The organism is Seonamhaeicola aphaedonensis (assembly GCF_003386195.1).
Taxonomy (GTDB): domain Bacteria; phylum Bacteroidota; class Bacteroidia; order Flavobacteriales; family Flavobacteriaceae; genus Seonamhaeicola; species Seonamhaeicola aphaedonensis.
On record NZ_QRDX01000005.1, the window covers coordinates 267,601 to 316,800 of the forward strand.

The window sequence follows — 49,200 nt, forward strand, 5'->3', positions numbered from 1 at the left end:
AGAGCCAATTACTTTTAAGCACACGATGGCTCACGTTAGGGCTCGATGCCCTTCGATGGTGATTACTTAGTTAAGGGATTGTTAGTAATTTGGTTTAACCCTGAGATGGAACACATTTACTTTAAGATGCATTGTCTGCGAAGCAGCGTAGATTAAAGTTCGCCATCGGCGAATGTGTTCCATCTCTAGGAATATGTGTCTTTTTAATGACTTATATTCAACGTTAAACGAAGGTAGTTAAAAATTCTTACAAAATCAAGTGGTTTGGTGTCATGTTTTAAAGAAAAAAGTAGTCCACATTTTCTAACGCTTTAAATGAACTTTTTAAATAGATTTTAACAAATTTGGAATAAAAGAAGTCTATTTTAAAGGGTTTTATACGGTGTTCTAATTTTGTATATTAGTGATTCTAAAAAATCAAACATTAACTTATAAAATAAATACAGCTTATGGCATTTGACATTGATATGATAAAAGGCGTTTATGCACGCATGAAAGAACGTGTAGACGCTGCCCGAGATATTGTTGGAAAACCTTTGACACTTTCAGAAAAGATTTTATATAACCACCTTTGGGATGGCATGCCAACAAAATCTTTTATTAGAGGCAAAGACTATGTTGATTTTGCGCCCGATAGAATTGCTTGTCAAGATGCTACGGCGCAAATGGCATTGTTACAATTTATGCAAGCTGGAAAAAGTAAAGTAGCAGTGCCTACTACGGTGCACTGTGACCACTTAATACAAGCCAAAGAAGGTGCTGCTGCAGATTTAAAGCATGCTAATAATACAAGTAGTGAAGTTTTTAATTTCTTAGAATCGGTATCTAATAAGTACGGTATTGGCTTTTGGAAACCCGGAGCAGGAATTATTCATCAGGTTGTTCTAGAAAACTATGCCTTTCCTGGAGGTATGATGATTGGAACCGATTCTCACACCGTAAATGCCGGCGGTTTAGGAATGGTAGCTATAGGTGTTGGAGGTGCTGATGCGGTTGATGTTATGGCGGGTATGGCTTGGGAATTAAAGTTTCCTAAACTTATTGGAGTCAAATTAACCGGGAAGTTGTCTGGATGGACAGCACCAAAAGACGTTATTTTAAAAGTAGCTGAGATTCTTACCGTAAAAGGAGGAACAGGAGCTATTGTGGAGTATTTTGGTCCTGGTGCTATTGCCATGTCTTGTACCGGAAAGGGAACGATATGTAATATGGGCGCTGAAATAGGAGCCACAACATCCACCTTTGGTTATGATGATTCTATGGAACGTTATTTACGTGCTACAGATAGGGCTGATATTGCAGACGCGGCTAATACCGTAAAAGCATATTTAACAGCTGATGAAGACGTTTATAAAAACCCAGAGCAGTATTTTGATCAGGTGATTGAAATCAACTTATCTGAATTAATGCCATTGCTGAATGGTCCTTTTACTCCTGATTTATCTACTCCTGTTGGAAGTGAAATGACTGGAAAAGCAAAAGAAAATGATTGGCCAATTAAGGTGGAATGGGGGCTGATTGGTTCTTGTACTAATTCCTCATACGAAGATTTATCTCGTGCTTCATCCATTGCTCAACAAGCCTTAGATAAAGGTTTAAAAACCAAAGCCGAATTTGGTATCAATCCGGGTTCTGAAATGGTGCGCTATACAACTCAACGTGATGGCATTCTTGAAGTATTTGAAAAGCTAGATGCTACTATATTTACTAACGCTTGTGGACCATGCATAGGGCAGTGGGCACGTTATTCAGACCCTAAAAATGCACCAAAAAATAGTATTGTACATTCCTTTAATAGAAATTTTGCAAAACGAGCGGATGGAAACCCCAATACACATGCTTTTGTAGCATCACCAGAAATTACTGCAGCCATTGCCATTGCAGGTCGTTTAGATTTCAATCCATTAAAGGATAAGTTAATAAATGAAAATGGCGAAGAAGTAATGCTAGATGAACCAACGGGCTGGGAATTACCGCCTAAAGGATTTGATGTAAAAGATAACGGTTATATAGAGCCAGAAGCAGACGGTAGTCATGTAAATGTGGCTGTAAAGCCAGACTCTGAGCGTCTGCAATTACTTGAGCCTTTTGTACCCATAGGAGACTCTATTACTGGTGCTAGATTATTAATTAAAGCGTTTGGTAAGTGCACAACCGATCATATTTCAATGGCTGGACCATGGTTGCGTTTTAGAGGACACCTAGATAATATTGCCAATAATACCTTGATAGGAGCAGTAAATGCCTTTAATAAGCAAACAAATTTTGTGAAAAATCAATTAACTAGTGAATATGGCGGCGTACCAGATGTACAGCGTGCCTACAAAGCAGCTGGCATCAAAACTGTGGTGGTTGGAGATCATAACTATGGCGAAGGGTCATCTAGAGAGCATGCAGCAATGCAACCGCGTCATTTAGGTGTTGCTGCAGTAATTGTAAAGTCCTTTGCGCGTATTCATGAAACAAACCTAAAAAAGCAAGGGATGTTAGGTTTAACTTTTGCCAATGAAACCGATTATGATTTAATTCAAGAAGATGATATCTTCAACTTCCTAGATTTAAATGAATTTGCTCCAGATAAGCCATTAACTGTCGAGGTTGTGCATGCAGATGGTAGTTCTAATATCATAAAGTTAAACCATACCTATAACGATGCTCAAATTGCATGGTACAAAGAAGGCTCAGCTTTAAATTTAATAAAAAAACAAAACGCCTGATTGAACCTTCAAGGATTTTAATACCTTGTTATTTTTCTATAAAATTGAAACCCAACGTTTTTATACGTTGGGTTTTTTTGTAAAGGAAAATTTTAATTTTCTGTTTGATCAAAATTTGTTTAGTTAAAAGAAAGAATAACCAACAATTAATGAAAAATAACGAAATTCTGAACCCCAAGCACCTAGACCATTTAAAATATTGTAGGTTGGTGTGTATCTTAATTCTAAAGCGTAACCTGCTTGGTGCTTGCAACCAACGCCTATGGCAACACTACCACCCGATGTAATTTCTAGATTCTCAGCTGATTTCCCTTCTATTGAAGATGTGACAGTAATAGAAGAATTAAAACTCTGGTTTAATGTACCAAGGACATTTGCAAAAACATTCAATTTTTTATCAGTTGAAAGGTAATATCTAATTCCTAAATTAACATCAATAGCTTGTTGATTTACTTCAACTAAAAACTCTTCACCTGTTGTGAATTTTGAAACAAATGTTTTCTCTGTTTTTAAATTAGTATAAGTAGGTTCAAGAAGTATTGCCCATTTATTGTTATTGAAGCCTAAAATAAATTCGGCTTCAATACCTAACCTAGGAGAAGTAATACCACTTCCTAGATCAAAATTCCTTCTGGAGTTTTCATTTGCTATAAATAGAGCGGAGCTTTTTAAACCTGGGCGAATGGATAGATTGAATAAATCTCTTTTAACTTTTTCATTAAAATTAATAAATTCTGAATTGCTACAGGTATTGTACTTTATAAAGAAATTTACTAAATCGGATTCTCTGTAATTCAATTTCGAAAGTTGATTCATTGATATGTTAGAACACTTTAAAGTATTCCATAATTGGTTTCTAAACATATTGTTATAACCAACCAAGCCTTCATTGGTTAAATAGCTTTTATGAATAAGTTGTACAACATCATCATTATCTTTGTTGAAAAAGTATCTTCTTAAACCTTTGTCTTCATAAGAATATAGATTCCCTTTTCCCTCTACAAGCATTTTTAAAAACAATACTTCCTCATTGAATACTGGGTTTTTATTGTAATCCATTTCTTTTAGTGAATTACTTGATTTATCAATATCAACTTCAAACCTTACGTATTTTGAAGAGTTAATAATGCCAAATTCTTTTACCGACTCGATCGACAATATTTTAAGTTGCTCATTTTCAGTAAGTTTGTATTTGAATTCTGTTGGGTTATTTAACCAATCTAAATCATTAATAAAGCAGCTTACTTTTTTGTTATTATTATCAATATAATAACCTTTTTTTAATGAGCTTTGAGAGTATGCTTGAATTCCAAAAATTAAAATTAAAAGTATAGTTGCTTGTTTCAGTGCTTTCATTCTATATAGTTTACTTTGGCTATTTAGTTTAAAATAAATAGTTTGTGGTTCTGTTAAACTTTTTCGTTTATTGGCAGGGAAATTAATAAAAATCTGACAGATTGATATTACATATCATGTAAATTGTTAAAAAAAGGTTTAACGACTTTTATGTCATTTTAGATATGTGTTCAAAACGAGATGGTTATGATCAATAAAGTTTAAGGAAGATACTATTTCGTTTGCCAAAGACGCCACCATGGAACTCCTGGAGCATCGTGATGTTCATAGTGATAACCAAAAAAATAACAACTTAAAAATGCCCATAAATGATTCTTTTTCAATGTACCAGATTTATGCTGGTTGTTATTATGAGCATCATGTCTATGTGGAATATAAGTACCAAAATAAAATAACTGAAACGTGGATAAAATACTTGGTAAAACCCAAAATAATATTAGGTTTTCCAAAGGAAAGATGAGTTTTAATAATTGCAAGCTTACGGTTATTAAAATGAGTTGTTTTAAGGTAATATAACTTTTTATAAAGTTCCAATACCACAACCAGAATTTACCAGATTCATGGTAATCTGGATCATCATGAGAGGCCACGTGATTGTGGTGCATATGATGTTTACGTAATAAATAATCATAAAAATTGAATGCAAATAAAAAAGCGGTTAATCGACCAAAAAATGAATTGACGCTTTTCTCTTTAGAAACAGTACCATGCATGGCATCATGAGCCGTTATAAATAATCCCGTGTATAAATGTGTTTGAATAAAAATGAATAGATACGTTATTATATTGCTGTAATCAATCTTCCAATTCAGTAAAAAAACTAAACAAAAGAACCAAGTTAGGATAACTACAGAACCTATAATGGTACCTATAGGGTCAATGGCTTTGGATAATATTTTCTTTTTATTATAAGACAAATTTTTTGTTTAAAAATATAAAAAAAATATTAAACAAAAATAATAAACTCGACAAAATAATGATTTTGCTCTACAAGAAGTTTTAAATAATTAATACTTTATTAAATAAAAAAAAGTTAATGGATTTCATGACACATTAAAAGTTTATCTTTTCTAAAAACAGTCTTTCTAACATTTAAGATAGTTACTTTACGTTAAAATTTCAAAAACACTACATTTACAAAAACTTCAAAGATGAACTCCAGACAAGATCAACTCAAAGCATTTGATAGACTTTTAACCATAATGAACGAGTTACGTGAGCAGTGTCCGTGGGATAAGAAGCAAACCATGGAGAGTTTACGTCATTTAACCATTGAGGAAACCTATGAGCTGGGTGATGCTATTCTTGATAATGACCTCGAGGAGGTTAAAAAGGAGTTGGGAGATGTGTTGCTTCATATTGTATTTTATTCTAAAATAGGTAGTGAAACTAATGATTTTGACATTGCCGATGTCTGTAATGGAATTTGTGAAAAGCTTATTAGCAGACATCCTCATATTTACAGCGATGTAAAAGTTAATAATGAAGATGATGTAAAGCGAAATTGGGAGAACCTAAAATTAAAAGAAGGTAAAAAAAGTGTTTTAGAAGGGGTTCCAAAAAGTTTACCAGCTTTGGTAAAAGCCAATAGAATTCAAGAAAAAGTAGCTGGAGTTGGTTTTGATTGGGAAAAACCCGAACAGGTTTGGGAAAAACTAGAAGAAGAATTAGCCGAATTTCAATATGAAGTTAAAACTGGCAACAAAGATGCTATGGAAAGTGAATTTGGTGATGTTTTGTTCTCTTTGGTAAATTATGCTCGTTTTTTAAAAATCAACCCTGAGAATGCCCTAGAGCGAACCAATAAAAAGTTTTCTAAACGTTTTCAATATTTAGAGAAAAAGGCAAAGTCTTTAAACAAAAGCTTAAAAGATATGACACTTGCCGAAATGGATGTGTTTTGGGAAGAAGCAAAAAGACTTTAATAAGTCATTGTTTGACTTACACTTATCTTAATAAAAGTAATTTGTTAATGGAGACTTGTTTTTGTAAATTTGCAGCATGAGTAGCGGAATACATGAAACAAGAAATAATAGAATCTTCAACTTTAACTTTCTAGTCTTTAGAAATCAGTCTGATAAGTTTATTCCTCCTTCACTTTAGTTTACCCTGCAGTAAGTTTTTATGAAAGTAGAGTTTGTTGGTCAAAGTTTATGATAAATCAAACCAATCTTAAGTACTTACTATATACACTTTAATTGTCCATTTTAAAAATGTGGGCAGGAAATTATAACACCTATACCCATTATTTAATGATCATAAAGACCTTTGACGCCTTTTCTAGATTGTCAATTATACAAATTAATAGAGTAACAAGATTCATAGTTGGAAACTACAGTAATACTAGAGAAACAAAAACCGCTATTAGAAAATCAATAATGTATGCTACTAAAGAACTTCCAGGTTTGGGTGGTTTTGTTTTTACAGTGGAGCATAAAAATGAATTACTAGCGGCGGCTGTGGTTAATAAGACTGGAATGAATGAATATCTATCAGAAAACATATTAGTGTATTTAGCAGTAAAGGAGGAATACAGAAAAAAAGGCATTGCAAACAAGTTAATACAACATATTGTGACGTATTGTAAAGGTGATATTTCTATATATGTGCAAAGAGACGATGTAATAATGAACATGTTTAAAAAATTCGGATTTGAATCTAGAAATGTTGAAATGCGGCTTGAGCGAAAAACAAAATAAATAAACAATGAAAATTATACAAATAAAGAGAAAAACAGTAGTTGAAAAACGCTATAGTATAAAAATGGGAGAATTAATCACACATGTAACATATATAAAAAAGCACATTTTAGGTCTTCCTGTTAAGACATTATATAAATATCGTAAAACCTACTATGGAGAAGTAAAAGATTGTAGTGATTGTATTTTATTTATCTAAAACTATATAAACCAAACATATTTTAAATGAGAATATTAGTTATTGGAGCCGGTAATATGGGCTTGACATACGCAGAGGGAATGTCAAAATCTAAGCTTTTAAAGAAACGCAATATCATGGTGTTAGATACTAGCGAAGAAAAATTAAAGGAACTCAACGCAGTATCACATTTTGATGCTTTTAACAAGCTTGAAGACTGTGTGCCTAAAGCAGACATCATATTTATAGCTGTTAAACCTTACCATGCTGAAAATGTATTTAAGGCCATTTATCCGTTAGTAAAGCCTCAACAGATAATTATTTCAATTATGGCTGGAGTAACTATTTCCAAGATAAAAACTCTAACAGGGTTGAAAAAAATTGTTAGGGCTATGCCTAATTTACCCGCTAAAATAGGTAAAGGGTTAACGTCTTATGTGGTGTCTTCAGAAGTATCAAGGGTCGAAAAGCTCACTATAGAAGGATTGTTAGATACCACAGGAAAGTCTATAGAAGTATCAAACGAAGAGCTAATAGATGCCTCAACAGGAATTTCAGGAAGTGGGCCAGCTTACGTATTTTACTTTATGCAAAGTATGATGGAAGCCGCACTACAAATGGGTTTTTCAAAAAATGATTCTGTGACTTTGGTGAGTCAAACTTTTACGGGAGCTGTAGAGTTGTTTAATCAATCTAATTTATCACCAAATTCTTGGATGGAGCGTGTAGCCTCAAAAGGAGGTACAACAAGAGCCGCTTTAGATTCTATGGAAGATAATAATGTAAGTTTATTAATTAAAGAAGCCGCTTTTTCTGCATTTAACCGTGCAGTAGAATTGGGTAAGGAATACTAAAATGAGAAAACAAAGAGTTGTTGTAAAAGTTGGCACCAATGTAATGACCAACAAGGACAATAGAATTGTAAGACCAGTTTTAAATCATTTGGTGGAGCAAATAGCTGAACTTTACGAAAGAGACATCATGACTATTTTAGTGTCTTCTGGTTCTGTAATAGCTGGGAAAGAAGTTTTAGGAAAGTCTAAAATAAAGAATAAAACCCAAAAACGTCAAGTATATTCTGCTATTGGACAACCTAGAATGATGCGGTTGTACTATAATATTTTTCATGATTATGGAATGAAGTGTGCTCAGGTATTGCCTACAAAGAGAGATTTTAGCCCAGGAGTGCACAGGCAAAATATGATTAACTGTTGTGAAGGACTTTTATCAGAGGGAGTAATTCCTATCGCTAATGAAGATGATGCAGTTTCAGTTACTATGTCTATGTTCTCTGATAATGATGAACTAGCGAGTTTAATAGCACAACTTTTAGATGTAGACAAGTTAATTATTTTAACAGATATTGATGGTCTTTATAATGGGCATCCAAATGAAGATGATAGTAGTTTGATTAAAAATGTAAATCCTAACGACGATTTATTAAAGTATATTAAAGATGGTGGTAAAGAAGAAGGTGAAGGCAGAGGAGGTATGGGTTCTAAATTAGACTACGCCCAAAAGGCTGCAGCAAAAAACATACCTACATTTATTGTAAATGGTAAAAAGAGAAACACCATAATTGATATTATTGAAGGAAAACCTGTAGGAACAAAAGTTTCTTTGTAAATTATAGGTCATATTTCTATAAGAATAAGAAGGGTTTAACACTTAGTGTTAAACCCTTTCTAATTTATTTGTAGAGGAATAACTCGATTTTTAATAAAGTTCTTTAATTTTTTTAAGTTTCGTTTTCCAAAGTTTTAAGGATTCTTTGTGCGCTTTGATGTTATTACTAACTTCTTTTACCAAAGGGTTATCATCATCAACATTAGTAAAGAACTGTAGGTTGTTTTCTAACTGATTAATTTTACTTTTAACCTCGTCAATTTTTTTACGAATAAAATTGCGCTCATTGTCTAGGTTTCTGGAATCTTCAGGATTATTTAATGTATCCAGTTTGTTTTCAAACTTAATCATTTCAACCTCATTTTTATCAAGGTTTGCACTAGACAATAATTCATCAACAGCTTTTTCAAATTGACCTTCAATGTATCGCTTGTCGTTAGGAACTTTACCAATAGACTTCCATTGAGTAATTTGATCTTTTACGGTTTGTATAACGTCTTCTTTGGTTCCTTTTGGTTTCAGAGATTTTAAGTTGTTTAAGAGCTCATTTTTCTTATTATAAGCATCTAAAGTCTCTTTACTTACAGCATTTCTACTGGCATGCAATCTATCAAAGTAATGATTACAGGCAGTTTTAAATTGTTTCCAGATTCTATCACTATCTTTTCTTGGAACATGTCCAATTTTTTTCCAGTCACTCTGAATCTTTTTCATGAGTGGTGTTACAGTATCATAATCTTCACTGTCTTTATTGTCTTCAGCAATTTTAATTAAATCTAATTTCTGCTGAAGATTAGTATATTGCTCTTTCTTTAAATCTTTGTAAAAAGCATTCTTTTTTCTATTAAAAGTTCTAACAGCTCCTTTAAATTTTGCCCAAGTACTTTCGTTAACCTTAATAGGTACTTTTCCGGCATTAAAGAACTCGTTTCTTAGACTCTCAATTTCTTTAATTTTCTTTTGCCATGCATTATGTGTATTGGCATCATTTCTGGCCGTAATTGCTTCAATATTGTCTATAATTTCAAGTTTTTTTTCTAGATTTTTTTCATAAGACTTATCTAAGTCTTTAAAATATTCTTGACGCTTATCATTAATTATTTTAGTAGCTGCCTTGAATTGTTCCCAAATAGCTTCGCGGTGTTCCTTTCCCACAGGTCCTAGCTCTTCTTTCCACATTTTATGGAGTTCCTGAAGCTCTCTAAAGGCTCTTAAAACGTTATCATCTTTGGCTAATTCTTCAGCACGCTCAATAATTTTTAATTTCTTTTCAAGATTATGCTTAAAGTCTAAGTCACGTAAGTCTCTGTTTAAATGCAAAAAATCGTAGAACATTTCCACATGATGGTGGTAGCTGTTCCATGCATTATTGTATTTGTCTCTTGGAATTGGACCTATGTTCTTCCAGCGTTCTTGAAGCTCCTTGAAGTGCTTATAAGTAGTATTTATGTTTTCCTCAATACTTATTAAACCTTTCAACTCTTCAATAATTTCAAGTTTCTGGTTTAAGTTGTCCTTTAGAGTTTTCTCAATGTTTTGGTAGTGTTCATTGAGTTTTTTTCTGTAATCTCTGTAAGCTGCTTTATATCTTTTCTGAACCGGAGAGGAGTAATAAAAATCTATTTCATGGCCACCATCATTGATGAATTCTTCCTTCTTTTCATCAATTAATGCTTGAAAATTTTCTTTGAAAGTATTGTTAATTTTATCAACATGCGACCTAATGGCCTGTACTTTTTCGTTTTTTAGAAGTTTTTCCAACTCTATGGCCAATGCCTCTAAAGACATAGAATCATAGTCCTTAACTTCAATTTTATGTCTTTCTTTGTTGCCTTCATCTTCAGCATCTTCAGCATTAGATTCTTCTATTTCATTTAAAACTTCATCATTTTCAGACTCCTTATTTGGTGCCTTTTCATCATGTTCAGTATGATTCACCTCAGTATCTTTGGTCTCTATACTCGCTGTGTCCTGAGCTTGCTGAGAGACTTCATTTTCAGATAAATCATTATTTTCTAGAGTATTGGATTCTGAGGTGTTAGTGTTTAAGTTATTTTCTTCAACTCCCTCTGCATCATGAAGTTTATTCGTGTCAGACATTCTTAAAAATGTTAAGGTTCAAAAATAGTTTAAAAACTAAAGATACTAACAACTAAAATGATTTACAAAGAATAGAGAGTGGATTTAACTATTTATTTAAGCTTTCCTTGTAAATTCCAAATAGACCAAGCCTTTTCAGCTTGTAACTCCAGCATTTTCAATCCGTTTATAATTACAGCTCCTTTTTCTTTACCTTTTTTTAAGAATTTGGTTTCTTCTGGATTATAGATGAGGTCAAATAATATATGCTTGTCTGTTATGCTATCATAAGGAATATGTGGACAATCATCAATATTAGGAAATGTACCTAAGGGCGTACAATTAATAATTATCAAAGTTTCTTTAATGTCATTCTCTGAAAGTGTGTCATACGTAAAATCAATACCTTCAGACATTTTTCTAGAAACATACTGATAATTTACACCTAGTTCTCTAAGGGTGTAAGCAATAGCTTTACTGGCACCACCAGTACCTAAAATCAATGCTTTGTTATGGTATTTTTTTAAAAAAGGTTCAATAGATTTTTTGAAACCATAGCAATCTGTGTTGTATCCAACTAATTTTCCTTTCTTTGTTATTTTAATGGTATTAACAGCTCCAATTTCTGCCGCTTTTTTATTAATCTTATCAAGAAAAGGTATTACTTCTTGTTTATATGGAATAGTAACATTTAAACCTTTGAGCCCCTTTGTATTGTTTAAAATAGAAGGCAATAAATCAATGGATTCAATATCAAAATTTTCATAGGTAGTATCTGTAATTTGTTCTTTTTCAAATTTAGATTTAAAGTAAGCTCTTGAAAATGAATATGAAATATTTCTACCTAATAGGCCTAATTTGTTCATTTAACTTTTCTTGTTTTTTGTCCGTACCATTCAAGGCTCAAAACTATTAAAATTCCAACAACTATAAAACCGATGGCGATATAGGTTTCTGAATTTAATTCTGGTAGAAATCGTTCATAATTTTCAATGATTTTTTCACCACGGGAGTCTAATTTGAAGGAACCATCTGCTTGTGTTTTAAAAATAGTTTTTTTCCAAGGCCATACAACTCCTAAAGACCCAATAATAAAGCCCACTAGTAATGAAAGCGTTATGTTTCTAAAGCGCTTTAATACATAATTTAGAATATGCGAAAACGTTACTAAGCCTACCACAGATCCAAGAGTGAAAACCCCCAAAACCTCCAGCATTTTAATTCTGTAAGCATTATCAATAAATGTAAAATCTCCTGAAAAAACATCAAACATAGTATCATAAAGCGCATTTACAGAATCTACTAGAAGTAGTACATAATTACCCATAAGTATTAGAATAAAAGAACCAGAAAATCCAGGGAGTGTCATTCCTGAGACACTAATCATACCGCATAAAAAAACAAAAAATAAATTATCATTTTCTTTGGCAGGGTCTAAAAAGCTAATACTAATGCCTATTATAATGCCTATCAATAGCGATACAAATGCTTTGGTGCACCAACCCTCAAAATCTTTACTTATGTAATAAATGGAGCCTGCTATCATTCCGAAGAAAACACTCCAAACGTATAATTCATAGTGAATAATGAGATAGTCTAGTAACTTAGATACACTAAAATAACTGACTATCATTCCTAAAAAAAGTAGACTAATAAATTTCCCGTTTATATATCTGTAGAAGCTCTTAAACCTACCGTTAATTAGAAGTTTAAAGGCTTTACCATTGAATTTTTGTAGTGAATAGATAAACTCTTCGTAAAAACCAGCAACGAATGCTACTACACCACCAGATACACCTGGTACTTTGTTCGCAGCACCCATGCCTAAACCCTTGAGAAATAGAAAAATCTTATCAGTAAGCGTTCTGGTACTTTGCATTATTGTGTTTTCGAGCCTAATTTTTCAAGTATAAAAATAGTTATGAATCCAAAAATCATCAAACCTAAGGCAAATAAAATTTGGTTGTCCCCATCTAAAGAAAACGGAGAAATACTTTCCTCTAAAAAAGGAACTTGCTCTCCTTTAGAATTAGTTCTGTATGATAATACCTTTTTCCAAGGCCAAATTTTGTTTAATGAACCTAAAATGAAACCAGTTAATATAGCTAATGTTAGATTATGATAGTTTTTAAACAGCCATTTTAGGAGTTTTGAAAACGATAACAAACCAATTACAGCGCCAAAGCCAATAATTAAAATAGATTTAATGTCTTTATTGTTCACAGCTTCTAAAACCGGTTGATATGCTCCAAGTAGCACTAATATAAAGGCTCCAGAAATACCTGGAAGAATCATGGCACAAACAGCCAAAGCACCAGCAAAAAATAAAAATAGATGACTTGAATTTGATGATGCTAATGATGGTATTATGGTAATATAGTAAGCAACAAAAGCTCCTAATGTCAAACTAATAATTATTCCTAAATTCCATTGTTTTATTTGTTTACCGATAAAGAGAACACTAGCCAAAACTAACCCAAAAAAGAAAGACCAAATTAAAATAGGATGATGTTTTAAAACCCATTCCAATCCTTTTGCTAATGATAAAACACTTATGCCAATTCCTATAAACAAAGCAAGTAAAAAGTTGCCGTTTAGTTGACTCCAAGCCGCCTGAACCCCTTCTTTTTTTAGGGTTCTCAACAACGAGAGATTTATGTTGTTAAGCGCAGTAATTAATTCCTCATAAATACCTGAAATAAAAGCTATAGTGCCTCCTGAAACACCAGGAACCACATCGGCCGCACCCATTGCTAATCCTTTAAGAGAAATGACTGCATAATCAATAAAGCGTCTTTGCATTGCTTTGAATTTTAAAACGAAAACCAAAGGTATACAATTTACCCGATAATTATGATTTTATTAAATTTAGGTAGATACCAAGGAAATGAAACTAGCTATTCTTTGGTAAATGTAAATATCAACGGTATTTTAAATCAAATAAGTTAATTTTGTTTTAGTAAGTTTTTCACAAGGATTTTATTGGCGACTTTTGGGAAGAGTTCTTCAATAATAAAGGCGTAATCCTCATTAAATTTAAGACCATTTTTTAAGTGAAATTCGCCTTTTTGGTTTTGATTCAAAAGAAAATACAATCCAGCTAGTCTATATTCTAATTCAGCATTTTCTGGGTAAAACTCACAGGCTTGTTCGAAATTGAAAATAGCAGCCTCAGGTTCACCAAGCTTTATTAATAAATCGCCTCTAGATAACCAGGTGTTTAACTCATAATTACCTAGTTCTAAGGTTTTTTTAAAGCCTCTTTCCGCTTCTTCATAAAAATTGAGTCTTTGGTTAATCTGTGAAAACAATTTCCAATAGATTACGTTTTCAGAATCAATATTAATAGCCTTATTGATATAGTACAAGGCTTTTTGATAGTTTTTCTTTTTATTATAAAACTTGGTAATGGCAATCCAACCTTTATCTAAAAGCGGATCTTCGTGTACAGTTTTATAGTAATATTGAACAGCTAGTTCATTATTGCCTAACTTTTCATAACACGAGCCAATTCGAAGGAGAGCAAAGGAAGTAGGCTCGTCAAGCTTTAAAGTAATGGTGTAATTCTCAATGGCATCTTCATATCTTTTTAATTTTTCTAATACTTTGCCTCGTTCTAAGTAGGCACCAACAAAAGTATCATCAGAAATTATTGCGAAATCAAATGCCGCTAAAGCCTTATGGTATTTTTTTAAAATTATGTATTGCTTTCCTAGTTGGTGCCATGCAACTTCACAGTAAGGGTTTTTATCAAGAAAGACATTTAAATAGGAGATAGCATCTTCATTCTGATTTAAAAATTCAAAACAATAAATGATATTATAAAGTGCAGAATAATCTTCTAAATCTTCCTCTAAACATTTCATAAAAAAGGTTTTGGCTTCTTCGTATTCGTCTAGAAAAAGGTACTCCATACCTATTAGGGAATATATATCAATTATATCATCAGTTAACTCTAAAGCTCTTTTCAGAACATCAATAGCTTTTTGATGCTCGTCTTTTTTAGATAAAATGTTAGCTTTTTGAATGTAGATTTCTTCATTAGTAGGATCTAAGCTATAAAGTTCATTTAATAAATTATCTGCCTCTATAAGTTTGTCTTCAAAAACATAAACTTCTACTCTAAAAAGGCGTAAATTAATGGATGTAGGATGTTGATCCAACCCTAGCTTTATAGCTTTTTTAGCCAAAGCAATTTTTCCTTGATTTAGATAGTGGTGAATAATGTTTTCAAACTCTTCAGAATCGAAGAACAAAACATGATTTGTTTTCAACATCGATTCAAACTTGGTAAGTGGCAAATTGTTGTTGTCGTTATGACTAAACTCCATAAGCAATTTGTAAGTGTTCTATATCAATAAAGTTAAGTTTCTATTTTAGTTATTAAAGAAATTACTACAAATGTTTTTAACAAAGTAATGAACAGACAATTTTAATAATGTAACATGAAAATTATATACTGAATATCAGTAATTTACATGTTTTCTATGTTTGATGAATTTCGTTTAGAACATCAATAATTATAGCGCAACCTTTGATAATTTCTTCTTTTGATATTGTTAAGGGTGGTGTAATTCTGATGGCTTTTTCCTCAAAAAGAAGCCAAAAAAGAATTAATCCTTTGTCTTGAGATTTTAAAATTAATTGATTAGTTATTTCGGCAGAATCCGTCATAATGGCTAACATTAATCCTTTTCCTCTAACTTCTTTTATTAGTGGGTGTACGAGCAGTTTTCTAAAGAGTTGTTCTTTTTTTAGAGTTTCCGGGATTAACTCACTTTCAGTAATTTCTTTTAATGTGGCTAAAGCTGAAGCAGCTATAACAGGATGACCACCAAACGTTGTAATATGTCCCAATTTTGGGATATCCATTAATAAGTCCATAAGATTGGTTGAAGCTGTAAAAGCACCAATGGGCATGCCGCCGCCTAAAGCTTTTCCTGTAACAAGAATATCTGGGATACAGTTATAATTTTCAAAACCAAATAGTTTACCAGTTCTACCTATACCTGGCTGAATTTCGTCTAATATTAATAATGCACCAACTTCATTGCAGCGCTCTCTAACTTTTTTCAGGTAGTTATTTTGAGGTTCAATAAAACCTGCACCTCCTTGAATGGTTTCTAAAATAACACAGGCTGTCTTATCAGTTATTTTATTAAGGTCACTTTCTATGTTAAACTCAATAAATTTTACATCGGGAAGCAAAGGTCTAAAAGCTTGCTTACGTTCTTCAAAACCCATAACACTCATAGAGCCCATAGTATTTCCGTGGTAAGCTTTATTTGCTGCTATTATTTCACTTCTTCCTGTGGCTCGTTTAGCTAGTTTTAAAGCCCCCTCAATAGCCTCTGTACCTGAATTAGTGAGATAAGTTTTTTCAAGAGGTTTGGGAAGATTCTTAGCCAATAATTTTGTGAGTTCTACAGCTGGTTTTTGGATATATTCTCCGTAAACCATTACATGCATATACTTGTCTAACTGTTCTTTAATAGTATTAATTATTTTAGGATGACTGTGCCCTAGAGGGCATGCAGAAACTCCAGCAACAAAATCTAGGTAAGCATTTTTTTTTACATCATAAATATACGAGCCCCGGGCATGAGAAATTTCCATGGCCAAAGGGTGAGGAGTGGTTTGTGCTTGGTATTTGTAGAAGTCACTTTTCAACTTTAGTTATTTTGTGGGAATCGGTTTCTTTTTAATATTCCGCTTGTTAGTGTCTTTATGAGGGTCTTTGTTTTCTTGTTTTGTAAGTTGTTTGAGTCTATCCTCATCAAAAAAATCTTCTTGTGGTATATAATCTTCAAGCCCTTTGATAATAGGTAAGTCCAAAGGTGGGTCATCTTTAAATAAATCTTCCACACTATTTATTCGTTCTTCTCCTCTCCAATCGAATCCTCTTAAAAATTTATCGCGTTCTTCATATTCTGATTCAGGATGTAGGCTACCGTCAACTTGGTTTAATCTTGTGTATTCTTCAATGGCACCTTCATCAAAAAGAATAGAAATACTTCCTGATTTTGCTTTATCTATACCTATGAGTTCTTGTTGGTCATTTCTCGCATAAAAAATGGACTCAGCATTTTTGGTAATATCTACTTGACGAAGTTTATTTTGATCATTGAATAAACCTTTTAGGTGCATGCCATAAATTTGATTATAACCTGTTTTGCTAACAGTATCTTGACTGATAATGAACGCATTTTCAAAGACTAAAAGCGAATCAATTTTTTCAGATTCTGGATTTGAAATTAAATGAATGGTATCTCCTGTCATTTGGTTTTCCAAATTCCATAGAATAGGTTTTCTAGCTAATGAGAATCTATCACTTAAACCCAATTCATTAAGATTAATAAGTTGGGTTAACCCTGTTTTTTGATTTGAGTGAATAGAGTCTGCCTTTCCACTTAAATCAGACTTGTAAATTCTAGCATTATAATAAGCTCTAATGATTCTGTTGTCTGGTTTACCAGTCACCATAATTTTATCGGCATGCATGTAAATGGAGTCATTTTCCTGAACGGTAATAGCCAAGGCACGTTTCGTGATAAAAACAGAATCTTTTTCCTCGCCTTTAAAAACTTCGGCATAATGTCCCTTAATGATACTATGGTTTATGGTGTCTGTAACTTTAATATTGTTAGAAGCAGAAGCAAAATCTTTGGTAGTATCAAAGTAAAGACTATCACCTTCAATTATTCTATTATCATAATCAATTCTAGCATTTTTAAGCGCATAACCAACTTCATTTTCGGAGTCATAAAACCCTTTTTCACAGTAGGTGGTACTTTCTGGGGTTGTTATGGTTGAAGGACCAAATAAATAGGCTAATCCAGTATCTGAGTAAAAATCGAAAAAATTAGATTTAATGGTAGTGCTATCATTAACCAGAACAACATCTTCAACAAATTTGAATTTGTTTTCTTGCATATAATGTCTTCCAATTTTACTAGTAATAGTAGTGGTTGAGTCTTTCACAACTGTGCCACCACTCCTATAGAAGGCCTCCTGTTTTAGTCTGTCAAAATACAGGGTGTCTGATGAAACCGTTGTTTTAGGGTCTTCTAAAATCACATCACCCCTAGCTAAAGCTAATTGTGTTGTACCACTATATTCAACATACCTTGAAGTCATGTTAACAGTGTCTGCCTGTTTCATTCTCACATTCCCATAAGCCTCAATGTAGTTTTTCTCGCCATAATGAATGGCCCTATCGCACCACATATTCATATCTTTGTGAGCGATATGGACCTGTTGAGAATCATCTCTTGTTAAAATCCTGGCACCTGGATAGTTGGTTTCATCTACATTTAATCTACCCGCATATTTTATTTCGATTTTCTTTTTTTCCTGTGTGTTTATAATGTTGCTAAACCCAATAGATATTAAAAGGAATATGAGAAGTTGTCTATTCAAAATGAAAATATTTGAGGCAAAAATAATCATATATGATGTTAGAAACGAAAAACGCTCCAAAATATTTTTGGAGCGTTTTTTATATCTGTTTTTAAAATTCTTAGTTCCTAAAAATAGTCTGTTTTCTATCTGGACCAACTGAAACAATGGTGATAGGAATTTCTAATTCTTTTTCTAAAAAGTTGATGTAATCATTTAACTCTTTAGGGAACTGAGAAGCATCTGTCATGGTAGTTAAATCTGCTTCCCAACCTTTCATTTCAGTATAAACTGGCTCTACATTTTCTGGTTCTATATTGTAAGGTAAATGTTCAATAACTTCACCTTTGTATTTATAAGCGGTACATACCTTTAAAGTTTTGAAACCTGATAGTACATCACCTTTCATCATATTAAGTTGGGTAACGCCATTTACCTGACACGCATATTTTAGAGCCACTAAATCTAACCAACCACAACGTCTTCTACGTCCTGTAGTAGCACCAAATTCATGACCTACACGCCCCATAGTTTCACCATCTTCGTCAAATAATTCTGTTGGAAACGGACCAGAGCCAACTCTTGTTGTATAAGCCTTAAAAATACCGAACACTTCTCCAATTTTGTTGGGAGCCACTCCTAATCCGGTACATGCTCCAGCAGCTGTAGTATTACTGGAGGTTACAAAAGGATACGTTCCAAAATCAATATCTAAAAGAGAGCCTTGTGCTCCTTCGGCTAAAATGGTTTTACCAGATTTTTGAGCCTGATATACATATTCCTCAGAGTCAATAAAAGTTAAGGATTTTAAAACATCAATAGCTTTAAAAAACTCTTCTTCTAGGTTTGCTAAATCGTATTCTATTTCAACATTGTAAAATGCTATCATAGATTCGTGTTTATCTGCTAGTGTTCTGTAGCGTTCTTTCCAATCCGATAGTTCCAAATCACCAACACGAATACCGTTTCTACCCGTTTTATCCATATATGTTGGGCCTATACCTTTTAATGTTGACCCAATTTTGGCTTTGCCTTTAGCAGCTTCACTTGCGGCATCTAACAGCCTGTGAGTTGGCAAGATTATATGTGCTTTGCGCGAAATAAGAAGTGATTTCCTATAGTCAATATCTTGTTCTTCTAATTTATCAAGCTCACCTTTAAAAATCACAGGATCAATAACCACCCCGTTACCAACCAAATTAGTGGCATCATCATGAAAAATCCCTGAAGGAATGGTATGTAACACGTGCTTTTTTCCGTTAAAAACCAAAGTATGTCCTGCATTGGGGCCACCTTGAAAACGGGCAATAATATTATAGTTTTTGGTAAGTACGTCAACAATTTTTCCTTTGCCTTCGTCTCCCCATTGTAGTCCTAGTAGTAAATCTACTGCCATTGTAAAAAATTAGTTATTTGGTTGATTTTCTATTTCCGTAAAAATAAAGTGAGTGGTTGTTGATTTCGATATCGAAAACTTCTTCAATTGTTTTTTTGATTGATTGAATTCTAGGGTCGCAAAATTCTATAACTTCGCCGGTATCGGTTAGAATTACATGGTCGTGCTGTTTATCAAAATAAGATTTTTCATAATGCGCTTGGTTCTGACCAAATTGGTGCTTTCTCACCAAACCGCATTCCAGAAGTAATTCTATGGTATTATAGAGTGTGGCACGAGATACTCTATACTTTTTGTTTTTCATATTTAGATACAGAGATTCTATATCAAAATGATCATTATTGTTATAGATTTCTTGCAGTATAGCATAGCGTTCTGGAGTTTTTCTGTGACCTTTTGTCTCTAAAAAGCTAGTAAAAACGCTTTTAACTATTTCTTGATTTTTAGTATCTACCTTTGCACTCATAATTTAGTGGCAAATTTACACCTTTTTTATAATCTGGTAACTTTATCGATACCATTAATTTTTTTAAGTTTTTCAATAAGCTTTTTTATAATGGTATTGTTTTTTATGATAAGATTGATTTTTCCTGAAAAAAGCCCATCATTGCTTTCAAAATTTAGACTTTTCATATTAACATGCATGTTAGATGAAATTACCTGAGTTATCTCGTTTACAAGACCTATATGATCAATTCCTGATACACGAATTTTTGCTAAAAATTCGGTTTGTGATGAATCAACCCATTTGGCAGGCATAATTCTATAAGCATAGTTAGATTGTAAACTTAAGGCATTAGGGCAGTTTTTTTTGTGAACTTTAATACCATCTGAAACCGTTAAAAATCCAAATACTTGGTCTCCTGGTATTGGGTTACAGCAATTAGATAGTTTATAATCTAGTTTTTCTTCATCTTTACCAAAAACAAGCGAATCATAGTTAGCTGTGACTTCTTCTCTTTCAATTTCTTCTTTACTAACGTTAGCCTTACGCTTTATTTTACTTTTTATAAAACTCATCAAGGCATTGCTTCTGGAGGTAGCAAAGTTTTTAAGCATGGTATTATCTATGGTGCCAATGCCAACCCTATAAAACAAATCTAAACTAGTTTTTAGTTTAAAATAGTTTACTAACTCATTTACAGAAGATTCATTAAGTGTAATTTTTAGTTGTTTAAGTTTTCTTCTAAGAATTTCTTTGCCTTCCTCACCTATACGTTTTTTGTCTTCACGAAGTGATGATTTAATTTTACTTCTAGCTCTGGCAGTAGTAGTATAGTCTAACCAGTTTGGGTTTGGTTTTGTAGTGTCAGAAGTTAAAATATCAACTTGGTCACCGCTTTTTAGCTCGTGGCTAAGTGGTACTAATTTACCATTAACTTTGGCACCTCTGGTTTTCATGCCAACTTCGGTATGAATACTAAACGCAAAGTCTAATGCGGTAGCTCCTTTTGGTAACGATTTTAAATCGCCTCTAGGAGTAAATACAAATATTTCTTTTGAATAAAGATTTAATTTGAACTGCTCTACAAAGTCAACCGCATTAGTTTCAGGGTTTTCAAGAGCCTCTTGAAGTCTATTAATCCAAGTATCTAAGTTATCTTCTTTTTCTTTACCTTGTTTATATTTATAATGAGCGGCATAACCTTTTTCAGCTATTTCATTCATGCGTTCACTCCTAATCTGTACTTCAACCCAACGTCCTTTAGGGCCCATTACAGTTATATGTAATGCTTCATATCCTGTAGACTTTGGAGATGAAATCCAATCACGTAATCTAATGGGGTTGGGTCTGAAGTGGTCTGTAACTATAGAATAGATTTTCCAAGCAAAGAATTTCTCATTTTCTAAGTCACTTTCATAAATAATTCTAATAGCAAATTTATCATAAACTTCATCAAAAGATACGCCTTGGCTCCTCATCTTTTTTCTTATTGAAAAAATAGATTTTGGTCGTCCTTTAATGGTATACTTAAAGTTTTCTTTATCTAAAGATTTTTTAATGACACTACTAAACTGATTGATGTATTCGTCTTGCTCTTCTTTGCTTTCTTTGATTTTTCCTAAAATGTCAAAATAAACATCAGGGTCTGTGTATTTGAGGCCTAAATCTTCAAGCTCTGTTTTAATATTGTAAAGCCCAATCCTATGAGCTAAAGGAGCATAAATATAAAGTGTTTCCGAGGCTATTTTTTCTTGCTTATCTGGACGCATGGAGTCCATTGTTTGCATGTTGTGAAGCCTATCTGCAATTTTAATAATGATAACCCGAACATCATCATTAAGTGTTAACAGCATTTTACGGAAATTTTCTGCTTGTAAAGACACATCCATGTCTTTTTCTTTACTCATTGATGAGATTTTAGTGAGCCCATCAACAATAGTGGCTACGGTTTCCCCAAAACGTTTTCTTATATCTTCAATGGTGTAATCGGGGCTATCTTCAACCACATCATGCAGAAGTGCAGCTGCAATAGAAGTGCCATCTAAACCAATTTCTTGAGCTACAATTTTTGCCACAGCCAAGGGATGGAAAATATAAGCCTCACCAGATTTTCTGCGCTGGTCTTTATGACCATCCATAGCGACTTCAAAAGCACTTCTTATAAGTTTTTTATCATCATCAGAAAGCGTGGTATAACTTACCTTTAAAAGTTCCTTGTAGGCTTTAGTGATGGCTGCATTTTCTATTTCAATCTCTTGGGCTGTCATCATAGATTAAAAGTAATATAAAGAATAGTAACAGCCAACAAGAAGACTGTTTTTTGTATTGCTTGTAATACTGGGTTTAAGAATTTAAAAAATCTATAAGTTTTTGAACCGCTTTCCCACGGTGACCAATGCTGTTTTTTAAGTTTAAATCCATTTGAGCAAAAGTCTCTTTGTATCCATTAGGCTTAAAAATGGGATCATATCCAAATCCTTTTTCACCTAGTTTTATTTTGGTAATAACACCCTTACAAATACCTGTGAATGTTTTTAATTCATTGTTAGTAATCAAAGCAATAACCGTTTTAAACTGAGCATTTCTGTTGTCTTTATTTTTTAACTCTTTTAGAAGTTTTTTTGTGTTATCTTCAGAATTGCGTTGTTCACCAGCGTATCGTGCGGAATATACCCCAGGCGCTCCGTTTAAGGTATCAACCTCTAATCCGGTATCATCTGCAAAACAATCATAGCCATAGTTTGTTTTTATATATTCTGCTTTTTGAATTGCATTACCCTCAATGGTATCTTTGGTTTCTGGAATATCTTCAAAACAGCCAATATCTTTTAAACTTAAAAGTTTGATGTCTTGTGGAATTAAAGCTTGTACTTCTTTAAGTTTATTTAAATTATTGGTTGCAAATACGAGTTTATTCATTTTAAATAAATGCCTTTTAGCCTCATTAACTTTTTTTAATTAGTTTTATGGAATACAAAGCAAAAATAAAATTTATAGTTATGAAAAAATTAATTGTTTTGTTGTTTATTGTTTTTGGATTAGTAAATCTCCAGGCTCAAAACAGAAAACAAACTAACGCCAACTATGAAAATATTTTTTTCAAAGGCTCTGAAGTTTTAGTCGATAGAATAGTTTATTCTTCTCAATTTGATAGCGCAAAATCTGAGGCTGAATATTTGATAACTATCTATGGTAAGGTAAAAGGCAGTAATCAAGAACTGTGTCATTATGTAAAATCTACAGAAGGTTTGGAGTATTACAAAGAAATTTTTGAAACGAACTACAAAAGAATTGATATATATAACACTAAATATAAAATAGGGAGTAAACCTCATTACAGGACTTCAATTAGAGTTTCATATTAATTCACTCTAATGTTTGTTTAAAATGATAAATATCACTTGATTTATTTACAAAGAATTTTAATTTTATAATATTGTTGAATCAAATTGAAAATGACTATGAATATAAACATTCAATACGTTCATATTGGCAATAGTGATGCTATGAACACCTACGTAACCGAAAAACTAAACAATCTTCACAAAAAATACGATTGGATTATTAAAGCTGAGGTTCATTTTGAAGTAGAGCTAAACGCCAAAGAAAAAGGTAAAATATGTAAAATTGAATTAAGTGCTCCTGGGCCTAGAATTTTTGCTAGTTCTAATGAAGATCAATACGAAGAGGCCGTAAAGAAAACCATAAAGGATTTAGAAATACAACTAAAAAAGCGTAAGCAAGTTTTTAGTAGTCATTAATTATTAAATATTTTTTAAAGCAACCTTATCACTATTATGTTTTTACTGATGGTGATAAGGTTCATTTTTTAAAATGGTAAAACCTCTGTAAAGTTGTTCAATAAAGAATAGCCTAACCATTTGATGTGAAAAAGTCATTTTTGATAATGATAATTTACTGTTTGCCCTTTGGTAAAGAGCTTCTGAAAACCCGTAAGGACCTCCAATAACAAAAACTAGTTGTTTAATACCAGAGTTCATATGTTTTTGAAGGTATTCTGAAAACACTAAAGAACTAAATTGCTTGCCTTTTTCATCTAACAGAATTAGTGTGTCAGACTTGCTGGTTTTGTTTAAAATAAGTTCGCCTTCTTTTTGTTTTTGTTGTTCCTCACTTAAATTTTTAGCATTTCTTAAATCAGGGATTATTTCAAAAGAAAACTTAATATAAAAGCCTAGCCTTTTGATATACTGGCTAATAAGGAGCTGTAATTCATTATTATCTGTTTTACCAATGGCAATAAGTTTTATCGTCATAAAATCAAAATTAAGTATTTGTAGTTGCGAAATTTTTATTTAAAACTAAAATAAATAGCAAATTCATAAATCTAAAATTTAAAAAAGCAAATCTATTTATTATTTTTGTCGCAAACCAACAAAAAAATATGATTACACAAGAGCAGTTTGATCAAGAGGTAAGAGCCATTATTGCTAATGCTATTAGGGAAGATGTTGGAGATGGCGATCATAGTTCCTTAGCCTGTATCCCAGAGAATGCCAGAGGAAAGGCTAAAATATTAGTAAAGGATAAAGGTATTATTGGTGGTGTTAATTTTGCAAAGAAAATTTTTGCTTACGTTGATAAAAATCTGAGATTAGATGTTCGTATTGAAGATGGTGAAGAGGTTACTTATGGAGATGTAGTCATGTATATTGAAGGACCATCACAATCAATTTTAAAAGCTGAGCGTACTGTTTTGAACTCTATGCAGCGTATGAGTGCCATTGCTACTAAAACAAGGCATTTTGTAAACCTTATTAAAGGAACAAATACTAAAATTTTAGATACCAGAAAAACCACACCAGGAATTAGGGTCCTTGAAAAGTGGGCAGTGAAAATTGGTGGTGGTGAAAATCATAGGTTTGCTTTATATGATATGATAATGCTCAAGGATAATCATATAGACTTTGCAGGGGGGATTACCAAAGCTATTGAAACAAGTAAGCTATACTTAAGAGAAACTGGTAAGAACTTAAATATTATGGTTGAGGCTCGAGATTTGAGTGAGGTTGAAGAGATTTTAAGAAACGATGGCGTTTACCGAATTTTACTTGATAATTTTGATTATGAAGATACTAGAAAGGCGGTAAAAATGATTGGAGATAAGTGCTTAACAGAATCTTCTGGTAACATAAATGAAGATACCATAAGACACTATGCCGAGTGTGGTGTAAACTTTATTTCCTGTGGGGCATTAACACATTCGGTTCACAACATGGATTTAAGTTTAAAAGCTATAAAATAGTTTCTTTTCGTTATTTTACTAAGGTCATATTTAATAACTTTGTGTTATCTTTTTAATGCAATTTATTTATGACTAAACCCATTGAAGACAAACTAGAAAAAATTCCAGTTATAAATGTCTTGGTGAGGTTTCTCAAAAAAATTAAACTTCCGGGCTTAGAAGGTTTATCTTTATATGATTTATTGGAACTGTATATTATTGGCATTGCAAAAGGAGCTTTAACAACCCGTGCCAGTGCCATTGCTTTTAGTTTTTTTATGGCGCTGTTTCCGTTTTTGCTTTTTGTACTTTTTATCATTCCTTATATTCCGGTTGAGGGATTTAAAACAGATTTTTTGGGTTTTTTAGAATCGTTTTTGCCACCCAATACTTCGGATTTTTTTATTCATAATATTTTTGAGAATATTGACCAATCTCAAAGAGGAGGCTTATTATCGTCTGTTTTTGTATTATCCATTGCCTTAATGGCAAATGGTGTTAATGCCGTGTTTTCTGGGTTTGAAAATTCATATCACGAACAATTGACTAGAAATGTGTTCAAACAATACATGTACGCACTAGGTATTGCATTAATATTAGCATTCTTACTAATCCTCACCATTGCTTTTTTAGGGTATTTTCAAATATACGTGGTACAAGGTTTGTTGGAGGTATTAGAGGTAGATTCCCAAAATGTGTTTTGGGCTAATTTTGCGCAGTATTTCTTTTTTATAATTATGGTTTATTTGGCCACCGCTACTTTATATTACTTTGGAACCCATGAAGGAAAGCATTCAAAATTCTTTTCAATAGGAGCACTTTTTACCACCCTACTTATTATGTTGTCCTCTTATTTGTTTGGTATTTATATTGAAAACTTTGGCCAGTACAATAAGCTTTATGGTTCTATTGGCGCCTTGTTAATTCTACTATTTTATCTATGGTTGAACGCCAATATCCTATTGTTAGGATATGAGTTAAATGCTTCTTTGAATAAACTACGTAAAAGTTGCTAGTTTATGCTGTATTTTATTGATGTAATACTTCCCATTCCGCTTCAAAAGTTATTCACCTACAGCATAACACCATCAGAGGCCAGTTTTTTAAAAGCCGGTATACGGGTAGCTGTTCCGTTTGGAAAATCTAAAATTTATACTGGTTTAGTATTTAACATTCATAATAATGCTCCAACGGCTTATGAAGCCAAAGAAGTTCATCAGATTTTAGATGAAACTCCTATTGTCAATAAAATTCAGCTAGAATTATGGCAGTGGATTTCCAACTATTATATGTGTACCTTAGGTGATGTTATGCGAGCTGCTTTACCATCGGCTTTTATTTTAGAAAGCGAAACGGTGGTTACTAAAAACTTTATAAAAGAAATAGATGAATCTATTTTAAAGGATGATGAGTTTTTAATTTATGAAGCATTGCATCATCAATCGTCTTTAAAGATTCATGATATTTCAAATATTCTTGATACAAAGAATGTGCTACCAGTAATTAAAAGGCTTATTGAAAAAGAGGCTATCACCGTTGATGAGGAAGTTTATGAAAAGTATAAACCAAAGTTGGTTCGATACGTAAAATTACAATCAAATTTTTCTACCGAAAAGGGGTTACAGAGTTTGTTAGAAAATTTGAGTAGGGCACCCAAACAACGAGAGGTCATCATGACCCTGTTTTCACTTTCAGCTACGACACGAAAACCGGTTAAGGTTACAGATTTAAGTATTGAAAGTAAGGCGTCCTCACAAACCATAAAGGCATTGTTAGACAAAGGTATTTTAGAGGAATACTATATTCAAACAGATAGGGTTCAATATAATGGTACAGATAGTGAAGCTTCTAAAAACTTGAATAATCATCAAGAAACTGCTTTAACGGAGATACGGGGAAGTTTTAATAAGCACAACGTAACCTTACTTCACGGTGTGACATCATCTGGCAAAACCGAAATTTATGTAAAGCTTATTGAGAATATTATTGCTGAAGGAAAACAGGTATTGTATCTATTACCTGAAATAGCATTAACAACGCAATTGGTTAATAGGTTGCAGACTTATTTTGGAGAGCAGGTGGCTATTTTTCATTCTAAATATTCTACCCAAGAACGGGTTGAAGTTTGGAATAACGTTCTTAGCAGTGCTTCAAAGGCTAAAATTGTATTGGGCGCACGATCATCTGTTTTTTTACCCTTTAATAATTTAGGGCTTATAATTGTTGATGAAGAACATGAGCAGTCTTTCAAGCAGTTTGACCCTGCACCTCGATATCATGCAAGAGATACAGCAGTGGTTTTAGCCAGTATTCATAAGGCAAAAACCTTGTTGGGATCTGCTACCCCTAGTTTAGAAAGTTATTTTAATGCAAAACAAGATAAATATGGTTTTGTTGAGTTAACACATAGATATAATAACGTTTTAATGCCAGATATTGAACTTGTGGATATTAAGGATAAGCATAAGCGTAAACGTATGACCGGGCATTTTAGTGATAGGCTTATTGAGGAAATAACCGAGGTGCTAAATAACAAGCAACAGGTGATTCTATTTCAAAATAGGAGGGGTTTTTCTCCTATAGTTGAGTGTAATACTTGTGGGCATTCACCTCAATGCCCAAATTGTGATGTAAGTTTAACCTATCATCGATACAGGAGCCAATTGCGTTGTCATTATTGTGGCTATAATATGGCTATGTTACAAGATTGTATGGCCTGCGGAAGTCCTGATTTAGATAGCAAAGGTTTTGGAACAGAGCAAATTGAAGAGGAAGTGAAATTGCTATTTCCTAATGCTAAAGTTGCCAGAATGGATTTAGATACCACACGGGGAAAATATGGGTATGAAAAAATAATAACTGCCTTAGAGCAAGAAGAAATAGATATTCTGGTAGGTACGCAAATGCTCACAAAAGGTTTAGATTTTAGAAACGTAAAGTTGGTGGGAATTATGAATGCTGATAATATGTTAAATTTCCCTGATTTTAGAGCGCATGAGCGCAGTTTCCAGTTAATGGTGCAGGTATCCGGTAGGGCAGGACGCACAGAAGAGCGTGGGAAGGTTTTAATTCAAACTTATAACCCATATCATACCATTTTACAACAAGTATCAACCAATAATTATATCAATATGTTTAATGAACAAATGAACGACCGATATAATTATAAATATCCACCGATTTATAAGCAGATAAAAATTACATTAAAACATAAAGATTACAATAAAGTAGAAACTGCTTCCATATGGTTTGCAAAGTCTTTAAGACATTTTTTTGGTGATGCTGTTTTGGGTCCTGAATCACCGCCCATAGGAAGAATAAGGAATCAGTTTCATAAAAATATTTTGGTTAAAATACCTAAGAAACAATCGCTTTCAAAAACAAAAGAAGCTATCGTTAAAATAAACAATAGCTTCTTGAGTATAAAAGATTTTCGGTCGGTTAAAGTAATTTTAAATGTCGATAACTTTTAGTTGAATGAAAATTCATTTTTCAAATTTCTAGATAAAACCATTCCAATAAAAATGGGAATCTCACTTTAGTTTCATTTGAATCTAGTTGCTTTAAGAGAAACTGAAACAAGTTCAGTTTAAAAAGCAAGTTTCTAAATGTTATTTAAAGCGTCAACCAATTGCGTCTTTTTGTTTCTACTTAAAGGAATTTCATAAGCGCCCACTTCAACATTTTTACTGTTAAATCTATCAATCTTATCAAGATTTACAATGTAAGATTTGTGTATTCTTAAAAATTTGCCTTCAGGTAGTTCGGCTTCAAAAGCTTTCATTGTAGATAATACAACTAAGCTTGTTTCTTCGGTAACCAATTTAACATAATCACCCAAAGCCTCTATCCATTTAATGTCTTTGATATAAACCTTACGTTTTTTAAGATTGCTCTTCACAAATATGTGTTCGCCTTCTTCTTCGTTGAAGTCCTGAGTTAATCTATGTTGCTCAAGGGCTTTTTCTACAGAAACGTTAAAGCGTTCTCTTGTAATTGGTTTGTGTAAATAATCGGTAGCATCATAATTAAATGCCTTAAACGCATATTCGGTTTTACCGGTCACAAAAATAATTTGAGGTTTCTTGTTTAATACGTCTAGTAGTTCAAATCCGTTTAGAACAGGCATTTCAATGTCTAAAAAGATAAGATCCACTTGGTGCGTATTTAAACCATTTTTCGTCTCTAAAGCACTACTATACTCTGCTATTAAATTAAGCGAAGGGTGATTTTCAACTAATTTAACAATAGAGAGCCTTTGTATCGCTGAGTCGTCTACTACTACACAGTTTAAAGTCATAACATTTTATTATTTCGGTTAAGATATCGACAATAGTACGAAAAATTCGGTTAAAAACCAAAAATCATCGATAAAATGCGTTATTTAACAAAAATTTAACATTTTAAAAACGCATAGTAATTGTTAGGGTTATGCTTGCAATATATGAAATATTTAACTAATTTTGCAGCCAATTTTTAACAATTAAATAGATTTTTATGAATCATTATGAAACTGTTTTCATCTTAAATCCCGTTTTATCTGAAGATCAGATAAAGGAAACAGTAAAGAAATACGAAGATTTTCTTGTTTCTAACGGAGCTAAGATGATAGCTAAAGAAGATTGGGGCCTTAAGAAGTTGGCTTACCCAATTCAAAACAAGAAAAGTGGTTTTTATCACTTATTTGAGTACACTGTTGCTGGTGAAGTAATTGGTGACCTAGAATTAGAGTTTAGACGTGATGAGCGTTTTATGCGTTATTTAACGGTTAAGTTAGATAAACATGCTGTAGCATGGGCAGAAAGACGAAGAGAAAAACTTAAACAAAAAGCTTAATTATGGCATCAATAGATCAACAAGCAAAAGGAAAAAAAGATGGAGAAATAAGATATTTAACTCCGCTTAACATTGATACAAATAAACAAAAGAAGTATTGTCGTTTCAAAAAATCTGGGATTAAGTATATAGATTATAAAGACCCAGATTTCTTATTAAAGTTTGTAAACGAACAAGGTAAAATTTTACCAAGACGTTTAACAGGAACTTCATTAAAGTACCAAAGAAAAGTGTCTGTAGCAGTTAAAAGAGCACGTCACTTAGCTTTAATGCCATACGTAGCAGATTTATTAAAGTAAAATACCGATAACAATGGAACTTATATTAAAACAAGACGTTGAAAATTTAGGATTTAAAGACGATGTTGTAACAGTTAAGAATGGTTACGGTAGAAACTTTTTAATTCCTACAGGAAAAGCTATTTTGGCTACAGTTTCTGCTAAAAAAGTATTGGCAGAAAACTTAAAACAAAGAGCTTTTAAAGAAAAGAAAATCATCGATGATGCTAATGCAGTTGCAGAAGTATTAAAAGGATTAGAAATTAAAATAGCTTCTAAAGTTGGTACTGGAGATAAATTATTCGGTTCTGTCAATAATATTGATGTGGCAGCAGCTTTAGAAAAAGAAGGACAAGAAATAGATAAAAAATTCATCAATGTAATTGGTGGAAATGTGAAACGTTTAGGTAAATATAGTGCCATTATACGTTTACACAGAGAAGTATCTGTTGATTTACCATTTGAAGTTATAGCACAAGCTAAATAATTTCAGATTTAGAATATTTAAAAACCGTTTAGAGACCTCTAAACGGTTTTTTTATTATAATTTGTTTATAAAATGAAGTATAGTAGACTTACCAAAGAACAGTTTGTAGAATTACACCAAGAGTTTATTAACTTTTTGGCAACACAATCCATAACTGCAGAGGAATGGAAAAATTTAAAAGAGAATAAACCCGAATTGGCCGAAACAGAATTAGATGTTTTTAGTGATTTAATTTGGGAAGGCGTTTTAAATACTGCAGAGTATTTAGAACATATATCTGCTAAACATATGTATCTGTTTAAATTGGGCGAAGACAATATGCAAGCCATTGTTGTTAATGTAAAGCATGATATAGATATTAATACAACAGAGGGTTATAATTGGTTGCGAGACAATTTAATGGATGAAAATGTTGAATTTTTACAAGCTCATAAGGAATACTCTGAAGATAAAAACTTAGATAAATTTAAAATGATTGAGCAAGGTGCCATCATAACCAAAGGCGAATTATTTAAGTATTTTGATAACTTGATTAATTAAGTAGGTGCCTTTATTTGTTGATATATTGATTTGAAAAATTGAAAACAGTATTTTTGTTTGAATTCTAAATATTTTGTCATTCCTGCATATATAGGAATCCACTTTTAAATAATTTAAATGGCTCAAAAACCTAGCATACCTAAAGGAACACGTGATTTTACTCCAATTGAAGTAGCTAAACGAAATTATATTTTCAATACCATTCGTGGGGCTTTTGAAACTTTTGGATTTCAACCCATTGAAACACCAAGTTTTGAAAACTCTGAAACCTTAATGGGTAAATATGGTGATGAAGGCGACCGCTTGATTTTTAAGATTTTGAATTCTGGAGATTATTTATCTAAAGCGAATACGGAGGCTTATAATACAAAGGACTCTAATAAACTTACCTCAAGTATTTCAGAAAAAGCCCTTCGTTACGACCTCACAGTTCCTTTTGCGCGTTACGTGGTACAACACCAAAATGAGATTGAATTCCCATTTAAGCGTTACCAAATACAACCTGTTTGGAGGGCAGACAGACCTCAAAAGGGACGTTTTAGAGAGTTTTATCAATGTGATGCTGATGTAGTGGGTAGTGATTCCCTTTGGCAAGAGGTAGAGTTTATTCAATTATACGATACAGTTTTTAAGGCCTTAAAACTTGAAGGCGTTACGATTAAAATTAATAATCGTAAGATCTTATCTGGAATTGCCGAAGTCATTGGTGCTTCCAATAAGCTAATTGATTTTACAGTTGCATTAGATAAACTTGATAAAATAGGAGAGGAGAAGGTAAAAGAAGAAATGCTTTCTAAAGGAATTTCTCAAGACGGAATCTCTAAATTACAGCCGTTGTTCTCATTATCTGGCTCTTTTGAATCTCAAATGGAGAGTTTAAGAACTATTTTAGCAACTTCCAAAGATGGTTTAAAAGGCATTGAAGAACTAGCGTTTATAAATCTAGCCATTTCAGAATTAGGATTAACTACTGCTACCTTGCAGTTAGATGTTACCTTAGCTCGTGGTTTAAACTATTATACAGGTGCTATTTTTGAAGTATCAGCACCCCAAGAAGTAAAAATAGGTTCCATAGGAGGCGGTGGACGCTATGACGATTTAACTGGAATTTTTGGAATGAAAGATATGAGTGGCGTTGGTATTAGTTTTGGTTTAGATCGTATTTATCTGGTTTTAGAAGAACTGAATTTATTTCCTGAAACAGTAAATAAAAGTGTTGAGGTGCTATTTATCAATTTTGGAGATAAGGAGGCGCTTTTTAGTTTAAAAGCCATTAAGGTGTTACGTGAAGCTGGTATTAATGCCGAATTATATCCAGAAGCTGCTAAAATGAAAAAGCAAATGACACATGCCAATAGGCGTAATATTCCATTTGTTGTTTTAGTAGGCGAGGAGGAAATAACGTCTAGCACCTATACTTTAAAAGATATGACTTTAGGAGAGCAATATAAAGTCTCTTTACAAGATTTAATCTCAAAATTAAAATAAAAAAGAGCCCTGAATTTCAGGGCTCATAAGTAATAGTAAAGATTTTTGGTAGATTTGGGATTCTACATTAACTAATTCAAACTAACTAAACAAACTAAAACTAACTACTATTGCTTTACTAAAACGCTCTTTAAGAATTTAGAATTGAATTTACTTTTAATTCCTTTGTTTATGGTTAATAGCTTAATAGCTATATCGATAGCTTGTCCGAATATAATAAAAAAATTAATATAATCGACAAAAAGCTTAAAAAAATCGATGAAATACAATAAAAAAGAAAACCCTAGATGTATTTTGTGGCTCTTTTTATTTAAGTTTATTAGATTCTCCGAAGATCAATATATAGCGTGTTTCTAATCATTTTGTTCAATATCTAGGTGATATTTATCTTATAATAAAAACTGTTTTGATAGGTTTATAAAGCAAAAAGGTCTCGAATTAATCGAGGCCTTTTTCGTTGTATATTATTTTTTAAAGTTTATCTTTTTATAAACTTTTTTGATAAAGATTCTTTCTCATTATAAACATTAATAAAGTAAAGTCCGCTTTCTAAATCATTAACAATAATGTCTTTAGTGATGCTTTCCCCATGTTTTACAATTTTACCTATAGTATTTATTATTCGGTATGAATAGATAGATTCATTTTTGAATTTAACTCTTAATATACCTTCAACTGGGTTGGGGTATATAATAAAATCATCAACAGGTTTGGTGCTATCAGAAAGGTCAGATTTACTGATACTAGTTTTTCCGGTTGAGTTATTTACTCTTCCTGTAATTATAACCTGATCTATATAAACATTATCATTTTTAGCATTTGCATTACATTGAATTCTAAACTGACCATTGTTTACTAAATTGTATTGGGAACTATCTAAGTTAAAAACAGCATTAAAGAATATATTATCATTAAAATCAGATCCGTTAATCCAGTTAACTACTGTGATCCATCCAGAGCCATCATTATATTGTAATAAAACACCATCACCAGATTCCATACCATTAGCATACAAATAAAAGTTAAATTCTACTTGGTCAAATTGGGATAAATTAAATAAAGGAGAGCTAATAGATGATGATATCCCAGAATCTCTTAATTTAATTGATGACACACCTTCATAAGAAAAACTTCCAGAATAATAGAAAACATCTTTTCCGCCTTCAGTCCATCCATCAAATCCGGTTTCAAAATATCCTTCGTGTAAAATAGTGTCACTTGGAGGGCAAGTAGGGCATACAGAACCGCCACAATCAATTCCTGATTCGTCTCCATTTTGAATGCCGTCATTACAAGTTGGTGCAGCTAAAGTGGTAGGTGAAATAGAATTGCTTAGCTCAGAACTATTACCAGCGGCATCTCTTGCGATTACATAGAATGTATAATTGGTGCTTTCTGACAAACTAGTAACTTGGTAATTAGTGCCTGAAACATTTATTAAGAAAGTGGAATCTTGATAAATATCATATCCTGTAACCCCAACATTATCTGTTGAAGCATTCCAACTTAAATCAATACTGTTATCCGTAATATTAGAAGCTGCTAGCTCTGTTGGAATAGTAGGTGGATTGGTATCTATAAATTCATCTGTGGTAACATTTACAGAATTACTTTGTACAGAACTATTGCCGGCTGCGTCTCTTGCAATTACATAAAATGAATAGGAGGTTGAAGAGCTCAAGCTAGTAACGGCATAATTTGTGGAAGCCGTATTGCCAATAAAACTTCCATCTTGATAAACATCATACCCAGTAACACCCACATTATCTGTTGGTGCTGTCCAAGATAAATCTGTTGAGTTAAAAGTAGTATTACTCGCAACTAAATTTGCAGGTGCACTTGGAGCCTCAGTATCTGGTGGGGCTTGGGTAGTAATATTTGCTGTATTACTTTGTGCAGATGAATTACCTGCTGCGTCTTTTGCAATAACGTAAAACGAATAAGGTGTGCTTGCACTTAATCCATTAACTTGGTAAGATGTGCCAGAGACATTGATTAAAAAATTGCTATCTTGATAGATGTCGTATCCTGTAACGCCTACATTATCTGTAGAGGCATTCCATGATATATCCGTTGTAGAATCTGTTGTGTTATTCGCAGCTAAACCAGTTGGTGCCGAAGGAGGTGTTACATCTGGTCCTGTACTTTCAATTGTAATCGTGTAATCTTCTACTTCTCCGTCACTAAAAGATTCACAAGCGGTTGGTGTTCCGTTGTATTTCATGCTTACTCGCATTCTGAAAGAAGTTTCGGCAGCAGATTGCGGTACTGTGAAACTAGTGCTTATTTGACTACTTTTAGTAGGGCTCTGAGACAGTATTTGCTCACCCGAATCATTAAAGTCGCCATCATAATTATAATCTATCCAAACACCATAGCCTTCGCGTCTGGAACGGCCGGTCCATTCTGGAGTTATCGTAACCGTATATTGGGAGCCTTTTTCAACGATTGTTGAAATATTAGTAAAGTCTGAATAAAGCGTTGCTCCAGATGAATTATCAATAGTATTCAACTGAACTCTCCCGATATATTCGCTGCTATTGCTTCCAGAAGTAGAGACACAATAATTAATGCTGTCTGTTGTGAATGTTATTGGTGTACTATATGATGACTCCAATGTATCTGGGCAAACACTATTTACCTGAACTTCGTATTGCGTTGAAGGTGTTAAGTTTGATAATACCACAGAATTACTAGTTGTGTTTTGTGTTATCCATGTCGAAGTTCCACTTTCTCTATATTGGTAATTAAAAGTGGCGTTTTGTACTGTATCCCAGCTTATTGTTGCTGACGATGGAGCTATGTTTGAAGCTGCTAACCCGGTAGGTGGTTGTAAACAAGGAGCTGGCAATACCTCAAAAGATTGTTCGACGTCAGTAGCAGGGTTGTAGGTGGTGTTTCCTGATTGACTTGCCCTAACGGTTACGAAACCAGTTGTACCATTAAGCGTAATGGTATTTCCAGATACCGAAGCAGGTCCTGATACGATGGAGAAGCTAACAGGCAACCCAGAGGAAGCCGTTGCATTCACTTGGAACGGGGCATCGGTTGTAAACTTATCACTAATAGAGTCGAAGGTAATAGTTTGTGGGATATTAGTTGAATTGGTTATGATTCTAAAGTCATCGAATACAAAGCCATCGAAAGTCGTTGTGTAGCTGTCCTGATTGTTTGTAGAATCAGTATTGAAGCTAAACCTAAGAAAAACGTTAGCTTGGTTAAAGAATGAACTATTTTCTGAGGCAGATATAACGATTTCCTCCATAACCCATTTGTCTTGTGTATCGCCATCATAAAGCTGTTCACCATCAGGTTGGAAGTTATTGTTTGTAGAGCTTTTACCCGAATAGGTATTGTTTTCGTTAGGCGCACCTGGTTTGGTATAGGTGCCACAGAGCGGTGTCCAAGTAGATCCGTTGGTAGAAGCTTCAATTTGTACATAATCAAAACTACGTTCTAGATCCCACTTGGCGTTATACTGAATAACAGTTTGTATCAGTCCATTAGTACTGATGGCATTATTTAGTTGTAGTGTTTTGCTTTCATTGTTGTTATATGCACCAGAAGGAGAGTCTGTAATAGCCACTGTTCCAGAAAAGGCGTCATTAGTAGTTCCCCAAGATCCACCAGATGCTGTCCAGTTTGCAATGCCATTGGTTTCTTCATTATCTTCAAAAAGTATGGTTGGCGTATAATATTTTATTACGTTGGCCTCGTATATGATACCGTCGTCATTGCTCAACGCAACTTTAAACTCAATAGCATCATTGGGTTGTATGCTTCCGTCTAGTGTAAAAGGAACAGATACGTTACGTTGCTCAAGAGTAATCATTCCAGACTGAGCAGGAGGATTTGTCAATGAGATGATATTAGAGGATATAGGAGTGAGAGTCAGTGTAAAATCACTATCGGTTTGACCTAGATACTCAATGCCAAAGTTGAAGTTTCCGTTCAAAGACGTTACGTTAGAAGATGTTAAATCAATAATTTTAGCATATTTACCACTAAAGTAAGCCGCTAGGAAATTGGCTCTCATAGCTCTGCGAGCTATATCATCAATAAGAAGCGGGTCAGGCCAAAAGCCACTACCAGTAGATCCGGCTTCAGAGCCACCTCCATTCTCAGGAGTCCAAGCCATGGTATCTTTTCCAGCACCAGGTCCTCCTGTAGAACCCGCTACAGCAGGTCCCATCATCCAGTCGTTCATATTTCCGCTGTTCAGAGCACTAATCTGTGTACTGGGTCCATAGGCATACCGGTTAAAATGAGTCATGTCATGGTTATACTTGGCAAATTCATCTTCACGTCTATCCACCCCTGCAAGATCTAGCGTGGCAGGATCTACTCCCGCATAACCATGTAGCATAGCATTTTTAAAGGAGTGGTGGTTAAGTACTAATTTAAAGTCGTGATCTAGAAAGAAATCTCTAACAATTTGTGATTCATTTTCAGAAAAGAACGAAGGTCCTCTATAGATCTCGCTACATACATTAGTTGATGATCCACCGTTACCCCAATAGTACCCAAAGTTTCTATTAAGGTCTACACCTTCTGATGTTGTACCACAACTACCTCCATAAATATTTCTGTTTTTACGTTGTAGTCCGCCACCATTAGGAGCTATAGCTTCATTATATGCAAGACCATCAGAGTTTACAATAGGAATAAAATAGAGTTCTTGGTTGTTAACCAAGCTAGTAATAGCAGGATCAGATCCGTAGTTTTCTAGAATATACCACATGTAGTACATTAGGTTCATAAGGCTGGACAGCTCTCTGGAGTGTGTCATTCCAGTATAGAGTGTTTCAGGCTCATTAGGTTCATCGATATCGGGATTATCAGATATACGAACATAGTATGTGGTTCTTCCTTCTAACGTAGTTTGTTGGGTAGGAGAGGCATCTGTCTTTACGGATATGATGTTAGGATATAGAGATCGCATAAGGTCGAGTTCTGCCAGAGCCTCAGAGACAGTAAAACAGCCTCCCATACTACCAAGTTTGAAATTGGTAGGTGTTGGCCAATTGATTTCATCACAGCCATTATATTGTCCTATATTATCGAAAAGAATATTAGAGACACTACTTTTACCAAAACCGGCTTTTGCATTTAGACTTGTTTTTTGCGATTCAAGTTCTTTAATAGCCGTTGGGAGATTTTTCGTAGCTCTATCGGCATAAAACTTAGTAAGATCATTAATAAGCACATTATAGGTAATACCCTTATTTTTTAAATTTTTTAGTTCATATTCAGAGAGTTCTAACTGTAGCCCTTGACTATTGATCAAGGCTCCACAAGATAAATCCATACCTAAATCACTTAATGTATGTATGACATCATGGGTAGGGGAATTAATTATAATGCGTTTGTAATTAGGTTGTTGTGCATATACAATACCTAAGCAAAGTATTGAAAAAATAAGGGTCAGATTTCTTTTCATATTAACAAGTTAAGTTAGAGTTATGTAAATTTAGATTTTTATAGTGCCGAAATATTTTTGTTATATTTTTTTTCTAACAATTCATTGTTAATAAATTGCTAATTAATATGTTAGTTTATTTTGAATACAAGAAAGAGGCTACTATTACTAGTTTGCCTCTCTCATATTCAGATAAAGTTAGGGTATATTTTGGGATTGATTAATTAACCCAGATCAAACTTGACTAAAAATTAACGTACCAAGACTTTTTTAGATAATGTTGCATCTATCATATTTACTTTAATAATATATGTTCCAGAATTGATATTTCTAGTTTTAAATTCTTGAAAACTGTCTTGTTTTATATTGTTAAATTGATAGACAGATTGACCAATAATATTATAAACCTCAATAGACTTGACCTGTTTTAATTTAGGGTTGTGAAGTATAAAGCTTTGCTTTTCATTAGAAAAATAGGTATTGAGCACTTTATCTTCAATATCTTCGGTACTTAATGAGGCTTCTGCTTTATTTTCAAATGTAATTTCAAATCTATTTAAGTATTCTCCCGCTGTTAGGAAAACTTCATAATTATCCTCTTTTAAATTTTGATAGATATCTAGAGTTTTATCATAAACAAAAATGTTAGTATCGGCGTTTATATTTTCAAGAGTATCAATTCTTATTACAGACACACCATCAACATCTGTTTTAATACCAAGTGGTAGTATGCGATTATTGTTAAAATGATCTACCGCTTGAATTATTAATTTATTATCATTTAATTTCCAATACATGTCCTCTAAGTTGTCATCGTTCATTATAGCATCAAATCCAATATCAATGCCACTTGAAGCCCTGTTGTCAACACCAACCAATAATTGACGGTGATAACCTTTTGGAGAGTCAAACGCCAACCTGATTTTTTCTCTAGTATCAGTTGTACTTGATTTAGTTTCGGATAATTTTCCTTTAACATTAGTTGATTTCAAGAAACTTGAAGATCCACCTGACTCTTTTTGGAATACCCGTTGACTATTTTTAAATAGGATGTTACCGCCATCTGGTATTACCGTGCCCGATGCACCTGTATCTCTAGCAACAACAAAGAAGCCTTGTCCGACTGGAATATAACGCTTCGGGATTTTAGTTCCGGTTTCACCAGTTGCACTAATACGTGTATCATTGTTCACGGCTGGTGCACCCCCCATTAAAGTGTACACGGCATATCCACCAGCATATTCTCTTAAAACATGGGTGCTACGTGCGAAATGATCCCAGAAGTATAAGGCGCCGTTTATAACGTTTACAGAATTTCTTCCAATTTTGCCATTAATGGTTTCTGTAGTTTTAATATTGTCTTGAATAAATTCATCAGCATCTAAAGCAGATGGATACGGATTACCTACCAGATAATCATTGCCAGATGCTATTGTAAGGGTTATATCACCATTATTTGGTTTTCCATTAAAAACATAGTTCTGTTCTTGCGAAATGAGTCCGCCTGTATTTTCAACACCTTTCATAGTAAATCCTTCACCAGCATTTATGCTTCCAGAACTTCTCATATGTTGCCATTCCGAATACGTGTCTCCAATTCTATTGGCATATTTCCATATCCAGTAGTCTGCTATGGTAGCTCCCGTTGTATTAGCTACTCCAGGAGAACCGTTATATCCAGAACCGGAAAAGGTTATTGACAATGGGTTAGAAGGAACTAATCCGTCTCTTAAGATTTCAGCAACAGTATATGAGTTATTATTAGTAGTTGTATTAGACCTACCTATAGGAGAAGACCAATAGTTATATGTATATAGGTCCTTTGTGCCTTGTTGATCTCTTTCCAGTGTTCCAGTACTTGTTACATCTAAATCACTATCCTCTGTCTGAATTAATTGTGATTCTCCTTCCAAGTCAATTGCACCATCTACTTTTAGGTAGTGGGTTACAGTCAATCCATTACCAGTCCCCAAAGAATTATCTCCATTGAGTGTCAGTTCATTTGAATCTATAAATAATCCAAGAACTGATCGGTTACCATTGTTGCCAGAAGGTAAAGAAGAGTTGTCAACGGTTATATTATGAGCTATCCTTACAATATTCCAATCTACCGTTACCGAATTATCGGCAAGAGCAGCTGCACCGGGTATGGTTTGAACATCGCCATTTACCCACGAACTGTTTGATGTCCAATCGCCATCTTGAGTTGAAATGTATGGTAATGGTGCTGTTTGCCAGTCAACGGTTTTCAGATTTTTCAAGGCGCCTTGATTTCCGTTGCCAGATTCGTCTTTAGTATTGGTATAAGTATATGTAGACATTGGATAGTATCCCGCCAAGCTAGACCAAGGTATAGTGGATATTTCGTCTTTAGTTGGACTTACTGAACGGCTAATAAAATACCCTGGGCCAACATTAAGCGAATTATCTGTGATTTCTTGATTCATTATATAGCGTAACTGGTCCACGGTTAATGCGGTATTCCAAACCCTTACTTCGTCAATATTTCCATGGAAAAAAGCTTCTGGGGTTAATTTGGCAGCAGCAGCAATAAAGAATGATTGCGAAGTGTTAACTGGAGGAGATAATGTCTCCGTTTTTTCTAATACACCATCTATATATAAATTCGCTGTGGTACCATTGTAAATGACAGCCACTTGGTGCCATTCGTCTTCAGGTATTACAACATCTGAGACAATAGTTTGAGTTCCACCATTTATCCAAGACATTTCAACATGTCCTGTTGCGTTTATCTTTAGGTCATACCCTTCAGAGTAAGCGGCATTTCTTTTAGATACTATGGATTTATCTAAAGAGTTTGATCCTCTTTTAATCCAAGCCGAAACCGTAAAACTCGTTGGATTTAAATCTAAATGATCTTCTACGTCTACATAATGACCATTGGCTGGATCAAAATAAATAGATCTATCAAAAGTTTCTTCAGGTGCCCAGCCAAAAGTTATATACTCGGTATTATCAAAATCGTATTCTGCGTACAAATATCCACCAGTCTCAGTCATTACACGATAGTCAGCAGTTGGATCAAAAATACCAGTCGAAGAAATAAACATTAAGTAACGCCCATCTGGTGGAGCAGCGGTTCTTACGGCACTCACAGGGATAGACACTTCTACAGCAGGAATATCACCGCCATTGCCGTTTTCTACAACCTTCCATATTCTTGGAATAGCTGTAAAAGATACATTCGTTGTTGGTTTAGCTCCTATAATATCTTCACTCATATCAACGGTTACATTTATTGGAGCTCCGTTAATATCAGCATTATTATTACCCCACATTAAAAATTGTCTATCTGCTAATGCTGTGGTATTGGCTATATTCTCTTTATTTGTTGCGTAAGTACTTGTTAATGCCATTGTAAGAAATCCGGATGTTGGCCCATCTACATCGGACTCATCATTCTGACTTCTTGACTGTCTCTGGTCTAATAATGAGGCATCATCACGACCTATTCCAGCAATGTCAAAATTATGACCACTATTTGCAGTGGTATCCCATATTACATTACCTTGAGAATCGATATAATCAACATCATTCTGTCTATATGTGGTAGCTGTACTGGAGGAACTTTGCAATGTTACGCCATACTTAACCCCCAAGTAACTTTGAATTTTTTGTTGGTTTATTGCAGAATTTGGAGAAGTATATGATATAATTTCAGTTAACATACCATTCATTTGTGAAGTAGTACGTCCTGCCAGACCACTTCGCCCTGTACCTACTAAAAAGGGTGTATTATTAAATTCTTTAAAATTTAAATCGGCTCCATTTCCAGCTGTACCTGTGGCATTGTCCACACGTTTACCATTTTTATATATTTCGGTAGATGTTCTGGTAGCATTCGATTTAACATTGACAATCAAGACATGGTTCTGATAAGTTTCTGTATTAGTTGTGTAGGCTCTACCATATGAGTTATCATTAGGTGCTGATGAACCATTAGGGAACGAATTGAGATTGTGAGATAAAATTTCGTCTGTAAATCTGGCCGAAGTACTTCCCATACCCAGACCTGTTGGGTCTTCATGGAAATTATCATTACTATATCTTCCCCCAACAGCAAACTGTCTACCTGGGCTAAATGATCCGGTTTGTGTATCTACAATATCATCACTTCTAAACACGGCAAAATAATCGGTTGCATAAAAACCACCTTTACCATTCATATATTGAATGTTATTATTGTCAAAATCAAGAACAGGATTATAGTTCATGTTTCTACTTGCATTATCTCTATAAATAGGTGCTATGGTTGATGCGGCAGAGGCATCCTCTTTATCGAGAGTGGTGTCATAAGCTTGGTCTTCCCAACTTGTTAAGGCGACACCGTCGGTTGCAGCAATACCTTCATTGGCTTTTAACCACAATCTTAAATTAGATGTTATATTTGCTGGGGCAATGCTGGAATCGCTTAGAGCGGTACTTGGGTCTGCCTCAACTCTAAAATTATCAAAAGCAACACCATCATCTGTTCCCGATCCATTCGAACTGAATTCAATTCTAAACCTCACATTACTTTGATTAGCAAATGTAGCATCAGATAATGTTAAGGAAGCATTTATAAATTTGTTGTGTGTAAAGGATGTATTTGTTGGGTGACTATTATTACTCCAGCCATCACTTCCAAGGGCATTTACATTTCCTTCGTACCAATTTGTTCCAGAACCACTGGCACCCAGTAGAGTATAGGCGCCTCCGGCAACGGAGTATAGAATGCGTACACCATCATTTCCACTTTCTGTTTTATATTTTATATCTAAGCTCACTCTTAGGTTATCCAATCCTGTAAAATCTAGTTGGGGACTTTCAACAACTATATTAACATTACTTAAGTAATTATCGTAAGTACTACAACGCCAAAATCCGCCTTCGGCTAATTCAATGGCTGTACCTGGAAATGCATTGGTCCATATCCATGAATCACCGGTTGATGTTACTGCAGTCCATCCACCATCATTTATGTCGAAGTTTTCGTAGTAAGCTGTATACTCTGGTGGAGCAGCGGTTCCTTCACCTTGAACTGTGAACGTATATGGGTTTTCATCGCTATCATCATTAACTATGGTTATGTTACCTGTAATAATACCTACTGCAGATGGTGTGAATGTTATAGTGAACGTCGTGTTTCCTCCAGATGCCACAGGCGATGATGGGCTTACTGTAATAGCAAAGTCTGTATTATCGCTGGTTATAGAACTAATATTTAAAGCTAAAGAACCATTATTTTCAATGGTATACGTAGTACTTATGGGCGTAAGCGCATCGGTAGCTCCAAATAATGTTTGATTAAGTGAAGCAGGGCTATTGGTGCTACCATCATTAATCGGATTGTTGGAATCGTCAAAAACATCGATTTCTGGTGATGGTGGGGTTCCCGTACCTTGTATATCAAACACATAAGGTTGTTCACTACATACAGAACTGTTATTTACTATGGTAACCGTCGCTGTTCTTAAGCCTAGGGCACTTGGCATAAAGGTTATTGTAAAGGTTCCAAAACTATCTTTATTTATAGTTGTAATGGCACTTGTAACTGTAAAATCGGCAGCATGAGCACCTGATAAGGTGATGCTGGTAATACTTAATTGGTTCGTATTCTGACTTCCTCCTCCAGTATAAGTGTTTTGAATTTCAAAAGTGTTAATTATTGAAAAACCAACATTAGTACTTCCAAAGTCTGTATTATCTGAAGTAATAGGGGTAGTGTCATCATCAGGGATGTCAACTGTATTACCTCTAACATTAATGTCTTGTAAACCAGTAGTCGACGCTGTGCCTTCACCTTGAATATCGAAGGTGTACGAACTTTCATCACTGTCATCATTTGCAACAGTCACCGTAGCGTTTTTAATACCACAAGTTGAGGGATCAAACGTAATATCGAATGTTGTATTTCCAGATGCTGCTATGGGTGTTGATGGGTTTGCAGTAATGCTAAAATCTGCTGCATCTGTACCACTTATAGTTATGTAAGTTGGTCCTGTTCCTGTTAGACTTAAATCGGCACTTCCTGTATTTAATACGGTAAAGGTGTTTACAACAGTGCCTCCTGATATATCAATTTGTCCAAAATCGGTATCGTCTGCTACATCAGGTGTAATATCTCCACTAGAAATCGACGTACCATTACCTTGAATGTCTATTTCGGGCGCGGGCGCGGTTCCTGTACCTTGAATAGTAAATGTATAGGGATCTTCATCTGGATCATCACTATTAATTGTTACAGTAGCAGATATAAGCCCTGTAACACTAGGTGAAAAAGTTATTGTAAAAGTATCTGATTTTTCCCTATCAACTTCAGATACGAAGCTCGTTACTGTAAAGTCAGTGGTATTGGAAACACTAACACTGCTTACAGTCAATCTGTTGTTTGCTGGATTTCCAGAGCCCGTAGCTACGTTTTGTATTTCGAATGTATGTACAATGCTACCACCTGTACCAATACTTCCAAAATCTGTGTTATCAGCTATTTCTGGTATTGTATCTCCATTAAGAATATCTAAGGAATTACCCCTTACATTTATGTCTTGATTTTGCGAATTCCCCTTTAAGCAAAACACACATAACAACATGCATAGTATTACATAAGTAATTTTTTTCATGAGAGACTAAGTTTTAGTTTTTGGGACTAATTAAGTTTTATAAAAACCTACGGTACAAACATACCACTTAACTCCATGAAATACAAAAAAAATCGATGAACGGTTATTTGTGTTTTTAAATCATTGAATAACAGTAATTTAAAATACTAAGTAAACTAATCAATTTACTTAGTATTTTAAAGGGATTTAATATTTAATTAACTGCTTTACTACACTTTTACCAAATTCTAAACTTGTTAATTTCAAGAAATATGCACCTTCAGACAAACTTTCTAGATCAAATATTACAATTTTAGAATTAATACTATTCCTAGCAGAACTGTATATTAATCTACCATTAACATCAAATAACTTAACTTGAAACTTCTTGTTATTTAGATTTAAAGGTAAGTTTATACTAATTTGATTTCTGAAAGGGTTTGGATTTATATTCAAGTTATTTAATGTAAAGTTTTCAGAACTTAATGTTTGATCGAATCCATCACAGTCTTCATCTATACCATTATTTGGTATTTCTATTCCATTGGGATTTAAGGTGTCATCGTTATCATCACAATCATCAGCAGTAGGAGCTACGAGCGAATGATTGGCCGATGGCTGCTCACAGGCGGTCACTGAGGATACACTTCCGAAGAAGGTATCGTTATCATTATCCACACCGATGTACCAAGTTTGGCCTGGGAACTCATTGTCGTCGTTGTCGTCACAATCGTCTGCAGTAGGCGCTACTAAGCTATATCCTGCAGGCTGCTCACAGGCGGTCACGGAATTGACACTTCCAAAGAAGGTATCGTTATCGTTATCCACACCGATGTACCATGTTTGTCCTGGAAACTCGTTGGCATCGTTATCATCACAGTCGTCTGCAGTAGGCGCTACTAAGCTATACCCAACAGGCTGCTCACAGGCGGTCACGGAATTGACACTTCCGAAGAAGGTATCGTTATCGTTATCCACCCCAATGTACCAAGTTTGTCCCGGGAACTCATTGGCATCGTTATCATCACAGTCGTCTGCAGTAGGCGCTACTAAGCTATATCCTGCAGGCTGCTCACAGGCGGTCACGGAATTGACACTTCCGAAGAAGGTATCGTTATCATTATCCACACCGATGTACCATGTTTGACCAGGGAACTCATTGGCATCGTTATCATCACAGTCGTCTACAGTAGGCGCTACTAAGCTATATCCTGCAGGCTGCTCACAGGCGGTCACTGAGGATACACTTCCGAAGAAGGTATCGTTATCATTATCCACACCGATGTACCATGTTTGACCAGGGAACTCGTTGGCATCGTTATCATCACAGTCGTCTGCAGTAGGCGCTACTAAGCTATACCCAACAGGCTGCTCACAGGCGGTCACTGAGGATACACTTCCGAAGAAGGTATCGTTATCGTTATCCACCCCAATGTACCAAGTTTGTCCTGGGAACTCATTGGCATCGTTATCATCACAGTCGGTATTGTCTAAAACATAACCAGAAGGTTGAGTAATGGCATCTTGAAATACCAGAGGATTTCCGAAACCATCAGAGTCAGAATCCTGATACCATGTTTGGTTAGTGAGAGTTACTGTTAAACCAATATTATCGATTGCCATGTCACTTCTTGGTTGCCCTGAAGGCACTGTGCCTATAAATCTTAATTTTATATATTTATTTATGTATGAGTCTAGACTAATAGTATTGGTAAGCCATGATGTTCCTTGATCACCAGACAATGTCCAAAGTTGAGACCAACTAGCACCATTATTATCTGAAATTTCTAAAGTTAAATCTCCCATATTGCTACCAGACATATGATATGAATAAGAAAAGGAAGCACTGGAAGTTGCGTTTAAATTGAAACAAGGACTAATAAGTATTAGATTTCCTGTTCCGTCATTTGATTCTGCATATAAATAATAAAAACCTTCATCTGCACTAGATGGACCTGTACTACCTGTTGAAGTAGAGCCAGAATTAATATTCCAATCAATATTGTCAGATACTTCTTGAGTCCAATCACCTAATCCTCCAGTTCCTGAACCTTCAAAGCTTTCAGAATAAGGAAAAGTGTCTACCAATGTGCCTGTACATGGAGGTTGGAATATCACCTCAAAAGATTGTTCGACGTCAGTAGCAGGGTTGTAGGTGGTGTTTCCTGATTGGCTTGCCCTAACGGTTACGAAACCAGTTGTACCATTAAGCGTAATGGTATTTCCAGATACCGAAGCAGGTCCTGATACGATGGAGAAGCTAACAGGCAACCCAGAGGAAGCCGTTGCATTCACTTGGAACGGGGCATCGGTTGTAAACTTATCACTAATAGAGTCGAAGGTAATAGTTTGTGGGATATTAGTTGAATTGGTTATGATTCTAAAGTCATCGAATACAAAGCCATCGAAAGTCGTTGTGTAGCTGTCCTGATTGTTTGTAGAATCAGTATTGAAGCTAAACCTAAGAAAAACGTTAGCTTGGTTAAAGAATGAACTATTTTCTGAGGCAGATATAACGATTTCCTCCATAACCCATTTGTCTTGTGTATCGCCATCATAAAGCTGTTCACCATCAGGTTGGAAGTTATTGTTTGTAGAGCTTTTACCCGAATAGGTATTGTTTTCGTTAGGCGCACCTGGTTTGGTATAGGTGCCACAGAGCGGTGTCCAAGTAGATCCGTTGGTAGAAGCTTCAATTTGTACATAATCAAAACTACGTTCTAGATCCCACTTGGCGTTATACTGAATAACAGTTTGTATCAGTCCATTAGTACTGATGGCATTATTTAGTTGTAGTGTTTTGCTTTCATTGTTGTTATATGCACCAGAAGGAGAGTCTGTAATAGCCACTGTTCCAGAAAAGGCGTCATTAGTAGTTCCCCAAGATCCACCAGATGCTGTCCAGTTTGCAATGCCATTGGTTTCTTCATTATCTTCAAAAAGTATGGTTGGCGTATAATATTTTATTACGTTGGCCTCGTATATGATACCGTCGTCATTGCTCAACGCAACTTTAAACTCAATAGCATCATTGGGTTGTATGCTTCCGTCTAGTGTAAAAGGAACAGATACGTTACGTTGCTCAAGAGTAATCATTCCAGACTGAGCAGGAGGATTTGTCAATGAGATGATATTAGAGGATATAGGAGTGAGAGTCAGTGTAAAATCACTATCGGTTTGACCTAGATACTCAATGCCAAAGTTGAAGTTTCCGTTCAAAGACGTTACGTTAGAAGATGTTAAATCAATAATTTTAGCATATTTACCACTAAAGTAAGCCGCTAGGAAATTGGCTCTCATAGCTCTGCGAGCTATATCATCAATAAGAAGCGGGTCAGGCCAAAAGCCACTACCAGTAGATCCGGCTTCAGAGCCACCTCCATTCTCAGGAGTCCAAGCCATGGTATCTTTTCCAGCACCAGGTCCTCCTGTAGAACCCGCTACAGCAGGTCCCATCATCCAGTCGTTCATATTTCCGCTGTTCAGAGCACTAATCTGTGTACTGGGTCCATAGGCATACCGGTTAAAATGAGTCATGTCATGGTTATACTTGGCAAATTCATCTTCACGTCTATCCACCCCTGCAAGATCTAGCGTGGCAGGATCTACTCCCGCATAACCATGTAGCATAGCATTTTTAAAGGAGTGGTGGTTAAGTACTAATTTAAAGTCGTGATCTAGAAAGAAATCTCTAACAATTTGTGATTCATTTTCAGAAAAGAACGAAGGTCCTCTATAGATCTCGCTACATACATTAGTTGATGATCCACCGTTACCCCAATAGTACCCAAAGTTTCTATTAAGGTCTACACCTTCTGATGTTGTACCACAACTACCTCCATAAATATTTCTGTTTTTACGTTGTAGTCCGCCACCATTAGGAGCTATAGCTTCATTATATGCAAGACCATCAGAGTTTACAATAGGAATAAAATAGAGTTCTTGGTTGTTAACCAAGCTAGTAATAGCAGGATCAGATCCGTAGTTTTCTAGAATATACCACATGTAGTACATTAGGTTCATAAGGCTGGACAGCTCTCTGGAGTGTGTCATTCCAGTATAGAGTGTTTCAGGCTCATTAGGTTCATCGATATCGGGATTATCAGATATACGAACATAGTATGTGGTTCTTCCTTCTAACGTAGTTTGTTGGGTAGGAGAGGCATCTGTCTTTACGGATATGATGTTAGGATATAGAGATCGCATAAGGTCGAGTTCTGCCAGAGCCTCAGAGACAGTAAAACAGCCTCCCATACTACCAAGTTTGAAATTGGTAGGTGTTGGCCAATTGATTTCATCACAGCCATTATATTGTCCTATATTATCGAAAAGAATATTAGAGACACTACTTTTACCAAAACCGGCTTTTGCATTTAGACTTGTTTTTTGCGATTCAAGTTCTTTAATGTCC

At 34.3% G+C, this 49,200-nt stretch carries 34 protein-coding genes; 16 read left to right on the forward strand and 18 right to left on the reverse strand.

Going from position 1 to position 49,200, the window contains the following annotated elements; all coding sequences use genetic code 11:
• The first annotated feature begins 449 nt into the window (after nucleotides 1–449).
• The gene (locus DFQ02_RS10095; protein ID WP_116524306.1) at nucleotides 450–2,717 is read left to right on the forward strand and encodes an aconitate hydratase; all 2,268 of its coding nucleotides are present in this window, start codon (nucleotides 450–452) and stop codon (nucleotides 2,715–2,717) included.
• A gap of 123 nt (nucleotides 2,718–2,840) precedes the next feature.
• Here DFQ02_RS10095 and DFQ02_RS10100 read toward each other — a convergent pair whose 3' ends face one another.
• Together DFQ02_RS10100 and DFQ02_RS10105 are read right to left on the reverse strand one after the other, a co-directional pair.
• Nucleotides 2,841–4,073, reverse strand: a complete 1,233-nt coding sequence (locus tag DFQ02_RS10100; protein ID WP_116524307.1) for a porin family protein — start codon at nucleotides 4,071–4,073, stop codon at nucleotides 2,841–2,843.
• 212 nt (nucleotides 4,074–4,285) lie between these two features.
• On the reverse strand, nucleotides 4,286–4,990 hold the full coding sequence (locus DFQ02_RS10105; protein WP_220340261.1) for a fatty acid desaturase: 705 nt from the start codon (nucleotides 4,988–4,990) through the stop codon (nucleotides 4,286–4,288).
• 234 nt (nucleotides 4,991–5,224) lie between these two features.
• On the opposite strand from DFQ02_RS10105, the gene mazG reads away from it, so the two are divergent.
• The 5 genes from mazG (at nucleotide 5,225) to proB (ending at nucleotide 8,576) form a co-directional block, all read left to right on the forward strand.
• Nucleotides 5,225–5,998 (forward strand): nucleoside triphosphate pyrophosphohydrolase, encoded by a 774-nt coding sequence (mazG, locus tag DFQ02_RS10110; RefSeq protein WP_116524308.1) that lies wholly within the window; start codon nucleotides 5,225–5,227, stop codon nucleotides 5,996–5,998.
• Between the two features lie 273 nt (nucleotides 5,999–6,271).
• Nucleotides 6,272–6,772, forward strand: coding sequence for a GNAT family N-acetyltransferase (locus DFQ02_RS10115; protein WP_147297754.1), 501 nt, complete (start codon nucleotides 6,272–6,274; stop codon nucleotides 6,770–6,772).
• A 7-nt stretch (nucleotides 6,773–6,779) separates the two neighbouring features.
• Complete coding sequence (locus tag DFQ02_RS10120; RefSeq protein ID WP_116524310.1) at nucleotides 6,780–6,971, forward strand: hypothetical protein; 192 nt, start codon at nucleotides 6,780–6,782, stop codon at nucleotides 6,969–6,971.
• A 26-nt stretch (nucleotides 6,972–6,997) separates the two neighbouring features.
• Nucleotides 6,998–7,804, forward strand: coding sequence for a pyrroline-5-carboxylate reductase (gene proC, locus DFQ02_RS10125; RefSeq protein WP_116524311.1), 807 nt, complete (start codon nucleotides 6,998–7,000; stop codon nucleotides 7,802–7,804).
• A 1-nt stretch (nucleotide 7,805) separates the two neighbouring features.
• Entirely contained in the window at nucleotides 7,806–8,576 is a 771-nt protein-coding gene (gene proB / locus DFQ02_RS10130) for a glutamate 5-kinase (RefSeq protein ID WP_116524312.1), read from the forward strand.
• 90 nt (nucleotides 8,577–8,666) lie between these two features.
• Here proB and DFQ02_RS10135 read toward each other — a convergent pair whose 3' ends face one another.
• From DFQ02_RS10135 to DFQ02_RS10185, 11 genes are all read right to left on the reverse strand, one after another.
• On the reverse strand, nucleotides 8,667–10,676 hold the full coding sequence (locus tag DFQ02_RS10135; protein ID WP_116524313.1) for a DUF349 domain-containing protein: 2,010 nt from the start codon (nucleotides 10,674–10,676) through the stop codon (nucleotides 8,667–8,669).
• A gap of 92 nt (nucleotides 10,677–10,768) precedes the next feature.
• On the reverse strand, nucleotides 10,769–11,521 hold the full coding sequence (locus tag DFQ02_RS10140) for a shikimate dehydrogenase family protein (RefSeq protein ID WP_116524314.1): 753 nt from the start codon (nucleotides 11,519–11,521) through the stop codon (nucleotides 10,769–10,771).
• Nucleotides 11,518–12,534 carry a DUF368 domain-containing protein gene (locus DFQ02_RS10145; protein WP_116524315.1) on the reverse strand — a complete coding sequence of 339 codons (1,017 nt, stop codon included), beginning with the start codon at nucleotides 12,532–12,534 and terminating at the stop codon, nucleotides 11,518–11,520. Before DFQ02_RS10145 ends, DFQ02_RS10140 begins: the two co-directional genes overlap by 4 nt.
• The gene (locus tag DFQ02_RS10150; RefSeq protein ID WP_116524316.1) at nucleotides 12,534–13,457 is read right to left on the reverse strand and encodes a DUF368 domain-containing protein; all 924 of its coding nucleotides are present in this window, start codon (nucleotides 13,455–13,457) and stop codon (nucleotides 12,534–12,536) included. The genes DFQ02_RS10145 and DFQ02_RS10150 overlap by 1 nt, the downstream gene beginning before the upstream one ends.
• Nucleotides 13,458–13,600: 143 nt before the next feature.
• Complete coding sequence (locus tag DFQ02_RS10155; RefSeq protein ID WP_116524317.1) at nucleotides 13,601–14,986, reverse strand: tetratricopeptide repeat protein; 1,386 nt, start codon at nucleotides 14,984–14,986, stop codon at nucleotides 13,601–13,603.
• Nucleotides 14,987–15,140: 154 nt separating this feature from the next.
• On the reverse strand, nucleotides 15,141–16,325 hold the full coding sequence (locus DFQ02_RS10160) for an aspartate aminotransferase family protein (protein WP_116524318.1): 1,185 nt from the start codon (nucleotides 16,323–16,325) through the stop codon (nucleotides 15,141–15,143).
• Between the two features lie 6 nt (nucleotides 16,326–16,331).
• The gene (locus DFQ02_RS10165) at nucleotides 16,332–18,074 is read right to left on the reverse strand and encodes an OstA-like protein (protein WP_116524355.1); all 1,743 of its coding nucleotides are present in this window, start codon (nucleotides 18,072–18,074) and stop codon (nucleotides 16,332–16,334) included.
• Nucleotides 18,075–18,174: 100 nt separating this feature from the next.
• Entirely contained in the window at nucleotides 18,175–19,449 is a 1,275-nt protein-coding gene (locus DFQ02_RS10170; RefSeq protein WP_116524319.1) for an adenylosuccinate synthase, read from the reverse strand.
• A gap of 13 nt (nucleotides 19,450–19,462) precedes the next feature.
• Nucleotides 19,463–19,915, reverse strand: coding sequence for a Fur family transcriptional regulator (locus tag DFQ02_RS10175; RefSeq protein ID WP_116524320.1), 453 nt, complete (start codon nucleotides 19,913–19,915; stop codon nucleotides 19,463–19,465).
• Between the two features lie 26 nt (nucleotides 19,916–19,941).
• Nucleotides 19,942–22,161, reverse strand: coding sequence for a RelA/SpoT family protein (locus DFQ02_RS10180; RefSeq protein ID WP_116524321.1), 2,220 nt, complete (start codon nucleotides 22,159–22,161; stop codon nucleotides 19,942–19,944).
• Nucleotides 22,162–22,237: 76 nt separating this feature from the next.
• Nucleotides 22,238–22,813 (reverse strand): non-canonical purine NTP diphosphatase, encoded by a 576-nt coding sequence (locus DFQ02_RS10185; protein WP_116524322.1) that lies wholly within the window; start codon nucleotides 22,811–22,813, stop codon nucleotides 22,238–22,240.
• An 80-nt stretch (nucleotides 22,814–22,893) separates the two neighbouring features.
• Here DFQ02_RS10185 and DFQ02_RS10190 point away from each other — a divergent pair, with 80 nt between their 5' ends.
• Together DFQ02_RS10190 and hpf are read left to right on the forward strand one after the other, a co-directional pair.
• Nucleotides 22,894–23,259, forward strand: coding sequence for a hypothetical protein (locus DFQ02_RS10190; RefSeq protein ID WP_147297755.1), 366 nt, complete (start codon nucleotides 22,894–22,896; stop codon nucleotides 23,257–23,259).
• A 96-nt stretch (nucleotides 23,260–23,355) separates the two neighbouring features.
• Entirely contained in the window at nucleotides 23,356–23,655 is a 300-nt protein-coding gene (hpf, locus tag DFQ02_RS10195; RefSeq protein ID WP_116524356.1) for a ribosome hibernation-promoting factor, HPF/YfiA family, read from the forward strand.
• Between the two features lie 42 nt (nucleotides 23,656–23,697).
• Here hpf and rlmH read toward each other — a convergent pair whose 3' ends face one another.
• On the reverse strand, nucleotides 23,698–24,171 hold the full coding sequence (gene rlmH / locus DFQ02_RS10200; protein WP_116524324.1) for a 23S rRNA (pseudouridine(1915)-N(3))-methyltransferase RlmH: 474 nt from the start codon (nucleotides 24,169–24,171) through the stop codon (nucleotides 23,698–23,700).
• A gap of 128 nt (nucleotides 24,172–24,299) precedes the next feature.
• On the opposite strand from rlmH, the gene nadC reads away from it, so the two are divergent.
• The 3 genes from nadC (at nucleotide 24,300) to priA (ending at nucleotide 28,612) form a co-directional block, all read left to right on the forward strand.
• Nucleotides 24,300–25,160, forward strand: coding sequence for a carboxylating nicotinate-nucleotide diphosphorylase (nadC, locus tag DFQ02_RS10205; RefSeq protein ID WP_116524325.1), 861 nt, complete (start codon nucleotides 24,300–24,302; stop codon nucleotides 25,158–25,160).
• A gap of 68 nt (nucleotides 25,161–25,228) precedes the next feature.
• Complete coding sequence (locus tag DFQ02_RS10210) at nucleotides 25,229–26,155, forward strand: YihY/virulence factor BrkB family protein (protein WP_116524326.1); 927 nt, start codon at nucleotides 25,229–25,231, stop codon at nucleotides 26,153–26,155.
• A gap of 3 nt (nucleotides 26,156–26,158) precedes the next feature.
• Nucleotides 26,159–28,612, forward strand: coding sequence for a replication restart helicase PriA (gene priA / locus DFQ02_RS10215; RefSeq protein WP_116524327.1), 2,454 nt, complete (start codon nucleotides 26,159–26,161; stop codon nucleotides 28,610–28,612).
• A 131-nt stretch (nucleotides 28,613–28,743) separates the two neighbouring features.
• Here the strand turns inward: priA and DFQ02_RS10220 are convergent, their stop codons facing one another.
• Nucleotides 28,744–29,439: a LytR/AlgR family response regulator transcription factor gene (locus tag DFQ02_RS10220; RefSeq protein WP_116524328.1), complete on the reverse strand. Its 696-nt coding sequence runs from the start codon at nucleotides 29,437–29,439 to the stop codon at nucleotides 28,744–28,746.
• Between the two features lie 197 nt (nucleotides 29,440–29,636).
• Here DFQ02_RS10220 and rpsF point away from each other — a divergent pair, with 197 nt between their 5' ends.
• The 5 genes from rpsF (at nucleotide 29,637) to hisS (ending at nucleotide 32,768) form a co-directional block, all read left to right on the forward strand.
• On the forward strand, nucleotides 29,637–29,975 hold the full coding sequence (gene rpsF, locus DFQ02_RS10225) for a 30S ribosomal protein S6 (RefSeq protein WP_116524329.1): 339 nt from the start codon (nucleotides 29,637–29,639) through the stop codon (nucleotides 29,973–29,975).
• 2 nt (nucleotides 29,976–29,977) lie between these two features.
• Complete coding sequence (gene rpsR / locus DFQ02_RS10230) at nucleotides 29,978–30,274, forward strand: 30S ribosomal protein S18 (RefSeq protein WP_116524330.1); 297 nt, start codon at nucleotides 29,978–29,980, stop codon at nucleotides 30,272–30,274.
• A 13-nt stretch (nucleotides 30,275–30,287) separates the two neighbouring features.
• A complete protein-coding gene (gene rplI, locus DFQ02_RS10235) occupies nucleotides 30,288–30,740 on the forward strand; it encodes a 50S ribosomal protein L9 (RefSeq protein ID WP_116524331.1) in 453 nt (150 codons plus the stop codon).
• Between the two features lie 72 nt (nucleotides 30,741–30,812).
• Complete coding sequence (locus DFQ02_RS10240; RefSeq protein WP_116524332.1) at nucleotides 30,813–31,280, forward strand: DUF6495 family protein; 468 nt, start codon at nucleotides 30,813–30,815, stop codon at nucleotides 31,278–31,280.
• A gap of 117 nt (nucleotides 31,281–31,397) precedes the next feature.
• Nucleotides 31,398–32,768, forward strand: a complete 1,371-nt coding sequence (hisS, locus tag DFQ02_RS10245) for a histidine--tRNA ligase (protein WP_116524333.1) — start codon at nucleotides 31,398–31,400, stop codon at nucleotides 32,766–32,768.
• Nucleotides 32,769–33,246: 478 nt separating this feature from the next.
• On the opposite strand, the gene DFQ02_RS10250 is transcribed toward hisS, so the two are convergent.
• The 3 genes from DFQ02_RS10250 to DFQ02_RS10260 form a co-directional block, all read right to left on the reverse strand.
• Nucleotides 33,247–38,208: a M14 family zinc carboxypeptidase gene (locus DFQ02_RS10250; RefSeq protein WP_116524334.1), complete on the reverse strand. Its 4,962-nt coding sequence runs from the start codon at nucleotides 38,206–38,208 to the stop codon at nucleotides 33,247–33,249.
• A 230-nt stretch (nucleotides 38,209–38,438) separates the two neighbouring features.
• Nucleotides 38,439–44,810, reverse strand: a complete 6,372-nt coding sequence (locus DFQ02_RS10255; RefSeq protein WP_116524335.1) for a choice-of-anchor D domain-containing protein — start codon at nucleotides 44,808–44,810, stop codon at nucleotides 38,439–38,441.
• Between the two features lie 186 nt (nucleotides 44,811–44,996).
• The coding region (locus tag DFQ02_RS10260; RefSeq protein WP_116524336.1) for a M14 family zinc carboxypeptidase at nucleotides 44,997–49,200 on the reverse strand (4,204 nt) is incomplete at its 5' end.

What these genes read in the sequence shown, in the direction of transcription:
- rpsF (WP_116524329.1), top strand. Translation starts at nt 29,637, where the DNA reads ATGAATCATTATGAAACTGTTTTCATCTTAAATCCCGTTTTATCTGAA.
- DFQ02_RS10135 (WP_116524313.1), bottom strand. Translation starts at nt 10,676, where the DNA reads ATGTCTGACACGAATAAACTTCATGATGCAGAGGGAGTTGAAGAAAAT.
- DFQ02_RS10255 (WP_116524335.1), bottom strand. Translation starts at nt 44,810, where the DNA reads ATGAAAAAAATTACTTATGTAATACTATGCATGTTGTTATGTGTGTTT.
- DFQ02_RS10180 (WP_116524321.1), bottom strand. Translation starts at nt 22,161, where the DNA reads ATGACAGCCCAAGAGATTGAAATAGAAAATGCAGCCATCACTAAAGCC.
- priA (WP_116524327.1), top strand. Translation starts at nt 26,159, where the DNA reads ATGCTGTATTTTATTGATGTAATACTTCCCATTCCGCTTCAAAAGTTA.
- DFQ02_RS10170 (WP_116524319.1), bottom strand. Translation starts at nt 19,449, where the DNA reads ATGGCAGTAGATTTACTACTAGGACTACAATGGGGAGACGAAGGCAAA.
- DFQ02_RS10120 (WP_116524310.1), top strand. Translation starts at nt 6,780, where the DNA reads ATGAAAATTATACAAATAAAGAGAAAAACAGTAGTTGAAAAACGCTAT.
- DFQ02_RS10210 (WP_116524326.1), top strand. Translation starts at nt 25,229, where the DNA reads ATGACTAAACCCATTGAAGACAAACTAGAAAAAATTCCAGTTATAAAT.
- DFQ02_RS10190 (WP_147297755.1), top strand. Translation starts at nt 22,894, where the DNA reads ATGAAAAAATTAATTGTTTTGTTGTTTATTGTTTTTGGATTAGTAAAT.
- DFQ02_RS10175 (WP_116524320.1), bottom strand. Translation starts at nt 19,915, where the DNA reads ATGAGTGCAAAGGTAGATACTAAAAATCAAGAAATAGTTAAAAGCGTT.
- rplI (WP_116524331.1), top strand. Translation starts at nt 30,288, where the DNA reads ATGGAACTTATATTAAAACAAGACGTTGAAAATTTAGGATTTAAAGAC.
- DFQ02_RS10145 (WP_116524315.1), bottom strand. Translation starts at nt 12,534, where the DNA reads ATGCAAAGTACCAGAACGCTTACTGATAAGATTTTTCTATTTCTCAAG.
- DFQ02_RS10240 (WP_116524332.1), top strand. Translation starts at nt 30,813, where the DNA reads ATGAAGTATAGTAGACTTACCAAAGAACAGTTTGTAGAATTACACCAA.
- hisS (WP_116524333.1), top strand. Translation starts at nt 31,398, where the DNA reads ATGGCTCAAAAACCTAGCATACCTAAAGGAACACGTGATTTTACTCCA.
- proB (WP_116524312.1), top strand. Translation starts at nt 7,806, where the DNA reads ATGAGAAAACAAAGAGTTGTTGTAAAAGTTGGCACCAATGTAATGACC.
- DFQ02_RS10095 (WP_116524306.1), top strand. Translation starts at nt 450, where the DNA reads ATGGCATTTGACATTGATATGATAAAAGGCGTTTATGCACGCATGAAA.
- rlmH (WP_116524324.1), bottom strand. Translation starts at nt 24,171, where the DNA reads ATGACGATAAAACTTATTGCCATTGGTAAAACAGATAATAATGAATTA.
- DFQ02_RS10250 (WP_116524334.1), bottom strand. Translation starts at nt 38,208, where the DNA reads ATGAAAAGAAATCTGACCCTTATTTTTTCAATACTTTGCTTAGGTATT.
- hpf (WP_116524356.1), top strand. Translation starts at nt 23,356, where the DNA reads ATGAATATAAACATTCAATACGTTCATATTGGCAATAGTGATGCTATG.
- proC (WP_116524311.1), top strand. Translation starts at nt 6,998, where the DNA reads ATGAGAATATTAGTTATTGGAGCCGGTAATATGGGCTTGACATACGCA.
- DFQ02_RS10155 (WP_116524317.1), bottom strand. Translation starts at nt 14,986, where the DNA reads ATGGAGTTTAGTCATAACGACAACAACAATTTGCCACTTACCAAGTTT.
- rpsR (WP_116524330.1), top strand. Translation starts at nt 29,978, where the DNA reads ATGGCATCAATAGATCAACAAGCAAAAGGAAAAAAAGATGGAGAAATA.
- mazG (WP_116524308.1), top strand. Translation starts at nt 5,225, where the DNA reads ATGAACTCCAGACAAGATCAACTCAAAGCATTTGATAGACTTTTAACC.
- DFQ02_RS10150 (WP_116524316.1), bottom strand. Translation starts at nt 13,457, where the DNA reads ATGCAAAGACGCTTTATTGATTATGCAGTCATTTCTCTTAAAGGATTA.
- DFQ02_RS10100 (WP_116524307.1), bottom strand. Translation starts at nt 4,073, where the DNA reads ATGAAAGCACTGAAACAAGCAACTATACTTTTAATTTTAATTTTTGGA.
- nadC (WP_116524325.1), top strand. Translation starts at nt 24,300, where the DNA reads ATGATTACACAAGAGCAGTTTGATCAAGAGGTAAGAGCCATTATTGCT.
- DFQ02_RS10140 (WP_116524314.1), bottom strand. Translation starts at nt 11,521, where the DNA reads ATGAACAAATTAGGCCTATTAGGTAGAAATATTTCATATTCATTTTCA.
- DFQ02_RS10185 (WP_116524322.1), bottom strand. Translation starts at nt 22,813, where the DNA reads ATGAATAAACTCGTATTTGCAACCAATAATTTAAATAAACTTAAAGAA.
- DFQ02_RS10220 (WP_116524328.1), bottom strand. Translation starts at nt 29,439, where the DNA reads ATGACTTTAAACTGTGTAGTAGTAGACGACTCAGCGATACAAAGGCTC.